Source organism: Chryseobacterium takakiae, assembly GCF_900129385.1.
Classification (GTDB): Bacteria; Bacteroidota; Bacteroidia; order Flavobacteriales; family Weeksellaceae; genus Chryseobacterium; species Chryseobacterium takakiae.
The window spans coordinates 114697-172367 of sequence record NZ_FQVO01000010.1 but is presented as its reverse complement, the minus strand read 5'-3'; the positions used below and the strand labels follow the sequence as shown (position 1 = coordinate 172367).

58 protein-coding genes and 1 riboswitch (2 of these 59 only partly in view) are annotated in these 57671 nt (G+C 37.6%); of the genes, 37 read left to right on the top strand and 21 right to left on the bottom strand.

From position 1 onward, the window contains the following. Together BUA76_RS13890 and BUA76_RS13885 are read right to left on the bottom strand one after the other, a co-directional pair. Positions 1-447: the 5' portion of a GNAT family N-acetyltransferase gene (locus BUA76_RS13890; RefSeq protein WP_072885395.1), read on the bottom strand. 78 nt of this gene lie to the left of the window's left edge; only the first 447 of its 525 coding nucleotides appear in the window; the start codon lies at positions 445-447; the stop codon falls past the left edge of the window. A 5-nt stretch (positions 448-452) separates the two neighbouring features. Next, positions 453-1085 (bottom strand): leucine-rich repeat domain-containing protein, encoded by a 633-nt coding sequence (locus BUA76_RS13885; protein ID WP_228408492.1) that lies wholly within the window; start codon positions 1083-1085, stop codon positions 453-455. A 53-nt stretch (positions 1086-1138) separates the two neighbouring features. On the opposite strand from BUA76_RS13885, the gene gldB reads away from it, so the two are divergent. The 9 genes from gldB (at position 1139) to BUA76_RS13840 (ending at position 8360) form a co-directional block, all read left to right on the top strand. Beyond that, positions 1139-2119, top strand: a complete 981-nt coding sequence (gene gldB, locus BUA76_RS13880) for a gliding motility lipoprotein GldB (RefSeq protein ID WP_083573239.1) — start codon at positions 1139-1141, stop codon at positions 2117-2119. Positions 2120-2179: 60 nt separating this feature from the next. After that, a complete protein-coding gene (gene gldC / locus BUA76_RS13875; protein WP_072885393.1) occupies positions 2180-2506 on the top strand; it encodes a gliding motility protein GldC in 327 nt (108 codons plus the stop codon). A gap of 120 nt (positions 2507-2626) precedes the next feature. Beyond that, on the top strand, positions 2627-3766 hold the full coding sequence (locus BUA76_RS13870; protein WP_072885392.1) for a cystathionine gamma-synthase: 1140 nt from the start codon (positions 2627-2629) through the stop codon (positions 3764-3766). 446 nt (positions 3767-4212) lie between these two features. After that, positions 4213-4692, top strand: a complete 480-nt coding sequence (locus BUA76_RS13865) for a nuclear transport factor 2 family protein (protein ID WP_072885391.1) — start codon at positions 4213-4215, stop codon at positions 4690-4692. 69 nt (positions 4693-4761) lie between these two features. Continuing rightward, positions 4762-5211: a GNAT family N-acetyltransferase gene (locus BUA76_RS13860; RefSeq protein ID WP_072885390.1), complete on the top strand. Its 450-nt coding sequence runs from the start codon at positions 4762-4764 to the stop codon at positions 5209-5211. 103 nt (positions 5212-5314) lie between these two features. Beyond that, a complete protein-coding gene (locus BUA76_RS13855; protein ID WP_072885389.1) occupies positions 5315-5818 on the top strand; it encodes a DinB family protein in 504 nt (167 codons plus the stop codon). Positions 5819-5887: 69 nt separating this feature from the next. Further along, complete coding sequence (locus BUA76_RS13850) at positions 5888-6196, top strand: GIY-YIG nuclease family protein (RefSeq protein ID WP_072885388.1); 309 nt, start codon at positions 5888-5890, stop codon at positions 6194-6196. Positions 6197-6236: 40 nt separating this feature from the next. Then, positions 6237-6785, top strand: a complete 549-nt coding sequence (locus BUA76_RS13845) for an L-threonylcarbamoyladenylate synthase (protein ID WP_072885387.1) — start codon at positions 6237-6239, stop codon at positions 6783-6785. Positions 6786-6938: 153 nt separating this feature from the next. Beyond that, a complete protein-coding gene (locus BUA76_RS13840; RefSeq protein WP_072885386.1) occupies positions 6939-8360 on the top strand; it encodes a CCA tRNA nucleotidyltransferase in 1422 nt (473 codons plus the stop codon). Between the two features lie 156 nt (positions 8361-8516). Here BUA76_RS13840 and BUA76_RS13835 read toward each other — a convergent pair whose 3' ends face one another. From BUA76_RS13835 to BUA76_RS13820, 4 genes are all read right to left on the bottom strand, one after another. Beyond that, a complete protein-coding gene (locus tag BUA76_RS13835; RefSeq protein WP_072885385.1) occupies positions 8517-9557 on the bottom strand; it encodes a hypothetical protein in 1041 nt (346 codons plus the stop codon). A 13-nt stretch (positions 9558-9570) separates the two neighbouring features. Further along, positions 9571-11397: a TonB-dependent receptor plug domain-containing protein gene (locus tag BUA76_RS13830; protein ID WP_072885384.1), complete on the bottom strand. Its 1827-nt coding sequence runs from the start codon at positions 11395-11397 to the stop codon at positions 9571-9573. Between the two features lie 30 nt (positions 11398-11427). Next, a riboswitch (cobalamin riboswitch) is annotated at positions 11428-11604 on the bottom strand. A gap of 113 nt (positions 11605-11717) precedes the next feature. Continuing rightward, on the bottom strand, positions 11718-11924 hold the full coding sequence (locus BUA76_RS13825) for a hypothetical protein (protein WP_143149914.1): 207 nt from the start codon (positions 11922-11924) through the stop codon (positions 11718-11720). 151 nt (positions 11925-12075) lie between these two features. Beyond that, positions 12076-12558, bottom strand: a complete 483-nt coding sequence (locus tag BUA76_RS13820) for a cytidine deaminase (RefSeq protein ID WP_072885382.1) — start codon at positions 12556-12558, stop codon at positions 12076-12078. A 105-nt stretch (positions 12559-12663) separates the two neighbouring features. Here BUA76_RS13820 and namA point away from each other — a divergent pair, with 105 nt between their 5' ends. From namA to BUA76_RS13805, 3 genes are read left to right on the top strand one after another with little or no spacing between them, the layout of a single operon-like run. Then, positions 12664-13716, top strand: a complete 1053-nt coding sequence (gene namA / locus BUA76_RS13815) for an NADPH dehydrogenase NamA (RefSeq protein ID WP_072885381.1) — start codon at positions 12664-12666, stop codon at positions 13714-13716. A 31-nt stretch (positions 13717-13747) separates the two neighbouring features. Further along, positions 13748-14038, top strand: a complete 291-nt coding sequence (locus BUA76_RS13810; protein WP_072885380.1) for a DUF2752 domain-containing protein — start codon at positions 13748-13750, stop codon at positions 14036-14038. Between the two features lie 27 nt (positions 14039-14065). Further along, a complete protein-coding gene (locus BUA76_RS13805; RefSeq protein WP_072885379.1) occupies positions 14066-14395 on the top strand; it encodes a CCC motif membrane protein in 330 nt (109 codons plus the stop codon). A gap of 98 nt (positions 14396-14493) precedes the next feature. Here BUA76_RS13805 and BUA76_RS13800 read toward each other — a convergent pair whose 3' ends face one another. The 3 genes from BUA76_RS13800 to BUA76_RS13790 all read right to left on the bottom strand — a co-directional run bounded on the left by BUA76_RS13800 (position 14494) and on the right by BUA76_RS13790 (position 17281). After that, the gene (locus BUA76_RS13800) at positions 14494-16032 is read right to left on the bottom strand and encodes an endonuclease (protein WP_072885378.1); all 1539 of its coding nucleotides are present in this window, start codon (positions 16030-16032) and stop codon (positions 14494-14496) included. A gap of 537 nt (positions 16033-16569) precedes the next feature. Beyond that, positions 16570-17097, bottom strand: a complete 528-nt coding sequence (locus BUA76_RS13795) for a DUF4136 domain-containing protein (RefSeq protein ID WP_072885377.1) — start codon at positions 17095-17097, stop codon at positions 16570-16572. A gap of 1 nt (position 17098) precedes the next feature. Continuing rightward, a complete protein-coding gene (locus BUA76_RS13790; RefSeq protein WP_029294953.1) occupies positions 17099-17281 on the bottom strand; it encodes a DUF5522 domain-containing protein in 183 nt (60 codons plus the stop codon). Between the two features lie 40 nt (positions 17282-17321). Between BUA76_RS13790 and BUA76_RS13785 the strand changes: the two genes are divergently transcribed. The 4 genes from BUA76_RS13785 (at position 17322) to hemL (ending at position 21243) form a co-directional block, all read left to right on the top strand. Continuing rightward, complete coding sequence (locus tag BUA76_RS13785) at positions 17322-17648, top strand: hypothetical protein (RefSeq protein WP_072885376.1); 327 nt, start codon at positions 17322-17324, stop codon at positions 17646-17648. A 209-nt stretch (positions 17649-17857) separates the two neighbouring features. Next, positions 17858-18766, top strand: a complete 909-nt coding sequence (locus BUA76_RS13780) for a 1-aminocyclopropane-1-carboxylate deaminase/D-cysteine desulfhydrase (RefSeq protein ID WP_072885375.1) — start codon at positions 17858-17860, stop codon at positions 18764-18766. A 65-nt stretch (positions 18767-18831) separates the two neighbouring features. Then, the gene (locus tag BUA76_RS13775; RefSeq protein ID WP_072885374.1) at positions 18832-19890 is read left to right on the top strand and encodes a glucosaminidase domain-containing protein; all 1059 of its coding nucleotides are present in this window, start codon (positions 18832-18834) and stop codon (positions 19888-19890) included. Positions 19891-19959: 69 nt separating this feature from the next. Beyond that, complete coding sequence (gene hemL, locus BUA76_RS13770) at positions 19960-21243, top strand: glutamate-1-semialdehyde 2,1-aminomutase (RefSeq protein WP_072885373.1); 1284 nt, start codon at positions 19960-19962, stop codon at positions 21241-21243. A gap of 548 nt (positions 21244-21791) precedes the next feature. Here hemL and BUA76_RS13765 read toward each other — a convergent pair. The 3 genes from BUA76_RS13765 to BUA76_RS13755 all read right to left on the bottom strand — a co-directional run bounded on the left by BUA76_RS13765 (position 21792) and on the right by BUA76_RS13755 (position 26903). Further along, positions 21792-22955: a hypothetical protein gene (locus BUA76_RS13765; RefSeq protein WP_072885372.1), complete on the bottom strand. Its 1164-nt coding sequence runs from the start codon at positions 22953-22955 to the stop codon at positions 21792-21794. Between the two features lie 196 nt (positions 22956-23151). Beyond that, a complete protein-coding gene (locus BUA76_RS13760) occupies positions 23152-24318 on the bottom strand; it encodes a hypothetical protein (protein ID WP_072885371.1) in 1167 nt (388 codons plus the stop codon). A 29-nt stretch (positions 24319-24347) separates the two neighbouring features. Beyond that, on the bottom strand, positions 24348-26903 hold the full coding sequence (locus BUA76_RS13755) for a TonB-dependent receptor domain-containing protein (RefSeq protein ID WP_072885370.1): 2556 nt from the start codon (positions 26901-26903) through the stop codon (positions 24348-24350). A gap of 188 nt (positions 26904-27091) precedes the next feature. On the opposite strand from BUA76_RS13755, the gene BUA76_RS13750 reads away from it, so the two are divergent. The 3 genes from BUA76_RS13750 to BUA76_RS13740 all read left to right on the top strand — a co-directional run bounded on the left by BUA76_RS13750 (position 27092) and on the right by BUA76_RS13740 (position 29576). Beyond that, positions 27092-27769, top strand: a complete 678-nt coding sequence (locus tag BUA76_RS13750) for a response regulator (RefSeq protein ID WP_072885369.1) — start codon at positions 27092-27094, stop codon at positions 27767-27769. Between the two features lie 51 nt (positions 27770-27820). Next, a complete protein-coding gene (locus BUA76_RS13745) occupies positions 27821-28852 on the top strand; it encodes a sensor histidine kinase (protein WP_072885368.1) in 1032 nt (343 codons plus the stop codon). Positions 28853-28982: 130 nt separating this feature from the next. Further along, positions 28983-29576 (top strand): IS1096 element passenger TnpR family protein, encoded by a 594-nt coding sequence (locus BUA76_RS13740; RefSeq protein WP_072885367.1) that lies wholly within the window; start codon positions 28983-28985, stop codon positions 29574-29576. 194 nt (positions 29577-29770) lie between these two features. Here BUA76_RS13740 and BUA76_RS19105 read toward each other — a convergent pair whose 3' ends face one another. Then, a complete protein-coding gene (locus BUA76_RS19105) occupies positions 29771-29977 on the bottom strand; it encodes a hypothetical protein (protein WP_143149913.1) in 207 nt (68 codons plus the stop codon). Positions 29978-30044: 67 nt separating this feature from the next. Between BUA76_RS19105 and BUA76_RS13735 the strand changes: the two genes are divergently transcribed. Then, positions 30045-31394 carry an alpha-amylase family glycosyl hydrolase gene (locus BUA76_RS13735; RefSeq protein ID WP_072885366.1) on the top strand — a complete coding sequence of 450 codons (1350 nt, stop codon included), beginning with the start codon at positions 30045-30047 and terminating at the stop codon, positions 31392-31394. A gap of 59 nt (positions 31395-31453) precedes the next feature. Here the strand turns inward: BUA76_RS13735 and BUA76_RS13730 are convergent, their stop codons facing one another. Next, positions 31454-32995, bottom strand: coding sequence for a hypothetical protein (locus tag BUA76_RS13730; RefSeq protein WP_072885365.1), 1542 nt, complete (start codon positions 32993-32995; stop codon positions 31454-31456). Between the two features lie 251 nt (positions 32996-33246). Between BUA76_RS13730 and BUA76_RS13725 the strand changes: the two genes are divergently transcribed. The 10 genes from BUA76_RS13725 (at position 33247) to BUA76_RS13680 (ending at position 44106) form a co-directional block, all read left to right on the top strand. After that, positions 33247-33687 carry a hypothetical protein gene (locus BUA76_RS13725; RefSeq protein ID WP_072885424.1) on the top strand — a complete coding sequence of 147 codons (441 nt, stop codon included), beginning with the start codon at positions 33247-33249 and terminating at the stop codon, positions 33685-33687. 137 nt (positions 33688-33824) lie between these two features. Beyond that, positions 33825-34574 (top strand): SDR family NAD(P)-dependent oxidoreductase, encoded by a 750-nt coding sequence (locus tag BUA76_RS13720; protein WP_072885364.1) that lies wholly within the window; start codon positions 33825-33827, stop codon positions 34572-34574. A gap of 105 nt (positions 34575-34679) precedes the next feature. After that, a complete protein-coding gene (locus BUA76_RS13715; protein WP_072885423.1) occupies positions 34680-35474 on the top strand; it encodes a thymidylate synthase in 795 nt (264 codons plus the stop codon). Positions 35475-35559: 85 nt separating this feature from the next. Beyond that, positions 35560-36996 carry a hypothetical protein gene (locus BUA76_RS13710; RefSeq protein WP_072885363.1) on the top strand — a complete coding sequence of 479 codons (1437 nt, stop codon included), beginning with the start codon at positions 35560-35562 and terminating at the stop codon, positions 36994-36996. A gap of 233 nt (positions 36997-37229) precedes the next feature. After that, positions 37230-38549 carry a serine hydrolase domain-containing protein gene (locus BUA76_RS13705; protein ID WP_072885362.1) on the top strand — a complete coding sequence of 440 codons (1320 nt, stop codon included), beginning with the start codon at positions 37230-37232 and terminating at the stop codon, positions 38547-38549. A gap of 3 nt (positions 38550-38552) precedes the next feature. Then, complete coding sequence (locus tag BUA76_RS13700) at positions 38553-38771, top strand: hypothetical protein (RefSeq protein WP_072885361.1); 219 nt, start codon at positions 38553-38555, stop codon at positions 38769-38771. A gap of 12 nt (positions 38772-38783) precedes the next feature. Then, positions 38784-41294, top strand: coding sequence for a M1 family metallopeptidase (locus BUA76_RS13695; RefSeq protein ID WP_072885360.1), 2511 nt, complete (start codon positions 38784-38786; stop codon positions 41292-41294). 175 nt (positions 41295-41469) lie between these two features. Then, positions 41470-42303: a T9SS type A sorting domain-containing protein gene (locus BUA76_RS13690; RefSeq protein WP_072885359.1), complete on the top strand. Its 834-nt coding sequence runs from the start codon at positions 41470-41472 to the stop codon at positions 42301-42303. A 164-nt stretch (positions 42304-42467) separates the two neighbouring features. Beyond that, the gene (locus tag BUA76_RS13685) at positions 42468-43796 is read left to right on the top strand and encodes a hydroxymethylglutaryl-CoA synthase family protein (protein ID WP_072885358.1); all 1329 of its coding nucleotides are present in this window, start codon (positions 42468-42470) and stop codon (positions 43794-43796) included. Positions 43797-43839: 43 nt separating this feature from the next. Further along, positions 43840-44106, top strand: coding sequence for a DUF7683 domain-containing protein (locus BUA76_RS13680; protein ID WP_072885357.1), 267 nt, complete (start codon positions 43840-43842; stop codon positions 44104-44106). A gap of 11 nt (positions 44107-44117) precedes the next feature. On the opposite strand, the gene BUA76_RS13675 is transcribed toward BUA76_RS13680, so the two are convergent. Beyond that, positions 44118-45041: an AraC family transcriptional regulator gene (locus BUA76_RS13675; RefSeq protein ID WP_072885356.1), complete on the bottom strand. Its 924-nt coding sequence runs from the start codon at positions 45039-45041 to the stop codon at positions 44118-44120. Between the two features lie 184 nt (positions 45042-45225). Here BUA76_RS13675 and BUA76_RS13670 point away from each other — a divergent pair, with 184 nt between their 5' ends. The 3 genes from BUA76_RS13670 to BUA76_RS13660 all read left to right on the top strand — a co-directional run bounded on the left by BUA76_RS13670 (position 45226) and on the right by BUA76_RS13660 (position 48989). Next, on the top strand, positions 45226-46755 hold the full coding sequence (locus tag BUA76_RS13670) for an aldehyde dehydrogenase family protein (protein WP_072885422.1): 1530 nt from the start codon (positions 45226-45228) through the stop codon (positions 46753-46755). Between the two features lie 528 nt (positions 46756-47283). Next, a complete protein-coding gene (adhP, locus tag BUA76_RS13665; RefSeq protein ID WP_072885355.1) occupies positions 47284-48321 on the top strand; it encodes an alcohol dehydrogenase AdhP in 1038 nt (345 codons plus the stop codon). Positions 48322-48605: 284 nt separating this feature from the next. Further along, the gene (locus BUA76_RS13660) at positions 48606-48989 is read left to right on the top strand and encodes a DUF779 domain-containing protein (protein ID WP_072885354.1); all 384 of its coding nucleotides are present in this window, start codon (positions 48606-48608) and stop codon (positions 48987-48989) included. Between the two features lie 151 nt (positions 48990-49140). On the opposite strand, the gene BUA76_RS13655 is transcribed toward BUA76_RS13660, so the two are convergent. Further along, complete coding sequence (locus BUA76_RS13655) at positions 49141-50340, bottom strand: dicarboxylate/amino acid:cation symporter (protein ID WP_072885353.1); 1200 nt, start codon at positions 50338-50340, stop codon at positions 49141-49143. Between the two features lie 93 nt (positions 50341-50433). Between BUA76_RS13655 and BUA76_RS13650 the strand changes: the two genes are divergently transcribed. The 3 genes from BUA76_RS13650 (at position 50434) to BUA76_RS13640 (ending at position 52300) form a co-directional block, all read left to right on the top strand. Then, positions 50434-51342 carry a DnaJ C-terminal domain-containing protein gene (locus tag BUA76_RS13650; RefSeq protein WP_072885352.1) on the top strand — a complete coding sequence of 303 codons (909 nt, stop codon included), beginning with the start codon at positions 50434-50436 and terminating at the stop codon, positions 51340-51342. Positions 51343-51345: 3 nt separating this feature from the next. Beyond that, positions 51346-51654: a chaperone modulator CbpM gene (locus BUA76_RS13645; RefSeq protein WP_072885351.1), complete on the top strand. Its 309-nt coding sequence runs from the start codon at positions 51346-51348 to the stop codon at positions 51652-51654. Positions 51655-51772: 118 nt separating this feature from the next. Next, positions 51773-52300 (top strand): hypothetical protein, encoded by a 528-nt coding sequence (locus BUA76_RS13640; protein WP_072885350.1) that lies wholly within the window; start codon positions 51773-51775, stop codon positions 52298-52300. Positions 52301-52390: 90 nt separating this feature from the next. Here BUA76_RS13640 and BUA76_RS13635 read toward each other — a convergent pair whose 3' ends face one another. Beyond that, positions 52391-53374, bottom strand: a complete 984-nt coding sequence (locus BUA76_RS13635; protein WP_072885349.1) for a PLP-dependent cysteine synthase family protein — start codon at positions 53372-53374, stop codon at positions 52391-52393. A gap of 109 nt (positions 53375-53483) precedes the next feature. After that, complete coding sequence (locus BUA76_RS13630; protein WP_072885348.1) at positions 53484-54713, bottom strand: ABC transporter permease; 1230 nt, start codon at positions 54711-54713, stop codon at positions 53484-53486. A 4-nt stretch (positions 54714-54717) separates the two neighbouring features. On the opposite strand from BUA76_RS13630, the gene BUA76_RS13625 reads away from it, so the two are divergent. After that, positions 54718-55929 carry an exo-beta-N-acetylmuramidase NamZ family protein gene (locus BUA76_RS13625; RefSeq protein ID WP_072885421.1) on the top strand — a complete coding sequence of 404 codons (1212 nt, stop codon included), beginning with the start codon at positions 54718-54720 and terminating at the stop codon, positions 55927-55929. 66 nt (positions 55930-55995) lie between these two features. Here BUA76_RS13625 and BUA76_RS13620 read toward each other — a convergent pair whose 3' ends face one another. The 3 genes in view from BUA76_RS13620 to BUA76_RS13610 are tightly spaced (at most 6 nt apart) and all read right to left on the bottom strand, a layout consistent with a single transcriptional unit that may run on beyond the window. After that, on the bottom strand, positions 55996-56202 hold the full coding sequence (locus tag BUA76_RS13620; RefSeq protein WP_072885347.1) for a hypothetical protein: 207 nt from the start codon (positions 56200-56202) through the stop codon (positions 55996-55998). Between the two features lie 6 nt (positions 56203-56208). After that, positions 56209-56838 carry a DUF3575 domain-containing protein gene (locus tag BUA76_RS13615; protein ID WP_072885346.1) on the bottom strand — a complete coding sequence of 210 codons (630 nt, stop codon included), beginning with the start codon at positions 56836-56838 and terminating at the stop codon, positions 56209-56211. Next, on the bottom strand, positions 56838-57671 hold the 3' portion of the coding sequence (locus tag BUA76_RS13610) for a thioredoxin family protein (RefSeq protein ID WP_072885345.1). Its footprint extends 348 nt past the window's final position; 834 of the gene's 1182 nt are visible here — the last part of the coding sequence; its start codon lies off the right edge, out of view — the gene reads right to left on this strand; the stop codon is at positions 56838-56840. Before BUA76_RS13610 ends, BUA76_RS13615 begins: the two co-directional genes overlap by 1 nt.

Genomic DNA, 57671 nt, shown 5'->3' with positions numbered 1-57671 from the left:
ACCCAGTTTTTTCAGAACATGGTTGGAAGCATGGTTTTCAGAATGAGCATGAGCGTAAATGGTATCAATTTTTAAACCATTAAAGCCAAAATCAAGCGAAGCCTTTGCAGACTCTGAGGCATAACCTTTTCCCCAGTATTCAGGGAGGAAACGATAACCGAGGTCATACACATTTTTGTAGCCGTTCACTTCTTGCGTAAGGAATTTTAGTCCGCTCCATCCGATCAGCAGTCCGCTTTCCTTTTCGATCACGGCAAGTCTTCCTACGTCATGATCTTCGTACTGCTGCCGGATTATGGTGATTATATTTTCAGTTTCACGGATGTCGGTAAGTGGAGGCATTCCGATGTATTTCATGACTTCAGGGCGTGAGTCCATCAGAAACATACGCTCAGCATCTGCTTCTTCAAGTTTTCTTAGGATCAGTCTTTCGGTTTCCAGTTGCATTTTTATTATTGTTGAAATCCAAAAATGATCACGTTTTTAGCTCCCTTTTTAATATCATTTTCCCGGAGGGGATTTTGTTTTACATTCAGGGTCTCTAAACTCAGATTTTGAGAAATGTCCAGTTTTTGGATAAGATTATGTTCCAGGTTTATACTTTTAAGATTCTTGAGACTGCTGATGTCGATTACTTTAATTTTATTTAAAGATACGGTTAATTGGCTAATCGCAGGAGTTGATTTGAATAAAATATTTTCAATGTTATTTTCATCAAGATACAGAGAGGTGAGGTTTTTGAGAGTTTCTGCACTGAATCTGGAAATCTTGCACCGGGTACAGGAAAACAGCTGAAGGTGATCCATATTTTTAACGGAAAGTGCAGGGATTGCATTATCATCCAGCACGACCATTTTGACATTCTTAAAATGCCGGAGATCTTCTGCTGTCGTAATGCCTTTTCCTACCAGAAAAAGGTTTTCAACGCGGTCGGCTTCAAGCTGAATAATGTTTCCGTCTTTATTAAGATCAAAATTTTCAATCACGGCTTTTTCAAAGTTTTTATCTTTGAAAACAAGTTGTTGGGCATTGAGAAACGGGAACGCCGAAATCAAAAGCAATACGGATATTATTTTATTTTTCATCATCGTTTTATCTTGAAATCACTATTTTTGTAGACTTAATTTCATGTAAAAATATGAAGATTTTCAGAATTGTTGCACTTTCATCAGTATTCATTTTGGGATTAAATTCCTGTAAAAAAGAACCTGAAAATAAATGGAAAGTTGAAGTGAAAAATCCTGCTGAAAAAGTAGAAATTATTGATATTTCCAAAAAATTTTATGATCAGAATTTTCCTTTAACACAATTTAAGTCAGAATTTCCGTGGTTCCAGGGAACGGTAAGTGATGCCGATTTTGGTAAGCGCAGAGCAGATCAGGAAGAAATAAAAATTTACAAGGAAGCTATTGCTAAAATAGACGAGAAAAAGCTTCAGACAGACCTGCAGGATCTGTTCTCCCATATAAAATATTATTTTCCGGCATTCAAAAGCCCTAAAGTGTATCTCTTTTCCTCTGCCTTACAGATGGTTCAGGATCCCATTTTTTACGACCCGAAGGGAAATCTGCTGTTTGTAGATGTTACGGGCTTCATGGGAGAGGGAAATCCTAATTATAAAGGCCTTGAAATGTATTTTCAAAAATCAATGAATCCCAACAATATTGTTCCTAAAATAGCCCAGATTTTTGCGGAAGGTTTTGTGAAAGAATCACCTGATCATCAGAAATTTATAGACATGATCATTCTTAATGGCAAGATTATGATTCTTAAAGATGCATTTCTGCCGACTTATCCGGATTATCTGAAAATGAACTATACCCAGAAACAATATGAATGGACGGTAGCCAACGAAGCCAATATCTGGAATTATTTTGTAGAGAACAATATTATTTTTGGAGACGATCACAGGCTGGAAGACCGTTTCATTGCTCCCGGGCCGTTCTCAAAATTTTATACGGAGATTGATAATGAATCTTCACCGCAGGTCGGGATTTTCACGGGATGGCAGATTTGTAAAGCGTATCTTAATCAAAAGCCGGACATTAAACTTCAGGATTTTCTGAATACGGATGCTACGGTTATTTTTAACCAGTCGGGATACAAACCGAAATTATAAGGAATAAAGCTGTAAAATATACGGCAGATAGATATAGAAAATTAGAAAAAATAGAACGTTATGAGAAAAACTCAGATTACCATAGATGTAGAATTGGATGAAAATCATATCCCCGAGAATATCACCTGGAATGCTCAGGACGGAGGAATTGAGAAGGAGGCAACAAAAGCAACCATGATTTCAGTATGGGATGACAAAGCCATGGAGGCTTTGAGAATTGATCTTTGGACCAAAGAAATGCCGGTAGACCAGATGAAAATGTTTATTCACCAGATTTTAGTTTCTCTCGGAAATACCTATCAGAGAGCGACGGGTGAAGAAGACGTTGCGCAGTGGATGGAGGAAATGGCAGAAGAGTTTGCTGTAAAATCAGCGATAAAAATGTAAAAAGCTGTTGGCGTTTGGCAATTGGCAACTGGCTTTGCTAAACGCTTACAGAATAATAAATTTTTGGTATTAAGGTTTAAAAGCCAAATGCCAGAAGCAATAAGCTAAAAGCAAATTATTATGAATTTCAATACAAAAGTAATACACGGTGGGCAACACCATGAATCTGCAACGGGATCTGTAAATGTTCCTGTATTTTTAACATCAACATTCGCGCAGAAAAGTCCGGGTGTACATTCGGGATACGAATATTCAAGAGCAGCCAATCCTACAAGGCAGGCATTGGAAGATTCTCTCGCAAGCATTGAAAACGGAGCGAGAGGTCTGGCCTTCGGGTCAGGTTTAGCGGCCATCGATTGTGTTTTAAAATTATTAAACCCCGGAGATGAGGTTGTTGCGGTAGACGATTTATACGGCGGAACCTACAGGATGTTTACCAGGCTTTTTGAAAAATATCAGCTGAAATTTACCTTTGTAAGCTTTGATGATGCTGCAAAACTTGCCGATATTATTACGGATAAAACAAAGTTGATTTGGATTGAAACACCAACCAATCCTTTAATGAAACTGGTTGATATTAAAGCGGTGGTTGAGGTCGCTAAAGGCAAAGATATTTTAGTGGCGGTTGATAATACCTTCGCAACACCTTATCTTCAAAGACCGATTGACATGGGTGCGGATATTGTGATGCACTCTGCAACAAAATATCTTGGTGGGCACTCCGATGTTATCGCAGGAGCTTTGGTGGCAAAAGATGCGGAATTAGGCGAAAAGCTTCACTTCATCCAATTTGCCAGCGGCGGAATTTTAGGGCCTCACGATTCGTATCTTGTATTAAGAGGAATCAAAACACTGGCATTAAGAGTTCAGAGACACTCGGAAAACGGAATGGCTGTTGCCAAATACCTGGAATCTCATCCCGCGGTGGATAAGGTGATTTATCCAGGCTTGGAATCTCATCCACAATATGAGCTTGCCAAATCCCAAATGAAGGATTTTGGCGGAATGGTTTCTTTTACCTTTAAATCCGGTAAAAAAGAAGATGCCATTAAATTTTTGGAAAAAGTAAGAGTATTCACGTTAGCTGAATCATTGGGTGGAGTAGAATCTCTGGCTAATCATCCTGCTTTAATGACCCACGCTTCCATCCCTTCGGAAAAACGTGCCGAGTTGGGAATTACCGATGATCTGGTACGTTTAAGCGTCGGAATTGAAGACGCGGAAGACCTTATCGCAGATCTGGAAAGAGCTTTTTCGTAATTCAATTTTTAGAAGCAATTTGATTTACATCGAAAAGCAACATATACTTTTTATTTGGAGCTTTTTGACTTCGTCGAATTGTATTTATGATTTTTTTAGGAGTAATTTGACTGCATTGAAAAGCAATATATATATTATTTGAAGCTTTTTCCTGCTTTCGCTACTCGCTTTTTTAGATTCGGCGCGGCGGCTTTGCCGCCGCGCCGAATCTAAAAAGCTCAGACTTGCTGCTCAATTAGGGCTAGGGTGGCAGTCTTTATTTAAATATTTGAAAAACTATACAAAGTTTTTTTAGATATCGGATTTGGATAATTAAGCTTTATGGTCTTTTCTAAGTATAGACTGAAGGTTTACGAATGTAGTTCAATCTTTGCGACCTTAAAAACATTTGTAGTCAATGATCTTAGCGGGCTTTACGTTTAAAATAAATTATTAAAAAAAAAATCATGAGAAAGATTCAGATTGTATTGTTACTGATTGTAAGTCAGATCATGTTTTCTCAGGTAAAGAATACCGATGAGCTCTATAAAACGGCAAAAAAATTAGACAGTCTGATATTCGATATAGGATTTAATGCATGTGATCTTTCTCATTATGATTCAATCGTCAGTGACGACCTCGAATTTTACCACGATAAAGGCGGAATTACTTCCGGAAAAGCAGCATTCATTGCATCCATCAAAAATAATATCTGCGGCGGCCCCAACAAAGTAAGGCGCGAAATGGTTCCGGGAAGTATGAAAGTCTATCCTTTGTACAATAATAATGTTCTGTACGCTTTTATTCAGGAAGGAGAACATGATTTTGCTGAATTCTACAAAGGAAAATGGAATAAAGGAAGCCGGGCAAAATTTACCATTCTCTGGATTCTGGAAGACAAAAACTGGAAAATAAAAAGGGTTTTAAGCTACGACCATCACCTATAAATACTTTGTCAAAGTTATATTTTCAAAGCATTTATCTTTGACAAAGTTTTTAAAATTCAACAAATAAAAATGACAAGAAAAGCAACCATAACAGATGTATACGAACTGGCTGAACTGTTTGATCAATACAGAATATTTTACCATAAAAATTCTGATATTCCCGCAGCTGAAAAATTTTTAGCAGAAAGAATCAAAAATAAAGATTCTGAAATTTTTGTTGCAGAGAATGATGGAAAGCTTGTAGGTTTTGTACAGCTTTATCCGCTGTTTTCTTCCACAAGAATGAAGCGGTACTGGCTGCTGAATGATTTATACGTCAATGAAAGTTACCGTGGAAATGGATATTCAAAGGCTCTTATTGAAGAAGCTAAGAAAATGGCGAAATCTTCTGATGCCTGTGGAATTCTTCTGGAAACCGGAAAATCCAACGATATCGGAAACAAACTATACCCTGCATGCGGATTCGAGATATACAACGAAGTCAATTTCTACGAGTGGACGAATGAATACATTAATTAATGCAACAAAGAAATAAATGTAACAATCTAATAATAATTAATGCTACACTTTTACATTATAAATTGTTACACTGTTAATTGATACATTGCTAAATTATAAAAAGATGACTGATTTTCAAAAATATATACAAAGATACTTAGACTTAATTCCATCCGAAAACTGGTTGGAAGAATTAAAAAAAACCGGAGAAAAAACGGTTGAAATCTATATTCAGCTTTCGGAAGAACAATCTTCATTTGCTTATGCAGAAGGAAAATGGACCCTGAAGGAGCTATTGTTGCATTTATCAGATACCGAAAGAGTATTTCAATACAGAATTCTGGCATTCTTAAGAGGTGATCAAAACGAATTGCCGGGTTTCGATGAAGAACTATATGCCAATCAGTCTTTCGCCAATGAGAGAAGCTTAAGTTCCCTGCTGGAAGAATATCAGCTCATCAGGAAGTCTTCTCAGGTTTTATTGGAAAGCGCCCAATCTTCGGCCTTACAAAATGTTGGTACCGCAAACGGGAATCGGATTTCCGCAGAAACTGTAGGAAAGCTAATCGTGGGGCATAATGAGCATCATCTGAATATTATTAGGGAAAGATATTTGCCGGGGTTATAAAGTTTTTTAATTTTATGTCATTGCGAGGAGCGAAGCGACGAAGCAATCCCATAAAATCAATTAGCACAAATGAAACCGGGCTTTATTTATATAATGACCAATAAAACTAATACTGTTCTCTATACAGGGGTGACATCAAATTTACCCAAAAGAGTTCGTGAACACAAAGAAAAGTTTTTTGAGTTAAGTTTTACATCAAAGTATAATGTAAATAAACTTGTATACTGGGAGTCTTTTCAGGAAATTGGTGATGCCATTTTCAGAGAGAAACAAATTAAAGCTGGCTCAAGACAGAAAAAAATAGATTTAATAAATTCAATTAATCCGAAATGGGGAGATTTAACGGAAGATATTAAGGATATCATGGATCCTTTTTGAGATTGCTTCGTCGCTATGCTCCTCGCAATGACAAACGATTATGGAAAACATTATACAAATACTAAAATCAGGCGGCACTATTTTATATCCTACCGATACCATTTGGGGAATCGGTTGTGATGCCACCAATATAGAAGCTGTCAATAAAATTTTTGAAATCAAAAAACGGGAAAAGAACAAATCCATGATTATTCTCGTAGAGTCTGAGAAAAGACTTCAGGATTTGGTAGATGTTCCTGAGATGGCTTGGGAAATCATCGATTTGAGCGAAAAACCCGTTACAATCGTGTATGAAAATCCGAGAGGTCTGCCCAAAGAACTGTTGGCGGAAGACGGAAGCATCGGGATTCGTCTGGTAAAAAATGATTTTTGTAAGAGACTTATCACCAAACTTAATAAGCCATTGGTTTCTACCTCTGCGAATTTCAGTGGTGAAAAAAGTCCTTTGAAGTTTTCTGATATTTCTCCGGAGATTATTGATCTGGTAGATTATGCAGTGGAAGAAGACCGGGAAAAAGTTTCTCAGTATTCAGGATCTTCGGTTATCAAAATCTGGAGTGACAACAGAATAAAAGTACTTCGCGAATAAGAACAAAGATTTAATTATCTTTGCAAAATAATTCAACCATTAAGAAGTCGGAAATTGAGTTTTTACCTCTAAAATCTGGTTTCTTAGTGGTTTTAAGTTAAATAATAGTGAAGGTTAATCTATTGTTTATCAGTATCATTTAACATCAAAAAAATGTTCATCAATCTTAATCAGAATAAAAACCTTAAACTTTTTAAAATAATTTCCGAAGTCGCGGAAAAAAACGGGCAGTCAGTGTATATCGTTGGCGGCTATGTTCGTGATTTGCTGATGAAAAGAAAAGCTTCTACAGATATTGATTTTGTAACCGAACAAAGCGGCATCGAGCTGGCCCAGAATGTAGGAAAAGAAATTGATCCGAAGATGAAAGTTTCTGTTTTTAAAACGTACGGTACGGCAATGATCCGATACAAAGACCTGGAGCTTGAATTTGTAGGCGCCAGAAAAGAAAGCTATACCGAAGACAGCCGCAAGCCGGAAGTGGAAGGCGGTACCATTGAAGACGATCAGAAGAGACGGGATTTTACCATCAATGCAATGGCAATTTCTCTGAATAAAGATAATTTCGGTGAATTAATTGATCCGTTTAACGGAGTGGAAGATCTGGAAAAAGGAATTCTCAGAACACCGCTGGAACCTGCGCAAACCTATTCTGACGACCCGTTGCGTATGATGAGAGCCATTCGTTTTGCATCTACTTTACAGTTTAGAATCGAAGAAAAATCTCTGGAAGCCATTAAACAGGAAGCGGAACGCATCAAAATCGTTTCGATGGAAAGAATTATGGTGGAATTCAATAAAATCATGCTTTCTTCAAAACCTTCTGTCGGCCTCAGACTAATGGAAGAAACAGGCCTGATGAAAATGATAGTCCCCGAACTGATGGACCTGAAAGGAATAGAAGAAATAGAAGGACAGACCCACAAAGACAACTTTTACCATACCCTGGAAGTGGTTGATAATATTTCAGAAAATACGGATAATCTTTGGCTGCGTTGGGCGGCATTGCTGCATGATATCGGAAAAGCGCCGACCAAAAAGTTTGTGGAAGGAACGGGATGGACATTCCATGGACACGAGTTTTTAGGCTCAAAAATGGTAAAAACGTTATTCCAGAGGCTGAAACTACCTTTAGGTCCGGATATGAAATATGTTCAGAAAATGGTAAAGCTCTCTTCACGTCCCATTGCCCTGATTACGGATGACGCTTCAGATTCCGCATTAAGAAGATTGCTTTTCGACGCAGGAGAAGATTTAGAAGATCTTTTTACACTTTGTAAAGCAGATATCACCACCAAAAACTCTAAAAAGCAGGAGAAATTCAAAAAGAATTTTGAATATGTAGCGGTGAAAATCAAAGAAGTGGAAGAAAAAGACCAGGTAAGAAACTTTCAGCCGCCGATTTCCGGAGAGGAGATTATGGCATTGTTTAACCTGAAACCGGGCCGTGAAATCGGAATTTTAAAAGAAAAAGTAAAAGAGGCCATCCTGGAGGGAGAAATTGAAAACGACAGCGAGAAAGCAAAACAATTCGTCATTGCAGAAGGAGAGAAGCTGGGATTAACACTTGCTTAAATGTTTTTTGCACTATTTAATTATACCATCTTAATCATCACTGTGATTTTCAAAATATTATCTTGAAATAAAAATCCGGGCGGTTTCGAAGAAACCGCCCGGAAAAAAACACAAATGATGAAAAAATAAATTGTATGATATAAATACAAGCCGTTCTTAGTTCCAGAACGCTCCGTTGGTACCTTTACCTGCGGTAAAAGTTTTCAAAAGAGATCCGCTCGTAGAATATACGCTGATCTTACTGTCCTGAGTAAATCCGTTCGCATCCGAAACAAAAATTCTGTCGTTTACAACACTGAATCCATATAGATTAGAATACTGGTCAACACTATTGCTAACCGTAAACAATGGAGCAGAAGGTACAGTGGTAGCTGTTAAGTCCATGGCATACACGTTAAGCCCTGAAGTGAAATAAAATTTACCTTTTTCAATTTCAAGATTCGTAGCATCGGTAATTCCTGTTAAAGTATAAGTCTTGGTAATGCTTCCTGCATTTGAAATTTGATAGATGTAGGAATCTGCAGTTCCTGCGGCGATAGCATATACCGTTCCGTTACTGGCAATCATTTTATTGATGTTTCCGTTCGGTATCGTGATCGTGGATTGAATTTCGTTGTTAGAAGTCGTAATATAAGTAATCTTATTTCCGAAACCGAAAGAAGCATTCTGCACGAAAATATTATTTCCGGCTTCAACAATTCTTTCAACATTGTCGGTAAAGTTTATTTTTTTAACAAAAGATAAATCAGATGATTTATAGATGCTTACATATTTGTCACCTCCGTATTTGTCATTTGTTACATAAATATTATTGTTGGCAAAAGTCATGAATCGTGGAGAGTTCAGCTGAGCGGTAATTTCACCTGTTCTCTTAAAGTTGGATCTGTTTACGATTTGAATTTTGTTTGAATTATTCAGCAACAGATAAGCATGGTCTCCATTAAAGCTGATCATCTGCAAAACATCACCCAGATTTGAGCCTCCGTTGTTGGCAGAAAAAATATTGTCCTGTTTCATGTTCAGGTCTGAAGTAACGAATGTTACATCAGCATTAGGCTTTCCGAAATTTCCCTCGTTGCTTAGCAGAAATCCGTTTCCGTAGAATACTTCATCGCTTATAGTATCATCGCTGGTACAAGAAATAGTAAAAAGCAATGCAAAAGCAAAAACAAGGGTCAGAAGTTTAGTTATTTTCATAATATGTTAAATGTTAAAAATTAATATTAATATAGACGCTGTAATTTCTTTTAGGCAAAGGATAATAAGAAACGGTCTGATAAACAGCGTCTGTGAAATTATTTACCTTAAATCCTAATGTGTAATGGTTTAAAAATTTTGCGGAAATTCCGGCGTTCAAAACGAAATAAGGATCAATGGCATCCGCTCTTTTTTCGTCGGTAGTAGTATAGGTAAGCCCATTGAAAAGACCCTGAACATAAATACTCAGGAAACGGTAGCGGTAGTCGATGTTTCCGGTAGCCTTATGAAGCGGAACATACATCATCTGCATTCCCGTAAGCTTATTGGTAGATCTGGAATACGTATATCCGCCATTCAATGTAAAATGATGATTTCCTAAATTCTTACGATAAGTAATCTGCGAATCAAGACCGTAAATTTCTACACTGTAGGTATTGAACGCAGCCCAGTAACCTGCAGCCGTCGGAAGCCAGTTGATATAGTTTTTAATATCCATATAATACGGACTTACAGTCAGTTTCAGATCTCCGAATGTCAATTCATGATCCATATCCAGGTTTATTGAGGTTTCCGGAACCAGATCAGGATTTCCTCCCTGTCCCCAATACAGATCGTTAAACGTAGGGAACTTAAAATTTCTTGAGAAGCTTGCGCCCACCAGATACCATTTCGCCAGTTGCCATCTTCCCGAAAAAGAATAGAGAACAGGAGAAGATATATTTTCTACAAAATCTTTCTTAATACCGGCTTCAAAGCGAAGATCAGACGTTGGAAAATAGCGTACAAGACCGGCTGCAGAACCAACATTCCTGCTGATATCACCGATGCCCGATTGGTAGCCCAATCCCTGATTTACCTGAAATTCTCCAATCGCATTCACGTTAAGCTTCGGAGTGATGAAATAATTAAAATCATTCCTGAAAATATAATTTTTACCCTCTGCTCCGCTTTCTTTCGGCTTATCAATATCTCCGAAATACTGGAAGTTATCCTCCGTATAAGCCGCTTTAAGGCTGTTGGAAAAATTATTCCTTGTAACATCCCAGGAAAGAAGGCTGCGCAAAGTCTGGGCTTTATATTTTGTTTTGTTACCGCTCTCTGTGAAAATAGGATAATGCTGGGATCCGTCAAATAACTGGTTTTGCCACGAAATCGTTTGATGCGGCGCAATTTTATACGAAGCTCCGATGTTGATCGACGAATTGTGAAACCTGCCGTTTCTGTTGATGTATTCCTTCTCCGGAACTTCATAATCATTCTGGCTGATGACATAATTCCCCGAAACTTTAATGCTGAATTTCTCACTGCTGAAAGACGTTCTCAGGAAGTTATTATACGTCCCGAAAGACGCTGCTTCAGAAAATAAGGAGGTGTGAAATCCTTTATTAAATTCCAGATTATTGTTAAGGTGAATGCTCCCTCCGATAGCCGAACTTCCGTACTGAACGCTTCCACCGCCAGCTTTCACCTCAAGCTCATCATATCCGAAAAGCGGAATATTATTTACATCACCCTGTCCCAGGAAGGCGGAGTTTATATTGATGCCATTCCATACAAAAGCCGTATGTCCTGCACTTGTCCCCCTGAAAGAAGGCGACGAAACAGCACCCCGTCCGTTTTCTTTAATATAAAGCTGAGACTGGAACCGTAAAAGCTCGGAAAGATTGGTGGCGTTTTTTTCGAAATCTCCCGGACGGATCATATTGACACTATGAAAAAGCTTTACTTTATTCATTTGATTGTCAAAGATATATACCGTATCGATGACTTTCTCCTGCGCAGAAAGAAAGCAGCCGTAAGCCGAAAAAATCAGTACTAAAGATTTTTTTATATCCATTCTATTGTTACTTTTCCTCCGAAAGCAATGTATTTAGTTACAATTCTGGCAGGTCTCCTGACTTTCGCATTCCTACACCTTCCCGTTTGCACAGTGGTTTGTCGTAGAAACTTTGTTTGCGATCTACAGTTGCGGGGACAGTCCGGGATTTACACCCGATTCCCTTTTCATTCCAAATGATTGGAAACCAAAATTTTTTGCAAAGATAAACTTATTCGTCAAAAATGCAAAAACAGAGAAATAATTAAAGAACGATGATGAATTGGTAAAGTTTGTGTTTATTTTTCAGGAGCCGGGAACCTGCTTTCCACTGCAATTCCTCATTCCGCGGCTCCGCCGCTCCACTCCGGGATTTTCGTTACAATCAGGGCTAGGGTAGCAGGACAGGTGGCTTCGACAGGCTCAGCCAGCATAGAAATCTCAGTCTTTTGTACACTAAGAACTTTGTACGGTAAAAATTCCCCTCCTCTGGAAATCGAGGAACGAGATTCGCCGAATCTGTTAAATAATAAAGTATATTGAGGCACTGGTGGATTAATTTTCAAAGAAAATTAAGACGGAATGGTCTAAAAATACCAATTCAAAAGAAGCCAATCGTGAACTGTCAATTTGCTTCGCTTGTCAATTTTACAATTCCCCATTCATTGGCAAAGCAAAATTCATCATTCACCAAAATCACTACAAAAACGTACCGTCAAAATAAAACGGCAGCAAATCTTTAATCGACTGTACCTTCACCACCTCCTCATTCATACTCGAAAAATAAAGATCAATATTTTCATTCTGCTTGGTCTCAAACTCAATCAAGCTTTGCCTGCAGGCTCCACATGGCGGAATCGGCGGGTTTTTCTCAGGAAATTCCCGGTGGCCTCCCACAATGAAAATCTTTTTAATTTTTATAGCCGGAAAATTGGCAGCTACCCAGAATAAGGTGGTTCTTTCAGCACAAAGTCCGGAAGGAAACGCTGCATTCTCCTGGTTGTTCCCGGAATATATGGTTCCGTTTTCCAGCAGTACAGAGCATCCTACCAGAAAATTGGAGTAAGGAGCATATGCATTTTCGCGCGCTTCCTTTGCTCTTTCAAACAATTGTATCTCTATATCGTTCAGTTCACCGCGATTCTTAAAATATTCGTAACGGATCTGAGTTTCTTTTTTCATATATTGTGGATTAAAAAAAGGGGGATAAAAGTACTTCTTTTTCACGAGGTGGGCAATAAAGGCCTGCTCTTTGCAATTCTCAATTTTTTAAAATAATAAATTAACATGTTATATAATCCAATTACGTTCCGAAATGTAGAACTGAAAAACCGATGGGTGATGTCGCCGATGTGTATGTATTCCAGTGAAGATGGCCTTCCCAATGACTTCCATTTTGTTCATTACGGAAGCCGCGCGCAGGGCGGAGCAGGTCTGCTTATCGTAGAAGCAACCGGTGTGGAACCCCGCGGAAGAATTACCAATCACTGCATGGGAATATGGAACGATGACCAGGCAAAACAGCTTCAAAAAATTGTTGAGTTTGTTCACAAACATTCAGAAAGTAAAATAGGGATTCAGCTTTCGCATTCCGGCAGAAAAGGATCAACCTGGAATAATACCCAGATTCCTGTTGAAGAAGGATGGGAAACGATCGCACCAAGCCCGATTCCTTATCACCCTACAGAAAGAATTCCCCATATGTTAACCGTTGAAGAAATTAAGGAACAGGTGCAAAACTTCAGAGAGGCAGCAAGAAGGGCGGTACAGGCAGGTTTTGATGTTATTGAAATTCATGCGGCTCACGGTTATCTGATCCACCAGTTTTTATCGCCGCTTTCCAATATCAGAACCGATGAATACGGCGGAAGCTTTGAAAACAGGATCCGTTTTCTCATTGAAATAGTAGATGCCGTAAATGAAGAACTGAATGAAGATGTTGCTTTATTTGTAAGAATTTCCGGAACGGAATACGCCGAAAACGGCTGGGAAATTGAAGACAGTGTTGAGCTGGCGAAAGTGTTGAAAAATCATGCTGTTGATCTGGTTGATGTTTCCAGCGGCGGAAATATTCATGGCGTTAAGATTCCGCTTTTTGACGGATATCAGGTGCCATTAGCATCACAGGTAAAAAATGAAGCCGGAGTAAAAACCGGAGCGGTAGGGCTGATTAAAAAAGTTTCACATGCGGAAGAAATTCTTCAGAAAGGAGATGCCGATCTTATTTTTATTGCCAGGGAAATCTTAAGAAATCCTTATATTGCTGTTCAGGGATCATTTGAAATGAATGAAGAATGTTTTTTCCCGCATCAGTATCTGAGAGCGAAAATATCTTCTTAATTTTATATATTTGATCAACAAAAAATAAAATATGAAAGCTGAAGATTTCATGCTACCTTGTCCTACCAAGAAATTTCTTGGAATAGATTGTTTTGGCTGTGGCAGCCAAAGAGCTATTTTAATGGTTTTTGAAGGGAAATTTACAGAAGCTTTTCATATGTTTCCTGCCGTATATACATTGCTTTTATTTTTCGGTGCGGTAATTCTCAATTTTATAGATAAAAAAAGAAATTATGGTAACATATTAATTTTTCTTGCAATTATTAATTCAGTCATTATGGTAATTTCTTATTTTTACAAACATAACATTTTTATACATTAAGTAAACACGAACATTAAATTATAAACTATGAATCAAAAATTACCAAACGCAACAGCCGTTTTAGTTTTAGGAATTGTCTCCATTGTAACATGTTGCTGCTATGGGGTTATAGGTCTTATTGCGGCAATAATTGGTCTTGTTCTCGCGAATAAGGATCTTGTATTGTACAAGCAAAACCCTACAGAATACACTAATTATGGAAACTTAAATGTAGGACGAATACTTTGTATTGTTGGTATTGTTCTGAACGTACTTTCTGTTATCTATTACATTTACATTATTTCTTCTGTAGGAGTTGACGCTCTTTCAGATCCTGAATTGTTACAGGAAAGAATCAGAGATATGCAGGGAAATTAATTTCTTTATCTCATCACAAAATAAACTCCTTCTTTCACTTGAGAGAAGGAGTTTTTATATTGGTTTAATGAAGCAGAACCTATCAGCTCATTAATTATCTATTTAACGATAAACTTCAGTATTGAATTATCCATTTTCAGAAGATAAACTCCTGAAGGAAGATTATTAATCTTGATAGAATTCCTGCTGTTTTTGAAAGGCTGCTCAAAGGATTGTATCATTCTTCCCTGAAGGTTATAAATTTCAGCTTTTGTAATATTCTTGGTTTCCCCTTTTACAAATATTTCGTTATTCACAATAGGATTTGGGGAAATCTGCAGTTGATTTTGTGGTAAAGATAATGCTGAAGAAACACTCTGAATTTGTTTCGACGTTCCGGAATAACAGGTCCAGCTTAGGTTGTCAATGGCCACTCTGTTGCTGCTTGAGTTGTTTTCCAGCTCGATAACCACGTTTCCTGAAATGTTAATATTATTAATCGTAGTAGTCGTTGCACTGGTACTGTAAGGTGCGGTTCCTACGTTTGTGCCATTAACTTTTACATTGAATGTTCCGTTGGATCCTGTAAACTTTAATTGTGTGGTCACCGTTAATGACCCAATTCCATTGGCTGTACTTCCAGATGTTAAAGCGCCGTCTCTTACCGTAATGGCTTTTGTGGAAACCGTCTGATCGGTTCTGGCATCAGTGGCAGTCCAGGAAACTCCGCTGTTGTTCCACGTTCTTGTTAAATAAGATGCTGAACTTGCTGTGGGGATGGTTTCGAAAGTTTCATTCGCACAACCGGTCGTCGTAGGTGGATTTGTAGTTCCGCCACCGCCAGTAGACCCTGATCCCCAAATTAAATTAACATAATTCGGATTGTCAATAAAAGGATTTCGGTTTCCCTGGAAAGTGTAGGAAGCATTATTTCTATTGATTTCAGCCTGCGATACGGGATCCTGATTATGCCATGCCAGCAAAATATTCAGTTCCCAGGTCTGTAATCCCGGAAAAGTGGAGCTGCCCAGCATATTTCCTGAGGAAAAAGTAGAAAGCTTGCTTTGATACCGTGTCACAAAATAAAAGATCATTCTGGCTACATCTCCTTTAAACTCATCAATCGGCTCAAAAACAGTCCCGGAATATCCGGAGGAAACAGAATTTCCAAGTTTAGAGCCGTTTTTAGAGGTAAATGTTGCAGTACCAACCTTTCCAAAAGGATAATTGGATCGCATTCCGTTTACTTTTCCGTCCGTAGCCCTGATAAAATGAATATCGGAAACCATTGGTGAAGCTTCATTAAATAAACTTTGAGGGACAATATGTTCCCGGTTGTAGCAGTTTCCTTCGACAGAATACGTGCCGCATTGATTCGTTCCGGGAATGTATTTATAGGGATCTGTACCTGCCGGTTTTTCTGAATAAATATCCAGAATGGATCCGTCATTTTCATAATTTTTGTCAATATCGGTTGTTTTATAGCCGGTCCAGAGTCCATTGTAGCCTTTGTCCTGATGTCCGTTGGTAATGATTGTACTTAAAGCTGTTTTCAGTGAAGCGCCCGATAATCCGTTGGCTGAATTGTAATATCCCGAAGGAGCCTGAGCATTTGCCAGAAAAGATACAAATGCAACAAGGAATAATGATTTTTTCATGTCAATATTTTAGGTGGTAAGATTAATATAAAATTACAAATAAGAAATTACGGAATTGTTAATTTTTGTTTAATATCAATGAAATATTATTTCATCAGTAAGTAAATTAATGACACTTATATTTCGAAATAACTAATAACTTGATTTTAGTATGGATTATTATAAATATCTTTATAATTGCTTACGTACTGCTCAAAAAAAGTATATATTTGAAACTTTAGCAATTAGAATAATATTATGAGAAAACAATTTTTTTATTTTTTGGTTTGATTTCTTTAATTATTACAACGTTTGGATTTATTAAATTCATTAAGAACAGTAATGACCATAAAGAGTGCGATACCATAACACATTCATTTATAAGAAATAATGTGGAAATAAGAGAAGTAAAACATATTTGTCACGAAAAATACAATTTCTAACTGCAATAAATGTTAGTACGAAATTAAACTTACTATAAATTGCTAATTCAATACAGGCTAAAACAAAAGCCGATGCAAATATGCATCGGCGTTCATATATAATGATTGATTTAAATTATTTTCTTTGCGGAGGATAATTCTTCATGATTTCAGCCACAATTTCAGGAATTTGTCTTTGTTTGGCTTGCGGACGGTCTACGGAAATTCCGCTTCCTATTCCCTGCCAAACCAGTTTATTGGATCTTGCATCTACCATATCTACAATAATGGCTCCTTCATTATAGTTGCTGGTCCACGTTCTGTTCATCCCGATTCCCCATCCGAAAGGTCCACCCCATCCCCACGCTCCGTAAGGAGAACTGGTAGTAATATCGGTGATCTTTTTATGATTGGCTTTCACATTGATGATCAGATCCGGGTTTTCTCCAGACTGAAGGCCTTTCATCTGAAGCTGTTTTGATAATTCGTTCAAAACTCTGTCTTTATCGATGTCATTCAGTTTCAGATCATCAATTCTGAGCTTATAGGTTCTGTAATTCGTAAAGTTGGCGGTTTCCGCATAATCAGAACGTACATTAAAAGGACTGCAGGATGTTACACCCAAAGTAGCCGAGGCTAACAAAATAAAAATATAGCGCTTCATTTTATTTATTTTTTTTATCGTTTTTAATAAATGTGTCCGTTTTTTTATCATATCCGTAAGGACAATGTCTACAGCCACTTTTACAGCAATGCCCTCTTTTAAGATGAAATTTTTCTGTAAAAACCTTATACCCCTGCTCGTTGTAGTAAAAATCTTCACCTTCTTTGATGTCAAAAAGTGCCATAGGTTAAATCGCTAAGTCAAAAAACTTTATATTTGTTATCATGATAATTGTATGCCAAAAACTTTTGAAATTCCTAAAAATCAGCGGCATCGCTCTTTTTCCTTTTATTTTAATAAGGAATTTCGAAGATAAGAAAAATAATATATTGATCAACCACGAAAAGATTCATTTAAGACAGCAAATCGAAATGCTTATTCTCTTTTTCTACTTATTTTATATCATAGAGTATTATTACTGGCTGTTTAAATTGAAAAATGCATATCACGCTTACCAGAGAATTTCTTTTGAAAGAGAGGCATATGCCAATGAACATGACCTGAATTACCTTAAAAAAAGAAAATTCTGGAGCTTCAGAAAATATCTTTAAAATTATTGTAAAAACTAAAATTCCACTCCATTGCAAATCGAGAAATGAGATTCGCCGATTCCATTATAACAGATAAAAAGCATGAGGCACCGGTGTCAAAAATTGTTTTGAATTTTTGAGGGGTGGTTAAATGTATCACAAATTTCAGTGAAGCAGAATCTGTTAAAAAAATTTAAAAGCAGTACTTTTGTAAAACAGATAAGGCTACAATGATACTACATCTTCCGGCACAAAAAATCCCGATTCAGGAAATCCCGATTGATAAAAAGGTGAAACTCTTTATCAAAAGAGAAGATCTCATTCATCCCGAAATTTCAGGAAACAAATACTGGAAGCTATTTTTTAATATTAATACTTACTTAGCCGGAAACCCGGAAAAACCTTATATCATCACTTTCGGAGGCGCATTTTCCAATCATATTGCGGCAGTTTCCGCAGTAGGAAATCTCGCTGGAATTTCTACTTTAGGTATGATCCGTGGAGAAGAACTTAAAGGCAAATGGCGGGAAAACCCAACTTTAGTTTTTGCCCGGAGAAACGGAATGAACTTACAGTTTGTAAACCGTGAAGAATACAGACATAAGGAAAAGCTCACCGAATTTTTACAGTCCGAATTTCCTGATGCCCTTATTGTTCCGGAAGGCGGAACCAACAAAGAAGCCGTAGAAGGTATAAAAATGATGCTGAATGACGAAACAAAAGATTTTGATTATCTTTGCACCGCAGTTGGAACGGGAGGAACTATTTCAGGGATCTCGGAATTTTGTGAAGAAAATCAGAAAGTTATAGGGTTCAAGGCTGTGATGGATAATTCTCTTGAAGAAACCATAAATAAATTAACTTCGAAGAGAAATTTCAGTCTAATAGATTCTTCCTTCGGAGGTTATGGTAAAATAAAAGATGAGAATATCCGTTTTATCAATGACTTTAAAATGAACTACGGAATTCCGCTGGAACCGATCTATACAGGAAAAATGATGCAGAAGGTTTTTGGGATGATTGAAGAAGGATATTTTCCTGAGAACAGTAAAGTTTTGTGCTTCCATACCGGTGGATTACAGGGAATTGAAGGTGCAAATTTATTGTTGGAAAAACAGAACAGAAATTTAATTATATAAGTAAAATTGAAAATAGGAAACACCACGTGTTTCATCTTTCATTTTAAAACCATAAAAATTATAAGATGAAAAGACTTTTCTTACTCGTAAGCCTTTTAGTTTTATCAAAATTTTCGGCTCAGACCTGGGCAACTGAAGATCAATACATCCAGAAATTTGCCAAATATGCTGTAGAAGAAATGGAAAAGTATAAAATTCCTGCTTCTATTACCCTTGCACAGGGACTTCTGGAGACGGGCGGCGGACAAAGCCGGCTGGCGCGGGAAGGTAAAAACCACTTCGGAATCAAATGCAAGGAAGACTGGACCGGGAAAACCATGAAACACACCGATGATGCTCCAAATGAGTGTTTCCGGGTGTATGACGATCCGCGTCAGTCATATGAAGACCATTCCATATTTTTGTCGACCAGAAAATACTACGCCAATCTTTTCAATCTGGATATGAAAGATTACAAAGCCTGGGCAACCGGACTTAAAAAAGCAGGATACGCTACCAATCCACGTTATGCTTCCATATTAATCGGTAAAATTGAAAAATACAGGTTATACGAATTCGATAACACCAGCTCAAAGGAAGTGTTGTACGCAGTGCTAAAAATGTATCCGAATCTTAAGGAAGACAGAACCTTTATGGCGCAGCTGGAAACGGAAAAATATACCAAAAAAGCAAAAGAGCCCGTAATCGTTGAAGTACCCTATAAACAGACTTCTTATGCGCAACAGCAGAAAAGGGTGGAAAGAATCAGAACGAAATCGGAAGTTCTTAATTCTATTCTCATTAAAACCCACCCGAACGACGGCCTGAAATACATTGTCATTCCTGAAGATACCAACCTGGAATTTATCGCAAAAAAATTTAAGATAAGCGAAAGCAAATTAATAAAATGGAACGAGCTTGAAGGGGATGTTCTATACAAAAATGACATCGTATTCCTGGAATCTAAAAATTCTGATGGAAATACGGCAACCTATAAAGCCGAAGCAGGGGAAGATATGCATGATATTGCCCAGAAATTCGGAATTAAATTAAATAAACTGTACGCTAAGAACAGGATGGATGCAGGGCAGAAGCCTTCTGCCGGACAACTGATTTATTTAATTGACAAAAAGCCAAGAAATTAATTCGTTGATGGTCTTTGTTGTCGGTTGATTGATCCACTGACAACATCAGCCATTTACCAACAACTATATATGAAATACCAAAGAAGTTCAGCTTTATTCGATGAAGCGTACCAATACATTCCGGGAGGAGTGAACTCCCCGGTCCGGGCATTCAAATCCGTAGGTGGAGTGCCTGTTTTTATGAAATCTGCAAAAGGGGCTTACCTTACCGATGCCGATGACAACACGTATATTGATTACATTAATTCCTGGGGGCCGGCTATTTTAGGGCACACCCATCCCGAAGTTTTAGAGGAATTAAAAATCCAGGCAGAAAAAGGTTTCTCTTTCGGAGCTCCCACAGAACTGGAAACGGAAATTGCAAAATTCATCGTGGATAATGTCCCGAATATAGACCAGATCAGAATGGTTTCTTCAGGAACGGAAGCCTGCATGAGCGCAGTGCGTCTGGCGAGAGGCTTTACGGGGCGGGATAAGATCGTAAAATTTGAAGGCTGTTACCACGGACATTCAGATTCATTCCTGATAAAAGCGGGGAGTGGTGCCGCTACCTTCGGAAATCCGAATTCTCCGGGAGTAACGGCAGGAACGGCGAAAGATACGTTGCTGGCAAGATATAATGATTTTGAACAGGTAGAAGATTTATTCAGACATAATGAGGGTGAAATTGCTGCAGTCATTATTGAACCTGTAGCCGGAAATATGGGCTGTGTTCTTCCTGAAAACGAATTTTTACAGAAGCTGAGAACCATCTGTGATGAAAACGGCGCTTTATTAATCTTCGATGAGGTGATGACAGGTTTCAGGCTGGCTTTCGGTGGAGCTCAGGAACTCTTTAATGTAAAAGCGGATCTGGTAACGTACGGAAAGGTAATCGGCGGCGGACTTCCGGTAGGTGCTTTCGCAGGAAGAAATGAAATTATGGATCACCTGGCTCCGAAAGGAGGAGTTTATCAGGCAGGAACACTTAGCGGAAATCCTTTAGCAATGAGAGCCGGACTCAAAACGCTTCAGTTAATTAAGAATGACGCCGGGTTTTTTGACAGATTAGCAAAAACAACCGAAACACTGGATTTTGAAATCGGAAAAATTTTGAATGAAAAAGGAATTGCTCACAAAATCAACCGTAAAGGATCAATGATGTCGGTGTTTTTCCATACCAACAGGGTTTCTAATTTTGATGAAGCCCAGGAAGCCAATCATGCCTTGTTCAATAATTTTTTCCACCAGATGCTTACTAATGGAATTTATCTTCCGCCAAGCGGCTATGAAACGTATTTTATCAGTGATGCCATCAAGGATAAAGAAATTGATATGACACTGGAAGCTGTAAGAAAATTTGAATATTCTTAATAATTTTTTAAAAATAAATTCTAAAAAGATGAGGTTTAAAGCTTCATCTTTTTTATTTTAATCTGAAATCATAACATGAAAATTCGTAGGCTGTCTAAAATTTTGGATAGTCTCTTGTATTAATACTTTTCATTTTTTAGTAATAATTTTACAGCATACTGCGTGATGTCATCATTTAATTTATTCTAAAGGAGCAATATCTGTGTAGATTGATAAGCCATTCTGTAATACCAGAACTCCTTTGGAGTTCTATCTTATCATAGCACACTTTTATTTCATCAGCAAATACCGATGTTGAACAATTGTAAAATTCCCCAAATATTTTAACGGTTCCGAGAGGTTGTTCAACCTTTATTTTGACGTTCATCACCCCGACAGCGAGGTGTTACACGTATCCGAAGAGGTGAAATATAAGTCAGGATAAGTGTTTTAAAGATCTGGCAGAATGTATTACATATCTGCTGAAGTATTCGCCGGTTACGAAAGATCAGTCAAAAAAAACGGCACCTGATTTTCCGATGCCGTTGCTATTATCATTTTAAACTAATTTACTGTAAGGTAGACCATCCAATTGCCCAGGCCGGACTTCCCAGCTTGTTTCCCGCACCGGCAGCATCAGATTTTTCGGTGTATGTTGATGGCAGGATGGTTACCGTGGAACCATCGGTTGCTTTCGCTGTCATTTTGTTGGTAACGTTGGTGTCAAAAAATACATCTTTGATTTTGCTTTGCCCGTTGATATAGGTTACCGTGGAATTACTTTCAAGACTGAAACCGTCTGTCCAGTTAGAAAGCACTACGTTTTCAAAATTGGCGTGTGTTCCGGAATACAGTCTTATTGCCTGTGATTCTCCTGATGTCCCGCCAAGAATGGTCACATTTTTAATAATCGGATTGGATCTTGGAGAGGCATCTGCATTTGTAGCATTGTTGAGTCCTTTGATCCCGGTATTTCCTGTACCGCTGGTTCTTCTTTTTGTATAAAGATTGGTAGCTGTTCCTATCCATCCGTCTGTCCAGACAAAAGCATCATCTGCATTGCTGATGGAAACAATATTGGAAATATTTACTGTTCCGCCATACACCTGGATCCCATCTTCAGCACCATTTACAACGGCTATATTTTCTACTTTCGTATCACTTCCCACACCATACAGGGACAGGCCATTGAAGTTTTTATCGGTAGCATAGCTGATTCCTGCGTTTTCAATTCTTACATACGTTAATGCTCCCGAATTGTCTGTGGCGGCTGTTCCGCCATAGGAAGCATTTCCGACTTCGGAAGTAGCTGTTGTACCGGTATTGATGGGTGCTTTTCCGCATATCATGACACCTCCCCATGTTCCCGCAGCGGCTGCGGAGGAATTGAATGTTACGGGAGATGCGGGAGTTCCGTTGGTAAAAATCTGTCCGCCCTGTTCTACTACAACATAGGATTCTGCTCCTGCCGTAGCTACAATTCTTGTTCCTGCCGGAATCACAAGCTTACCACCGGATTTCACGCGTACCGCTCCATTGAGTACATATACTTTTGTCGCATCAAGAGTAACCACCTGGCCATCGGTAACCTCACCTTTGAAATTTGCCGGATCCTGTGCAATTCCCACTACTTCAATTCTGGCTGTGTCTTCATCTTCCGAACATGAGTGGATTATGGATGAAAAGCTGATAACGGCAGCTGCAATGAAGAGCTTCAGATAGTTTTTTCTCATAATATTATGATTATTATGCTTAAAGGTATTTAAATACTTGTTTTATTTTCAGAAGACCAAATTACCATTTTTCTCTGTATTTCCATAATCCGAATCAGAAGAAATGCAGATTAATTCAATACATACAAAACGGCACCGGTAAAAATTCCGGTGCCGTTTTTTTTAATTTGATATGATAAAACTAATTACTTATGTCTTATAAGCTTGACCATCCTGATGCCCATGTAGGAGTTGCTGTTCCGTTTCCTGCTCCTGCAGCATTGGTGTTTTCTGTATAAGTATTTGCCAATACAGTTACTGAACTTCCTGCATTAGATTTAGCAGAAGCTTTTGTTGTAACATTGTCAAATTTAATATTGGTAATTTTACCACCTCCGTTGAAATAGCTTACCGATGCATCATTTTCGATGTTGATTCCGGTAGACCATCCTGAAAGAACAACATTGTCTATTGTAGCATACGTTCCTACTCTAAGTTTGAAACCGTCTGCCTCTCCTGAAGTAGCACCGATAAAGGTAGCATTCTTAATGGTAGGGTTTGATCTTGGAGATGCATCGTGGTTGTTGGAATTATTATCAGCTTCAATACCTCTATTTCCTGTACCGTTCGCTCTTCTCTTACTATAGATATTGGTTGCAGTTCCGTTCCATCCTTCAGTCCAGTCGAAAGCGTCATCCTCGTTGCCAACAGATACGATGTTTGAAACATTTACAGTTCCTCCGAAGAATTCGATACCATCATCAGATCCGTTTACCAAAGCAACATTTTCTACTTTTGTTGCACTACCAACTCCGAAAAGAGAAAGTCCGTTGAATTCTTTATCAGCTGTGAAGATTGCTCCGGCATATTCTACTCTCACATAAGTAAGAGATCCAGAGTTGTCTGTAGCATTTGTACCTCCATAAGTAGCATTTCCTACTTCAGCAGTAGCAGAAGTTCCTTTGTTGATAGGAGCTCTACCACAGATTACTAATCCTCCCCAGCTTCCAGGTGTTGCAGCAGGAGATGTAAATACTACAGGAGCAGAAGCTGTACCGTTAGCAAAGATCTGTCCTCCCTGTTCTACTGTAATAAATGAAGAAGTACCACCTGTCGCTTCTATTCTTGTACCGGCAGGAATTACAAGTTTACCACCGTCTTTTACCATTACAGCACCAGTAAGTTTGTATACTTTGGTAGGGTCCAAAGTTACAACCTGTCCGCTAGGAACATCACCTTTAAAGTTATTCGGGTCCTGAGCGATTCCTACAGGAGATACTGTTGGGATTGAATCATCATCATCGCTGCTGCTGCATGATTGAACAGCGAATGAAGTACCAATAAATAAAGCCGCAGCTATTAATTTTAAGTGATTCTTTTTCATAATACTTTTAGATTTATTTCTGTTTTAATTTAAAATTCGTAAGAAACTCCTAAGCCTAGCCCGATACCTCTTTTGTATTCTTTAGAGATAAGCTCTGTGTTTTCATTGTCCTGAACTCTTTTTATTGTAGGATTGATGAGGTTTCTACCCTGAAGTGAAATTCCCAATCCATTGTTGAATTTGAATCTTGCCGTAGCATCAAGCGTACTAATTGCTTTATCTACCATATTTCCTCTTTTTTCGAATCCTAATGAGTAGATGTTGTCTCCGATATAAGAGTACGCTACAACAAGATCAAGATTTCCGTTTTTCATTTTGTTTTCCCATCCAAGGTTTACGTTGGCAAGGAAATCTGATGCGCCCTGCATTTTTTCTTTATCTTTCAGGAAGTTTCCGGAAACATAGGTGTTTTCTTCTGTAAGCTTTTTGGAATCAAGATCCTGCTCTGTATTAAGATAAGTTGCATTAAGGAAGGTATAGAATCTTGAGTTTCCTTTGGTGTAAAGATCTTTTCTGAATTCAATCTCTGCTCCGAATACTCTGGCACTTTCTCCCACATTGGCGAATGATACCACGTTGGAAGAGGAAGCGATAGTAATTCTGGAAATAGGGTTTTTGATATATTTTCCGAAAGCTGTAATTGAAATTACTTCATTTTTTTTAGGGAACCATTCCCATTTAAGATCTAAATTATAGTTATCGGAAGGGTAAACATCTTTGTTACCTAAGCTTGATTCATCAATATCTTCATACTCAAACGGAGCCATTTCAAGCAAAAGCGGAGTCGTATAGGTTTTGGAAGCTGATAATCTGAAGTTATTGAAATCATTCAATGCATATTTAACATTCAATGATGGTAATATCTTATTATAGTTATTATCTAAATTACCTCCGTTGGAAATAAGTGCCGTATTGTAAGTCATTTTCTGACTAAGATTGTCATAACGAACCCCGATTTGCGCGGTAAGTTTTTCATTAAATTTATAATCAAGGTTGGCATACCCTGCATTGTTAAATATTTCTGATGTAAAGAACTGCGGAATTAAAGCAGTAGCCGGATCAAACTTCACATCTCCTCTGAATGTTACAATATCGAAAGCACCGATCTGATAATTCAAAGGATTGAAAAAAGTATCGTAGTTGTTAGGATCTACAAAATAACTTCCCTGGCTGAGTTTTATTCTGAAGTTATACTGGGTTGCCCTGAAATCGCTATCCTTATATCTTCCGCTGTAACCTAAAGTAACTTTTACATTTTCTGAAAATTTATAATCTGCATGTACGTCTCCTACATAATCGTTTTCAATCAGGTTATCGAAATATCTGTTGTTTGCCCCCGGATTACTGCTTGCAAAGAAGCTTGTGTTAAGCTGCTTGTCGAATATGGTAACATTCTGCTGACGGTCCGGTCTTTTGCTTTCAAGCCTGTTGAAGCCTAAGTTCCATGAAATTTTCAATGGTTCAGACAGTGTATGTTCACCTCTTAGTTGATTAACGAATAAATCGTTTACTTTGTAAGTAGCTCTTCTAAGATTGGTTACATATCTCTCCTGTAACGGGTCGTTATCATAATAATCCCTGTTATATCCCATATAATTTCCCAGTTTCTGGTCAGTGGTGTGGATATAGTTGGTCGTAAAATTAATATTATGATTGCTGTTAATCTTATAATTTAAATTAAGTAAGCCGGTACTGTTTGTAAGATATCTGTATTCTTCGGCATCCTGATAAATTTTCAGCGGTGTATTCTGTCCGTCGTATGCACCTCCTGCAATTCCTTTTACATATCCGTAATCATTGTCAAAAGCTGCATATCCGAATATACTTAACTTTCCTGTAGAACCTATCTTAAGATTTGTTCCGAAATCAATTCCTAATGATGAAGCAAAAGGATTATTCTGTTCCTTGTCCTGCCACGAAGTTTTGAAAACATATCCAGCACTTGCTACAGAAGCATTGGAAGGTTTTTTAATGATATCGGTCCCGAAAAAATTAGGGCCGTCCTGAAGAAGAAAATTATTTTTATTAACAGCATTGAAATTTACTGAAGAACCGAGGTTAACTCTAAAATACGGCTTTCCTGTATATACTTTTGAAACGATATCTACATTGGCTCCTGCCATGTCTCCCCATATTCTCGGAGTGTATACTTTTTCCAGACTCAGATAATCGATCATATCGGTTTTTACAATACCAAGATCAATATTTTTATATAAAGGATCATTAGAAGGAATAGGAAGTCCGTTTAATGTCGTTGAATTATAGCGGTCTCCTAAACCTCTTACGAATATTTGTCCGCTGCTTTCCTGTTTCTGAGTACCTGTTGCTTTGGTAACTGCTGTTGCCGCATCGCCAACACCCTGCTTGGTGAGCTGTACAGAACCAACTCTTTCAATTACCTCTACAGATTTTTTCTGAAGACTTATAATATTAGATTCTGCTCCCTTTTTAGTAGTTCCCTGGATAATTACACCTTCGATTTTTTTTTCTTTCTTTAAGGTGTCGTTCTTGGTCTCTTGAGCGTAAAGTACAGTTCCCGATGTTGTTAAAAACAAAACTGCGATACTCAGTTTTCTAAAATTCATTTCTTTTTTACTATATAACTTTCGGTGCAAAGGAAGAAAGAATCTGTGGGGTAAATGGTTTAGGGAAATTTAATTTTTTCTTAACTAAACATTAAGAAAAAGATATTATTGTTAACTTTATGTGAACGATGTTCCTTTTATTAAACTGTGATTAAAATATTATTAACTTTGACGCGTAAAAATTAGAAATGAACCAAAAGAAAATCCTTTTAATAGACGATGAATTGGATATTTTAGAGATTCTGTCTTACAATCTGGAAAAGGAAGGCTATGATATCTATACGGCCACAAATGGTAACGAAGGTATCGATAAAGCCAAAGAAATTGTGCCCGATCTTATATTACTGGATGTCATGATGCCTGAAAAAGACGGTATTGAAACATGTCAGGAACTTCGTAAAATTAAGGAACTTCAGAAAACGCTGATCGTTTTTCTTTCAGCAAGAAGCGAAGAATTCTCTCAGCTGGCAGGTTTTCAGGCAGGAGCAAATGATTATATCGTAAAACTTATCAAACCGAAAATCCTTATTTCTAAAGTAAATGCTTTATTACAGCTTACTTCTCAGGTTTCGGACAATTCCAAGCTTATTGAGATTGGTGATCTGATCATTGATAAAGACAATTTCAGAGTATCGAAAAGCGGACAGCAGTTTCTGCTTCCGAAAAAAGAATTTGACCTTCTTTACTTACTTGCCTCCAACACGGAGAAGGTATTCAAAAGAGAAGAAATTCTGGAAAAGGTTTGGGGAAATGATGTGATCGTAGGAGAAAGAACGATTGACGTACATATCAGAAGGCTAAGAGAAAAATTAGGGATCAACACAATCCAGACTTTAAAAGGAATTGGGTATAAACTTATTGTTTAGTACTCAATTTCATTTTCTTACCTTTACATCAAACCCATAAAAATTGTAAAATTGAAATTTTACAGACTTACCCTCGTAGCCTCTTGTCTTCTGACATTGGTGATGTTTCTTTTAGTAATCATTTTTGATTCGCTAAAAGATATCTACTACAGTACACCTTTCTTCAAGATAGGTCTTTTCATTTGCCTTATTTTTATCTTTATCATTAATTATATTGTTTTAGAGCTGTTGTTCAATTACTATGGTAAAAAACAGGTTCGCGGGCTTTCGCAACTGTTACCACAGGAAATTGTTCATGATGATGCCGAGAACATTACCATCAAAGAACTCGGAGAAAGATTTTCAGATTTAAATCAGAAAAAAGTTACCGAGCTGGACATGATGAAGGAAATGGAAAGCTATCGTAAGGAATATATAGGAAATGTTTCTCATGAACTTAAAACGCCTTTGTTTTCCATCCAGGGATATGTAGAAACTTTGCGTGACGGCGGAGTAGATAATCTTACCATCCGCGACAAATACCTGGAGAGAATTGATAAGTCAGTAGAAAGGCTTATTGCCATTGTTACCGATCTGGATATGATCAACCGCCTGGAGGCAGGAGAAATAAATCTTACCGTTTCAAAATTTGATGTCAACCTTCTCATTAGGGAAATTTTTGATCTCCTTGATCTTGAAGCCGAAAAACATAATGCTACCATGCAGATCCAGACCCTGCATCCGCAGATTTTTGTAGAGGCAGACAAACAGAAGATTTCGCAGGTTTTTATCAACCTTATTTCCAATGCCATCCATTATGCCAACAGACAGGAAGCAAAAGTAGTGGTAAAAACGAATATTCTTAAAAATAAAGTTCTGATTGAAGTTATCGACAACGGAATGGGCATCAAAGCAGAAAGTCTTCCGAGGATCTTTGAAAGATTTTACCGCGTGGAAACCAGCCGCAGCAGGAGAGAAGGAGGCTCAGGATTAGGATTGGCCATCGTAAAACATATTCTGGAGGCTCATAATGAAAATATCACAGTAGAAAGCGTATACCTCGAAGGAACAAAATTCAGCTTTATGCTTGAAAAAAGTAAATAATTTTTGCAAAATGTATGAAAAAAAAATATTTTAAAAAATCCTGAAATATTTTTTTGTCACATCTCATTTATTTTATATTTGCAACAGAGATTTATCATAATAACAAAGGCAAAAAAGTAATTTTAAACTGATGGTTTACAAAATCCGCGTAATATTAGATGCGAAAGAAGATATTTTCCGGGATATCGAAGTTAAAGGAAAACAGACGCTATGGAACTTACATTTAGGAATTAAAAGTGCGTTCAGCTTGCAGGGAGACGAGCTTTCAGCTTTTAATTTACTGGAAGAAGACGGAACAATCGTAAAAAGTGTTCCGTTGGAAGACATGAGTGACGATGGCGATGGAGAGATTATGTCGGATGTTTACATCGATGAAGCTTTCGAAAATAAAGGTGATAAAGCTCAGTTTCAGTACGGACTTCTCGATCTTTGGGAATTTTTCTGCGAATTGATCGAGATTATTGATGAAACAAAAGGCGTAAACTACCCAATTACCGTATACCGATTCGGGAATGTGCCTTTAAAAGCACCAAGCAAAAGCGGAGCAGGAGGATCCAAAAAGAAATCTGCCATGCCATTGCTGGATGATGATTTCAGCTTCGAAGATGATTTTGCCGTTAGTGGTAATTTTGAAGATGAGGATGACGATAATTTCGATGATGAGGAAGAAGAAGATTACAATGACGATGTTTTTGATGATGAAGATAACGATGACGAAAGATAATTAAAGATATAAACATACGGCTCTGAAATTCAGGGCCTTTTTTATTGGCCAATTTTGGTGAATTTTATGATATTCTTTTTACATAAAGGTACTTGACTATTTGCGGGATCATTTATTTGAAGCTTTTTGACTTTGTCGGATTGTAACTGTTTATGGATTTTTAAGGAGCAATTTGATTTTATCGAAAAGCAATATTATGTATTTGGAGCTTTTTCCTGCTCTCCGCACTCGCTATTTTTGTTATCGGGCGGCGCGGCGGAGCCGCGCCGCCCGATAACAAAAATGAGCTCAGACAAAGCTGCGATCAGGGCTATGGTATTTGACATAAAGAAATCAGCACGATCAAAAATCAATAAAACACGATGGTAATAAGCTGAGCGGGAAAGTGAAATGTTCCGCATTCAAAAATTAGACATCCACAATTCTCTTATTCCAATCACAATTGTTATTTTTGTTAAAAGAGAAATAATGAAAAAATTAATTCTATTAGCGATAATTGGCTTGGGAATCGTTTCCTGCGCCACTCAAAATACAACAAGAAAAATGACGGAACAGCCTAAAGAATGGAAACACACCACCAATATTTATGAAGTAAACTTAAGACAATATACCAAAGAAGGAACCTTCAGGGCCTTTGAAAAGGAAATGCCGAGACTGAAGTCAATGGGTGTTAAAACCCTGTGGTTTATGCCGGTTACTCCCATTGCACAGCAAAATAAAAAAGGCAGTCTGGGAAGTCAGTATGCAGCGGCAGATTATACCTCCATCAATCCGGAATTCGGAACCATGGATGATTTCAAACATATGGTAAACGAAGCGCACCGCCTCGGATTTAAAGTAATCATGGACTGGGTTGCCAATCATACCGGATGGGATCATGTATGGACAAAAACACATCCTGAATTCTACCTGAAAGATCCCGATGGAAGCTTTCACCGCGCATCAGGAATGGACGATATTATCGAACTTGATTACAAAAATCAGGAAATGCGGCTCGCTATGATTGATGCCATGAAATTCTGGATCCGTGAAACTGATATTGACGGTTTCCGTTGTGATCTTGCTTCATGGGTGGAAGTAGACTTCTGGCAGCAGGCGCGTCCGGAAGTGGAAAAAATAAAGCCGCTCTTCTGGATCGGAGAGTATGATGAACTCGAAAATCCGGAATACGGAAAAGTCTTTGATGCAAGTTACTCATGGAAATGGATGCACAAATCCGAAGACTATTATAAGAAAAATCTTCCCATTCAGGAATTGAAAGATCTTCTTATACAATATTCTAATATAGGAGACGGCTCTATGAGAGCCTGGTTTACCAGCAATCACGACGAAAACTCATGGAACGGCACCGAATATGAAAAATATGGAGTGATCACCAAGCCAATGGCAGTATTCTCTGCAACATGGAACGGTATTCCTTTGCTGTATTCCGGACAGGAATTACCCAATATGAAAAGACTGGAATTCTTTGAAAAAGATCCTATAGAATGGACTAATAATTATCAGATGGCAGAGTTCTATAAAGTGTTGTTAAACCTTAAATCATCAAATCCGGCTTTAAGAGGCGGAGACCCGAATGTCGGAACCTATCTCCTGAATACGTCTGCTAATGATAAAATTTTTGCATACCTAAGAAAAAATAGCAATCACGAAGTTTTGGTTGTTTTAAATATGTCAAAAGATCCTGTTGATTTCACTATTGAAGATGAGCATTTATCAGGAACATTCAAAAATGCTTTCACCAAAATGAACAGAAATTTCAAGGAAGGAAAGCACTTTAATTTCCAACCCGGCGATTATGCTGTTTTTGAGAAATAATTCATACAAAAATCTCCGCCAGACCAGGCGGAGATTTTTTGTAAAAATGATTTTCTTATCTATAAGGCTGTCAGTTGTACATTATCAATAACCCAAAGTTCAGAAGAAACATTGTTCCTCAAACCAATTCTTATACGAAGCTGGCTGGAATTGGGAATTCCTGTTACGGATAATTTTGTAATCGCCTGACTTCCTGTAACAGTAATTCCTGAAGGATTAGACGTATTAGGCGATGTTACATTAAGATTGGCTGAAGAATAACTATTGGTTGCAGTACCTGTACCTGAAAATGCCCATCTTACATTTGAGCCAGTTGAAGAATTTCCTCCAAGTAGTGTAAGTTTGGTAGCATACGTTGCTCCGCCGTCAGTACTTATCTCCAACGACACAAGATCACTGCTTTCCATTCCGTTTGCTGAACTTCCAATAGAAAAAGCTGCTACATCAAAGCTGAAGGTGATATTATTGGTATAACTTGAGGCATCTACGGTGTTAAATTCAACATAGGTATTTGTCACTGTACCGGTCGTCGGGTTAGAGTATCCGTATCCTCTTGAGCCGGTTGAAAATAATGGGGACGAAGCCGGAACATCTCCGCTTGCTGCTGTAGTACCTGAAGTAAAGTTCAAACCTCCTGGAAAAAATCCGGAAGTTGTATAATTTACAACATCACCAGTTTCAAATCCCTGTGAAAAAATAGTACCTGTTATCAGATTCACGACAGGCCCTTTAAAGGCAGAACCTGTTTCTGCACCCGTTATTGTGCCTGATGTAGCAATAGGAGTGACATAGAATTTAATATATTTTCCAACATCACCGGAGCCTACAGTATATGTAATTCCATTTGCCCCTGAAATTGTGGTTTCATTAGCTCCTGATGCATTATCAGAACGTGTCCATCTGAAGGTAGAAGTCCCCTGTGTATTTCCTTCGGCATCATTATAAGTGTAGCTTCCTGTAAGAGTTTGGCCTTGTATTGCATTTCCTGAAATTGTTACACCAGTGGCAACAGGAGCCTGATTTGCACCAACAGGGCCACCCCAGGCTGAACATTTTTGCAGACCAGGGGAAGCACCAGCTAAAGATCCCGGAGTTACACAAAATTGGATAAATTTATTCAGGTCTGCAGCGCCGGTGATATAATTTTGTGCAGTAGCAGAAACAATTGCTGCAATATTGGTTCCTAATGCATCGTCTGCTCTTTTCCAAATTAAAGCAGACGCATTATCAGGATTACTTTCCGCATCAGAAAATGTATAATTTCCTGTTAGTACAGAACCTATAGTATAATTTCCGCTGATCGTTACATTGGTTGCAGAAGGAACGGTATTAATTTCTTCATAACCCAGGTTTTGCCATTTTGTCCCGTCCCATCCAATAAAAGCCTTTTTATCTTTATCAAAAACAACAAGCCCCTCACTTGCCGTATTGGAGAGGTTATTTGCAGCAGCAGTGCTAATTCTTGGTAAAAGAAGTCCTTTTGTATCTGAATTAAGATCTAATAAGGAAGATGTGTGTGGTGTTTGTGTATTGATCCCTACCTGAGCTAAAATTATATGTGAAAAAGTAGCTAATATTATAATAATTAATTTTTTTTTCATAGTGTTTTATTAAAATTAACAGGCTTAAATGATGTTGCCTTTTATATTGATTATTTATTAAAAATTTAGAAATATTTTCAAATTTAGAAAATTTTCAAATACTTATGGTAAAAATATTTTTATGTTAAATATCTGTATTTCAAAGAGCAGCAGGTGTGCTAAACAAAAGTAAGTTTACCGGAAAAAAATGCGTTGAATATTACAATTAATTATTAATACATTTGAAATGATTATGTGATATGAATTCAGTTATGGATAAATCAAAGTTATTGGAAGCGGTAAAGGCTAAACTTACAGAAAAAATTCAGAAATTTGAGAAACTGATCGAAGATACCCGTGCTTCAAACAGTGATACCAAAAGTTCAATGGGCGACAAATATGAAACCGGTAGAGAAATGCTCCAGCAGGAAATTAATAACCTCCAAAGACAGTTAAATGAAGCCCTGAATCAGCAGGCGCTACTCCAAAAAGTAAACTTAGAATCTTGCTCAAGGGTACAAAACGGGGCTTTGGTTGAGACTGAAAAAGGGTTGTTTTATATTATTGCTTCCGTGGGAGAAATAGTCTGTGATAACCGTAAGGTAATGACGGTTTCAGGAGAATCACCATTAGCGAAATCAATGGCAGGACTAAGTAACGGACAAAGTTTTTCGCTTAACAGCATTACTCACACTATTAGGCAAATCTGGTAAATGTCGGGTAGTGATTTTGGTCCGTAAACTAACTATTTAACCATAATTTAAGAAAACTTTATTGCTTACTTTGGAAGCAACGATGGAATTTTGTTGTAAATTGTGGTATCAATTATCACAACTTAATAAAAATCAATATGGGAATTTTAGACAACAAAGTAGCACTTGTAACAGGAGCAGGATCCGGAATTGGATTGGCTGTTGCTCATTCGTATGCAAGGGAAGGAGCCAAAGTTATTGTATCTGATATTAATGAAGAACATGGTAACAAGGTCGTAGAAGATATTAAAGCCAATGGCGGGGAAGCGTCTTTCGTAAAAGCAGATACTTCAAAACCCGAAGAAGTAGAGGCGATGGTAAAGAAAACCGTGGAAATTTACGGAAGACTGGACATCGCATGCAATAATGCAGGAATTGGTGGCGAACAGGCATTAACGGGTGATTACAGCCTTGAGAGTTGGAGAAAGGTATTAAGTATAAATCTGGACGGTGTTTTCTATGGTTGCAAATATGAGCTGGAACAGATGGTAAAAAATGGAGGAGGTGTTATTGTAAATATGGCGTCTATTCATGGTACGGTTGCGGCACCGCTTTCATCAGCTTATACTGCTGCAAAACATGCAGTGGTGGGACTTACCAAAAATATCGGTGCAGAATATGGGCAGAAAAACATCCGTTGCAATGCAGTAGGACCGGCCTATATTGAAACACCCCTTCTGGAAAGTGCAAGTGGTGAGATGAAGGATGCCCTTATTGCAAAACATCCAATGGGAAGACTGGGAAAACCGGAAGAAGTAGCCGAACTCGTTTTATTCCTAAGCTCAGAAAAATCATCTTTCATGACGGGAGCTTATTATCTTGTAGACGGCGGTTACACGGCGATTTAATAAAATTTGATTTTCAACAATAGAAAGCGTCCATCAAAATGGATGCTTTTTTCATATAATTTCGGAATACTTTCTTTAAATTTGAGCCTTAAAATCTTTTTTCAGATGCAGAACTATTTAGCCCTTTTACAGCATATTTTAGATAACGGAACAGATAAAACCGACAGAACCGGAACCGGCACCAGAAGTGTTTTCGGGTATCAGCTGAGATATGATCTCTCAAAAGGTTTTCCGTTGGTAACCACCAAAAAAGTGCATCTGAAATCAATAATTTATGAATTGCTCTGGTTTCTCAAAGGCGATACCAATATTAAATACCTTAAAGATAATGGTGTTTCCATCTGGGATGAATGGGCTGATGAAAACGGCGATCTCGGACCTGTTTACGGAGCGCAGTGGAGAAGCTGGAACGGCGCGGACGGTAAAGTGATTGATCAGATTACGGACGTAGTTGACCAGATTAAAAAGAACCCGGATTCCAGAAGGCTGATCGTTTCTGCATGGAACGTGGCCGAAATCCCCAATATGGCTTTGGCTCCATGCCATGCTTTATTCCAGTTTTATGTAGCGGATGGAAAATTATCATTGCAGCTCTACCAAAGAAGTGCCGATGTGTTTCTGGGAGTTCCCTTTAATATTGCAAGTTATGCTTTGCTGCTGATGATGGTAGCACAGGTTTGTGATCTTGAAGTAGGAGATTATGTGCATACTTTCGGAGATGTTCATATTTATAACAACCATTTTGAACAGGTGAAAAAGCAGCTTTCCAGAGAACCGCGGGCGCTTCCGACCATGAAGCTCAATCCGGAAATTAAAGATTTGTTTGATTTTGATTTTGAAGATTTTACGCTGGAAAATTATGATCCGCATCCGGGAATAAAAGCTCCTGTGGCGATTTAATATTATTTCTAAAATACTTTTATTTTTGTTTTAATTCCATTATTTTTGACATAATTTTATTACACAAATTTTGGAAAAAAACAGTATGAAAAAAAATATTGAAAGAGATCAGCTCTTTCTGAATATTTCAATAATTATTTATGTACTTTACATCAGTTTATCAGTTTGTTATGAAAAAATATTACTTGCTGATGATTTAGCTATGGCGTATGAGTACAGGTTTATTTCCCAATCTTATTTCAGCTTTATCTGTTCTTTCCTCGATTCTTCTACAATGGCTGCAAGACCGGTGTCAGGATTTGTTACGGCAACAGTAATGTTTATCTCCCAATATAATGAATTTGTTTATTGGCTGGGATTATTTTTCTTTCCGCTTTCATTGTTAGTGATTTATGAAGTGGCGCAGAAAATATTGACCGTACAATTGGCAAGCCTTATTACTTTGCTTTATGCATGTTCAATGATCGGTACAAGCATTCAGTTTTCTGCAATTATGCTCAATTCAAATCTGGCTACTATATTTTTTTGTTTGAGTATTTATATATTATATTTTCATAAAAATATATTTCTCAGTTCATTACTTTTTATAGCTTCGGTTTTGAATTACGAGATTTTTCTTCCTCTTATATTTCTTCATTTGTTTTTCATTAAAAAAAATAAAAAAAGAATTACATTTATTATTATAACGTTAGGAACCATTATTATTTTTAGAAAGATCATTCAGCCTTTCATCTTTTTGCATTCTTATCAACGGGATGAGATAGACAAAATTTTAGATGTTAAAAGAGTTATTCAAATCTTTCTTTATTCCGCTAAATTATTTTTAAATGATATTTTCTCAGGAATTTATAAAAGTATTCTGAACTATAAAAAATTAAATTTTTTCGAATGGATTGTAATACTTATCATCACATCTTTGGTCTATAAAATATTTTCTGACTATGATTTTAAAAAGCAATTGCAGTCTTTCAAAAATTTAGGAATCATCTCCTTACTTGCTATTTTTTGCGGAATGAGTATTTTTCTCTTTTCATCCTACATTCCAACTGTTTTTGGGTTTGATAACCGGAATTTGGGAACAATAAGGCTTTTCCACACAATATTTATCATTTCAGCCACTATTCTTTTGGCAATAAAATTAAATCTTGGGAATAAAATTATTGCTGTTTTTTTTGCAATTACAGCCTCCCTCTTTATGATCACAAATATAAGTGTTAAAAATTCATGGATTTACGCAAACCGTTTTAACCATGAATTGTTCAGTAAATTGAAAACGGCTATTGATGATAATAACATCATAAGAGGAGAAATTGGCTTGGATTATGATATTTTTAATGAGCTTAAAATCAATCCCAATCTTACTTTCAGGGAACCGGTTTTTTTTAAGAATTGGGAAGCGCCTATACTTTGTGAAATGAACGGTATTGATCCCGGAAAGATTCATGTTTATAATATAGAAAATAAAAAAGATTGCAAAATAATATTTGTTTATAAAAATGGGAAAATAAGCAGGTTAAAATAAAGTAAGTTTGTAAAATGAAAATCCATTAGTATTGCTTATTGATGCCATTAAAAAAATGTTTCTAAATACTTTCATGAAATCCATTCTTGTAAAAAAGTAATCAATAAGCTACCATAAAGTAAGCCCGGACCATTTAAATAATATTGTAAAATGTGGACTCCAAAATATTGGATTTTTCACTTTTCTTGTAACATCTTTTCAAAATTTTCAACTCATCCGTTAAATCTCAGGATATGTTTAAAAAGCTGCTTTTCCTTTCAGCAATTGGTATTTCAGGCATGGTTTTTTCCCAAAATACGGTGAAAGACAAAATGTTCAATTACCTGGATTCTCTGTTTGTACACCATAAAGTAATGGGAAGTTTTGCATTGGCAGAAAATAATAATCCTACTTTCATTAAAGTAGTCGGATTTGCAGATGTAGAAAAAAACCAGAAAGCCAATGTCAATACGCAATATCGTATAGGCTCAATAAGCAAAACGTTTACCGCAGTTTTGGTGATGAAAGCGGTGGAAGAAAAAAAGATTTCTTTAGACAAAAAGCTTTCGGATTTCTATCCGGAAATTCCTAATGCTGATAAAATCACGATCGAAAATTTATTACAACACAGAACCGGAATTCATAATTTAACGGATGAAGCCGAATTTCTACAATATTATACCCAGCCTCACACAGGAAATGACCTGGTAAATATCATTAAAAAATATAAAAGTGACTTTGCGCCGGGTTCAAAATATGAATACAGCAACTCAAACTTTATTTTACTGGGGTTAATTCTTGAAAAAATATATAAAAAGCCGTACGCAGAATTAATTAAAAATAAAATTGCAAAACCATTAAAACTCACTTTAACAGGCGTCGGAGGAAAAATTGATACTTCAAAAAACCAGGCAAAATCTTACCAGTATTCTGGCGGAATTTATATTGCAGCACCTGAAACGGATATGAGCGTGCCGATTGGAGCGGGAAATATTGTTTCTACGCCGAGGGAACTTTTAACCTTTATTCTTGGTCTTGAACAAGGAAAGCTCATTACAAAAGAAAACGTTGATAAAATGAAACATTTTATTGATGATTACGGATATGGTCTTGTGAAATTTCAATTTGAAAAATATACAGGATTTGGGCATAACGGCGCCATTGATGGTTTCAGATCAGAACTGATATATTTTCCTGAATTTAAAACAGCAGTTAGTTTTACGGTCAATCAACAGGATGTGGATTCCGATGAAATTTTTTCAAGAATGATGGCTGTTGCAACCGGAAAAGATTTTGAGATCCCTAATTTTCAGACGATAAGTATTCCGGAAGATGATCTTCAGAAATTTATTGGCAATTATGCAAGTCCGGGAGTCCCTCTGAAAATTAATATCTTTATTCAGGATAAAAAACTGATGGCGCAGGCAACAGGGCAGAGTGCATTTCCCTTAGACGCAACTTCTGCAACAAGTTTTAAATTTGATTTGGCAGGAATCGTCATCAATTTTCATCCTGAAAAAAAACAGTTCGATATCATCCAGAGCGGAATGAAAACAACTTTCATAAAAGAATAAACAATGAAATATTTAAAAATTAATATTGAAAAAAATGCAGATATCGAAATCCTTAAAACCGCTATACTTCAGTTGAAAGGTGTAGATTCTGCAGAAATCATTGACGATGAAAATCCCGAAAGCGAGCTTAAAAAAGCCTTCGCCAAAACAAAGGAACAATTCAAAAAAGGGGATTACGAAACATTAGTGAATGATATTTTTGATATTTTAACCAAGAAATAATTTTTAATCATAATGAAAAAAGCCATTTTATCGATCGCTCTTTTGGGAATTTTCTTTTCCACCAACGTAGCGGCACAAACCGAAACTTCCGGCAGAGAAAAAGTCTACAGAGCGACTCATACCAAAGTAACAGAACTTAAACATACCAAACTTAAAGTAAATTTCGACTATCAGAAAGAGCAGATGAACGGTGAAGAATGGCTCACGGCATCGCCTTATTTTTATCCTTCCAACCAGCTTACGCTGGATGCCAAAGGAATGCTGATCCATGAAGTGGCTTTAGAGAGCAACGGTAAAAAATCTCCTTTAAAATACGATTATAAAGACGATGTTCTTAAAATCACTTTAGATAAAACCTACCAGAAAAACCAGGATTATACGGTTTATATTAAATATACTTCCCGTCCCAACGAAGTGAAACAGGAAGGAAGCGCTGCCATTAATGACGCAAAAGGACTGTACTTTATCAACGCTCAAGGAAAAGATCCCGATATGCCGACACAGATATGGACACAGGGTGAAACCGAATCTTCTTCGGCATGGTTTCCTACCATTGATAAACCTAATCAGAAGACCACACAGGAAATCTACATGACGGTTCCTGACAAATATGTTACGCTTTCAAACGGTATCCTGAAAGATTCCCAGAAAGAATCAAACGGCTTGAGAACAGACCATTGGGTGATGGATAAAAGACATTCTACCTACCTGTTTTTCATGGGTGTGGGAGAATATGCCATTGTAAAAGATAAATGGAAAAATATTCCTGTAGACTATTATATTGAAAAAGAATATGAGCCGTATGCAAAGCAGATCTACGGAAATACGCCGGAAATGATTGAGTTTTTCTCTAAAAAACTAGGTTACGATTATCCTTGGGCTAAATATGCACAGATTTCCGGAAGAAACTACGTCAGCGGCGCAATGGAAAATACAACAGCTACCCTTCACGGAAGCGATATTCTGCAAAAACCCGGGCAATTAATTGACGAAAACACCTGGGAAGATACCATTGCCCACGAATTATTCCACCACTGGTTTGGCGATCTTGTTACAGCCGAGAGCTGGAGCAATCTTACGGTAAACGAATCATTTGCCAATTATTCCGAGTATTTATGGAACGAATATAAATACGGAAAAGATCAGGCAGACTATCATCAGATGACGGATGTGAATATGTACATCCACAATCCGACTGATTTCAAAAAAGATCTCGTACGTTTCGATTATGCTTCCCGCGAAGATGTTTTCGATCTGGTAACGTATCAGAAAGGGGGCGGAATTCTTCATATGCTGAGAAACTATCTTGGCGACGAAGCATTCTTTGCAGGAATGCAGGATTATCTTAAAACCAACGAATATCAGAATGCAGAAGCACACCAGCTGAGGCTTTCATTCGAAAAAGTTTCCGGAAAAGATCTCAATTGGTTCTTCAATCAGTGGTATTTCGGAAGCGGAAATCCGAAAATAAATTACTCGTACACTTTTGAACCGGTAAAAAAACAAATAGCAGTAACCATTGAGCAGATTCAGGAGCAACCGTTCCAGTTTCCTTTGGCTATCGATGTTTACGAAAATGGAAAACCTAAAAGATATAATGTTTGGGTAAATGCGGAAGCAAAAAATACCTTTAATTTTGATGTAACTAAAAATGCAGACCTTGTTAATATCAATGCAGATGGCGTTTTGCTGGCAGATATTAACGACACGAAAACGCCTGAGCAGTACCTGATGCAGTTTACCGGATCAAAAGAATTCAAAAGCAGATACAATGCTCTAAACGGAATTAAAGATCAGGCAGGAAAAAATCCCGCAGCTACAAAATTACTTGCAGCAGCCATTAAAGATCCTTATTTCAGAACAAGAATAAAAGCGTTGCAGCTGATGGATCTTTCGAATGCGGATCAGCTGAAAGCTTTAGGATCAGATGTAGAAAAACTGGCATCCAATGATCCTAAAACACTGGTGCAGGCGGCAGCTATTTCAGCACTGGCAAAAACAAAGGATAAAAAGTACATGCCAATTTTTGAAAAAGGAATTAATGCTGTCTCCAATGCCGTAAAAGGAAGTTCAGTAGGCGCTATTGTCGCCATTGATCCGTCAAAAGCCGCAGCATATGCCGATAAAATTGATCTGGAAGGAGCTTCAGAAACGCTGGCCGCACAAATGCTTCCAATTATTGTGAAGAATAAAGTTTCGTCCCAAATGGCCAATATCGCACAGTTTGCTGCATTTTATCCTTTTATCAAATTCCAGAATCCTGAGCTGGGGAAATCTGCGGAAGAAGGATTCAACTGGATCATGACCTCAGACAATGTAAAAGCTACAGAAAGCATCACCAAAATTCTTGGTCAGGCAAAAGGGCAGATCGGAGAAAATCCGCAGGTAAAAATGATGATAAGCCAGATGCTGAAGGATGGTCTGAATAAAAAAATGGAGCTTTTAAAACAGAATCCTCAAAGCGCCGCAAGCATTAATAAACAGATCGATTTACTTAATAAATCGATTGAAGATTTTAAATAATTCTTTAGCAAAATTCTATAGTGTTAAAAATATGATAACCGCTATTTTAAATAGCGGTTATTTTTAATGGTTAAACGATTTTTATTAAATTTAATATGTTAAAATAGAAATATTATTGATTTATTCGTTTTAATATTATAATTTTGTTATTGAATTAACATTAAAATAATTGCTAATGAAAACAAATCTATTTTCTGGAAAAATTAAAAACCGATATGTATTTTCGGCCTTAATCATTTTTTCTGCCATTGGGCTTCATGCTCAAATTTCAACATTCCCCTGGACGGAAACTTTTGAAGATGATTCTCCTAGCAGATCAGGCTGGACACAGGTTTATGAAACCAACAATATGTCCTGGACATTCGCATCTTCTGCAACCACGGGGAGTAACGGGATAACCGCTTTTGGAGGAACAAAATTTGCCAACTTTCCGGCAAATTCTTCAAGTGCGGACAAAACAAAACTCGTAACTCCACCGCTGAACAGTTCGGTTCTCACTGCGCCCAGACTAAGCTTTTATCTTATCAATCCACAGCAGGGAGCCAATGCGAATTGGGTAAGAATTTACTATCGAATGTCAGCTTCCGATCCATGGAATATGGTGATGGGCTTTCAGCCGCCTTTTAATTCATGGTACAATTTCGCAAATGTCAATCTGCCCCCCAATCTTTATCAGGTTGCCATAGAATGTGAAAACGCACAGGGATATTCTACATTGATTGATAATTTTACGATTACCAATGATGTTTTAGGAGTGAATGAGGTAAAGGCTTCCCCAAAATCATCGATTAGTTATTATCCGAATCCGGTTAATGGTGTCTTACATTATCGTGCAAAGGATAAAGTAAATGAAATGGCTGTTTATGATGCAACCGGAAAAAAAGTTCAGACACATAAAGTAAATGCTGAGCAGGGGGATATTGATGTGTCAGCTCTTGATAACGGAGTATATATTATTTCAGGTAAAACCGCAAGCGGAACGGAGTCATCTAAAATCATCAAAAACTAATTGATCTTTCATTACTTAAAAAATATTAAATATCAATAACTTTACGTTAGACATCTCTTAGGGGTGTCTTTTTTTAATTATATACTTAAGCCTGACAAAATTTCGTGAAAATCATAATTGATTAAACGTTTACATTTTTTAAATTCGTATAAAATTAAAAAAATATGACTTTTGGAATCGAGGCGGCAAGTTACCATGTGCCTTCATTATATTTGGAAATTAAGGATTTAGCAGAAAGAAGAGGAATTGAACCTGCAAAGCTTGAAAAAGGACTGGGTTTACACAAAATGGGGTTTCCCGATGTTCATGAAGATGCGGCAACATTTGCTGCGGAAGCGTTGTTGAAATTGATTAAAGATTACCATATTAACCCAAAGGAAATTGCAAGGATTTATCTGGGAACAGAAAGTGCGCTCGATGCAGCAAAGCCAACAGCTTCGTACGCAATGCAGATGGTAGAAAAAGTATTGGAAGAACAATTCGGAGAACGCTGTTTCAGAAACTGTGATGTGGTAGATCTCACTTTCGCCTGTATCGGTGCAGTGGACGCTCTTCACAATTCTCTGGATTTTGTAAGAGTAAATCCGGATAAAAAAGCCATTGTCATCGCAAGTGATTATGCAAAATATGAGCTTGCCTCTTCCGGTGAGTATACGCAGGGTGGTGGAGCTGTTGCTGTTTTGGTTTCTTCAAAACCGGATCTTATTGAAATTGAAAACAACTGGGGTGTTGCTACAGAATCTGTCTTTGATTTCTTCAAACCAAGACGTCATTTTAAAAAAGAAAATCTGAATAATGCTCCCGGAAATTTCCCGGAAAAAATTGAAATTTTTACGGATGAACCGGTTTTCGACGGGCAATATTCCAATCAGTGTTATCAGGATAGAATCAGGGAAGCGTACAACCATTATAAAGAAATTACCGGGAAAAATAAACCGTATGAAAGCTGGAAATATCTGATTTTCCATCTTCCGTATGCATTTCACAGTAAAAGAGTATTCACGGAAATTTACAGTCTGGAAAACGGATTGTCCTACGAAACGCCTGAAGAGCAAAAAGCAGTCGCAAAATCAGAAGCCTATATTCAGTTTATTAATGATAAAATTGAAAAATCGCAGCGTGCTTCCTCAGAAATCGGAAACATATACACGGCATCTATTTTTATGGCAATGCTTTCTGTATTGCAGACTTCTTTTAATGAAAATGAAGAATTAACCGGAAAGGAAATTGGGTTTTTAGGATACGGAAGCGGTTCAAAATCAAAAGTTTTTGCAGGGAAAGTTTCAGAGAACTGGAAAAACGTGGTTTCAAAATGGAATGTATTTGAAGAATTAAAAAGCAGAACAGCCATCAATTTTGAAACCTATGAAAAGCTTCACAGAAAGCAGCTGGAAACTTCTGTTAATGAAAATTACAAAGGGTTCGGATTAAAATATGTGGAATTGGAAAACCCGGTCTTAAAAGGAGCGAGGTATTATCATTATCAGAAATAATTTAATAAAAACACTCTATCTTTAGGGTGTTTTTTTAATTAATATGAAATTAGTTAGAGTTATAGAAGAATTTAGGAAAGAAGATGATTGCCTTGTTAAAGAATATCTTTTAAATATCAGTTCGGAAAAGATTTTAGCAACCTTGGATGATCTGGTTTTAAATGATGATGACTATACGGATGAAATATACGATTGTTATTTTCTTAGCGAAGATCAATTAAAGAAAATATCTCCTTTTTTAACAGAAGAAATTAATCCGGATTTTGATACATATATTTATCAGCTTTCATGTTACGAAGATAATAAATGACGCTAAGGAAGTTAATCCAAGAAAGTATTTTTATCCTGATAATTCTTTGGCGTAACACCTACAAGCTGCTTAAAAACCCGTGTAAAATAATTGGTATCCGAAAACCCGGTCTGAAAAGCAGTTTCTTTAATGCTGTTCCTGCTTTTCAGCAGCTCTTTTGCTTTGCTGATTCTTTCCCGGAGAATAAATTCATTCGGGGAAGTTCCCAGCTCATCCTTAAACATTTTGAAGAAATTTGATTTGCTCACGTACGCGATTTTCGCAATACTCTCGATAGAAAGCTTCTGATGAAGATTTTTCCGGATATAATCTACCGCAAAACCGATTCTGGATTTATTTTTTACAATATTTTTCTCCACCATGCTTCTTGCCTGGGTCTGCATTAGCCGGATCAGAAGTTCTTTTAGCGCAAAATCGGCCATAATATCTTTCTGCGAATTATCGTCCATCGCAATCCTCATAATGTTGTTCGTCGCTGAAGCCAGAGATTGATTGTTGAAAAGAAAATATTCGTCCAATTCAATATTCCATTGGGAAGTTTCGTCAACTTTCGGAAGGTGATAATTAAGATGATTCAATGAGTTTTCTATAAACTCAGGATTCAGGCTCAGGGAAATGCATTGGGAAGGCGTTTCATCCGCTTCCGGAAAATCGATGATCATGGTTTCTCCCGGAGCCACCAGAACACTCTCTCCTGGATAATAATCAAAATAATTGGTCTTATTGTCGAGCTTCATATGCTTTTTCCCGCGAAGCATGGCGGTAAAGGCGATGGTTTCAAAATGCAGTTTTACATCAAAAGCAGCCCTGTGTGTTTCATAAATGCTGAACTCGCAATTGTTTAGATTGAATTTCGTTTGATTTTCAACCATGCTTAAAAGCTGGTTTTCTTTCTTCAGCTCTGGGGTTTTCAATAAAAATTTATGATCATTCATTTCTAAACCTTTTTTATGTTTCAGCGTAACTCAAATATAAGAAAATTATGGTACTTGTTGAGTGTTAACGAAATGGTAAAATTATCGTTTGCACGATTTTGAAGCTTTTTTGTACGATTATGCTATTCAAATCTTCAATGTAGATGTAATTTGGCTATTAAGAAAAATTAAAAATTGTACAAATATGAACACTACAACACAACAACAATCAGACACATTATTGCAGTGGCCTGAATTCAAAAACAGATATGATAATTATATCAATGGTCAGTTCACGGCACCCGTAAACGGAGAATATTTCGATGTTGTATCACCGGTAGACGGTAAAAAGTTTACACAGGCTGCCCATTCCTCAAAAGAAGATTTGGAGTTGGCTGTTAATGCTGCTGAAAAAGCCTTCCAGACCTGGAAAGATACCTCTTCCACAGATAGAAGTGTTATTCTAAATAAAATAGCCGACAGGATAGAGCAGAATCTGGAATACATCGCAACCGTTGAAACCATTGACAACGGTAAGGCGGTAAGAGAAACACTGGCTGCGGATATTCCTTTAGCAATCGATCATTTCAGATATTTTGCTTCAGTGATCAGGGCGGAAGAAGGTTTCCATAATGAATTGGACAAAGACACCGTTTCCCTCATCGTTCACGAACCACTGGGTGTTATTGCACAGATCATTCCGTGGAATTTTCCGATTTTGATGGCGGTCTGGAAATTGGCTCCTGCCTTAGCAGCAGGAAACTGTGTCGTATTAAAACCCGCAGAAAGTACCCCGATTTCAATTATGGTCTTAATGGAAATTATAGGAGATCTGCTGCCTCCGGGTGTTGTAAATATCGTTAACGGATTTGGGGCAGAATTGGGAAGAGCATTGGTTACCAATCCGAAAGTTTCTAAAGCCGCATTTACCGGATCTACTGCAACGGGCCGTCTGGTAATGCAGTATGCAACGGAAAACATCATTCCGGTAACATTGGAATTAGGAGGGAAATCACCAAACGTTTTCTTCAGTTCTGTCATGGATGCGGATGATGAGTTCCTGGATAAAGCCATTGAAGGAGCGGTTCTTTTTGCACTGAACCAGGGTGAAATTTGTACGTGTCCGTCAAGATTGCTTGTTCAGGAAGATATTGCGGATGCTTTCATCGCCAAAGTAATTGAAAGAGTAAAAGCGATTAAGGTTGGGAATCCGCTGGATAAAACGGTCATGATGGGAGCCCAGGCTTCACAAATCCAGAAAGATAAAATTCTTTCCTATATCAAACTTGGAAAAGAAGAAGGTGCGGAAGTGCTCGTTGGTGGTGATGTCAACAATGTTGGAGAAGGACTTGAAGAAGGTTATTATATTCAGCCTACAATTTTTAAAGGCAATAACAGGATGAGAATTTTCCAGGAAGAAATTTTTGGGCCAGTGTTGGCTTTTACCACCTTTAAAAATGAAGAGGAAGCTGTTAAAATTGCCAATGATACCATTTACGGACTGGGAGCAGGAGTCTGGACGAGAGATGCGCATCAGCTGTATACTGTTCCGCGACAAATTCAGGCAGGAAGAGTCTGGGTAAACCAGTATCATTCTTATCCCGCAGGAGCACCTTTTGGAGGCTACAAACAATCCGGAATCGGAAGGGAAAACCACAAAATGATGCTGGATCATTACCGTCAGACAAAAAATATGCTGATCTCGTACAACAAAAACAAATTAGGATTTTTTTAATTTTAAATAGTAGGGCGTGCCCGTTTGCCCCGGCTTCAGCCGGGGCAAAACGGTCGGGCTATCCAGGGCTGCACTTCGTTTCGGTGCTCCGCTTCGCTCCGCACCGGCTCGTTCCTCGCCGCCCTTCCTATCCCTCACGCGACAATGCTGCATTGATGATGGCAGAGATTCAGATGGTCAAAATACATAGTGCAAATGTGTGCGGAACTCTTTTTAATAAACATAATGATCCGTGAAAATCTGTGAAATCTGTGGAAAAAATAAAATATACACGACAACAAAAGGATTTCACGAATTACACAGATAAATTCATTTGAACAGAATTTGAAGCAGACCAAGCTTTACTAATAATTTTTTGTCTTTTAATTTTACGATAAATCTTTGTGCGAGACTTTAGAATAAGAATAATAATCTGCGAAATCCGCGGAAAATAAAAACAACATTTCATTATAAATACCAGAATAACCTTTCCATGAAGATTACAACAATTTTCCAATAAAAAATAAAAACTAATTCAAAACTCAGAATATGATACCAAAAATAATGAAAGCAGCAGTGGTACAAGGCTACGGACAACCATTAAAAATACAAGAAGTTCCCGTAAGAGAACCTGGAAGATATGAAGTGTTGGTAAAAGTAATCGCCTGTGGCGTGTGTCATACCGATCTTCACGCTGTTGACGGCGACTGGCCGGCCAAACCCAAAATGCCTCTGATTCCCGGACATGAAGGAGTGGGAATTGTCGTAGCCTGCGGCCCTGAAGCTTACGTCAAAGAAGGAGATGCCGTAGGTGTTCCCTGGCTGTATTCCGCATGCGGATGCTGCGATTATTGCATTACAGGATGGGAAACTCTTTGTGAAGCGCAGAAAAATGGCGGATATAGTGTTGATGGAGGCTTTGCAGAATATGTCATTGCAGATTCAAGATATGTGGGACACCTGAAAAGTGATGTCAACTTTTTAGAAATTGCGCCGATTCTTTGTGCCGGAGTTACCGTGTATAAAGGGTTAAAAGAAACGGAAACGAAACCCGGAGAATGGGTTGCTATTTCCGGAATCGGGGGATTGGGGCATGTAGCTGTCCAATATGCTAAAGCAATGGGAATGCATGTAGCTGCTATTGATGTGGCGGATGATAAACTGGAATTGGCAAAAAAATTGGGAGCGGATCTGGTAGTCAACGCCAGAAACACAGATCCGGGAGCATATCTGCATAAGGAAGTTGGTGGGATGCATGGCGCATTGATTACTGCCGTTTCGCCGATCGCTTTCAAACAGGGGATTGATGTATTAAGAAGAAAAGGTACCATTGCGCTGAACGGGCTTCCGCCCGGATCATTTGAGCTTCCGATCTTTGAAACGGTTCTCAAAAGAATTACCGTGAGAGGTTCCATCGTCGGCACACGGAAAGACCTTCAGGAAGCGCTTGATATTGCTAATGAAGGACTGGTAAAGGCAACGGTGACTCCTGCAAAATTAGAAGACATTAATGAGGTATTTGATAAAATGAAAAAAGGGCAGATTGAGGGAAGAATCGTTCTTGATATTGCCGGAAATTCAAATTGATGAAAACGGATTATAGGGTTTCGGCGAAATGAAATTTCGCCGAAACTTTTAGCTTTATAAAAGACTTAGGAAGCGAAAGCGTTAAGAAAATTAATTCTGTGAACGTAAAGAAAATTCTACTGTTTGAAGCGCGAGAACAATATTGAACCGAAGAACAGATACTGAATTCGCGCAAGTTTTAGAATTTTTAGAGAATAGGATTCATTTTTAGCCGCAGCTTCCAGGTCTTGAATTTTTGGTTCTTTTGTTTTAAAACAAAAGAACATCAATAAAAAAACAATGTTATGAAACCTAAAATATCAAGACTTGCCGCTACAGAAAAAGCCCTGGAAGTAATCTGGGAACTTGAGAAAAAATATGGAGACCTGATGTTTTATCAGGCCGGAGGATGCTGTGAAGGCACACAGCCGCAATGTTTCGAGAAAGGCGGATTTTTCCCGAGAATAAATGATGCCATGATCGGGACCATCAACGGACACGAATTCTGGATCGACCGCGATCTGTTCGAATACTGGCAGTATTCCCATTTTACACTGGATGTTACGGATGGTTTCGGACCGGGAGGATTTTCTTTAGAAACACCGCTCGGAAAAACATTCAAAGTTATTTATACACTCTTTACAGCGGAAGAACTTAAGAATTTAGAACCCGTAAAGCGCAGTGAATAAATCTGCTTGATCAGCAAAATCAGCGAGATACAGGAATAATTACAATACAATCATTAAATTTCCCGCAAATTTGCCAGATGCTTGAGCTTTAAAATTATAGTGGGATTTCTTAAAAAAGATTTGTGCAACTTGTATTTAACAAAACAAAAAGTCAAACTTTCACAAACCGGTTGACAAACATCGAAGCTATCAATTGCCCGACTGCATTCAGAACCGTAGCCAACGGATCCACCAGGGTTCCGATAATCATCACCGCAGGAATGGCTTCCTGTGGTAGTTTATAGACTGAAATCATCAGCATCTCACCAATATATCCGCCATTAGGAATTCCGCCTGCCACAATGCTTACAAAAACAGTAATGCCTAAAGCCAGAAGTAAATTCATCGGATCAAAAAAATCTCTGCCGATAATCATAAAAGCAACATAGATCTTAATAATGGATGACATGGAAGATCCGTTTTTATGCAGCGTAGTTCCAATAGGAATCACAATATTTGAAATCTGACCGGGAATTCCGATTCTGGATGCAGCTTCTAAGTTAGCAGGCATAGTAGCGAAGCTGCTGCAGGTACTCAGTGCCGTGGCTGTAGGATAAATAGCATTTTTCCAAAAACTTTTAACACCATTGGTCCCGGCGGCCATAAAAGCATAAATGGAAAAAAACAACAGAAAATAAACGGCACCCGCAATATAATAAAGTCCGAGCGGCTTAGCATAAAATCCGAAAAGCTGAGGCCCCAGTGTGGCCACCTGATAAGCGAAATAGGCCCCCAAACCAATGGGAGCAGCTTTCATAATTAGTAGTAACAGTTCTTTCATGACCTCATATCCGGAAGCAATAAACATCCTGAATGATTGTCCTTTTTCTCCTGCTTTTCTTGCAGAAAATCCCGTCATAAATGCAAAAATGAGCAGCGCCAGCATATTCTGCCGTGAAAATAGCTGTGTAAATTCGCCCACCGTAAAAAAGCTCACAATCCTGTTGCCCCAGGTTTCTTCGGAAGAAACTTCTGCTACCAGTTCCTTACTTCCGGAAACTCCGGAAACCGGAAACAAATAGACGGCGAAAATAGTAAAAACAGCTGCCGTTAAAATGAAAAAAAGAAAAGTAAATGCCATGGTTATCATGATCTTTCCAAACTTTGACTCCCGTTCCAGCGATGCAATAGAATTGGAAACTGCAAAGAAAACAAGAGGAACCACACTTACAAAAAGTAAATTCAGGAAAATATCTCCTAAAGGTTTTATATAGCTTACTGTTTGTGGTGCAACAATCCCGATAATACTCCCAATAACGATCCCCAGAAGCAAAAGCAGAATTCCCGAGTAGTTTTTCAACACGTCTTTCATAGAGCGCTTTTTAGTCAAAGATAGCTTTATTTTTAACACTTCATTATATAAATTTCGTCTCTAAAATCCTTAAATTTGAGTAAAAACGTTTCTATGGCTTATATAGACTACTATAAAATTTTAGGCGTAGATAAAAACGCAACCCAGGAAGATATCAAAAAAGCCTATCGCAAGCTGGCAAGAAAGCTTCATCCGGACCTAAATCCTGACGATAAGGAAGCGGAAAGGAAATTCAAGGAGATCAACGAAGCCAATGAAGTTCTCAGCAATCCTGAAAACCGTGCTAAATACGATAAATACGGCGAACACTGGAAACATGGTGAAGAGTATGAAAAGGCACAGCAACAGCAGTATCAGAATTATGGCAACGACTACGGTGGCGGATTTTCCGGTGCTGATTTTGGTGAAGGAGAAGATTTCTCGGATTTTTTTCAAAGCATGTTCGGCGGAACAGGAGGGTTCGGGAGAAGTTCAAGAGGAAGTGCATCCGGGAAGTTTAAAGGACAGGATATTCATGCAGAGCTGAATCTAAGCTTAAAGGATGCTGCAACTACACATCAGCAGACTTTTGATATTAACGGGAAAAAGGTGAGGATTACCATTCCGGCAGGCGTTTATGACGGACAGCAGATTAAATTGAAAGGGCATGGAAATCCCGGCTATAATGGTGGTCCAAACGGTGATTTGTACATTACTTTTACTATTCCGGCTGATCCGGATTTTGAAAGGATTGGAGATGATTTGAAAACTAAAGTTACTATTGATTTGTATACGGCTGTCTTAGGCGGCGATGTCAACGTGAATACCCTCACCGGAAGCGTCAATCTTAAAGTGAAGCCTGAAACCCAAAACGGAATGACCGTAAGGCTAAAAGGAAAAGGATTTCCTGTCTATAAAAAGGAAGGAGAATTCGGTGACCTTTTTGTGACGTACGATGTGAAACTGCCTACCAACCTTACCGATAAGCAGAAGCAGCTTTTCGAACAACTAAAAAATTCTTAAGTCATGAATGAAAGAATATCACGGGAAGAACTCGTAAAAATATACAATATTGAAATCACCTTTTTTGATGAACTGGTAGATTCCGGTTTACTGAATATTCAGACAGAGAATGAAATCCACTATCTGATGTATGAAGATCTGCCGTCTTTTGAAAGGTTTACCAACTGGTATTATGATCTGGATATCAACCTCCCCGGACTCGAAGTAATTCACGAGATGCTCCGAAAAATGGAAGACCTGAAACAGAAAAACCGTGAGCTGATGAGTAAGCTTTCAGCCATCAGTGACAAATATGAGGAAGGGAATTTTTGAGTGGGTGAGTTCTAGAGTCAGAGGGTTTTAGGGTGAGAGAATTTTAGGGTAGGAGTGATGATGTTTAAAATGAGATTGATAAAATGAAAAACTTATATTTGCTGCAGAATTAATAAATATGACTGAAGAGAAAGTAATCGTTCTAAAGCCGAAAAGAAAGGATTTTGAAGAAATATATTTCAGCGGGAATCAGGGAAGCCTGTTCTTTTCGCCTACAACGAGAGGAAAAACGGTTACAACGATTGTAGTTGCTGTTATTCTGGTTATTTTATTCTTTTTTAGAGATGATTTCAGCAAAGAAAAGTCAGGGATTTTGTATTTTGTAAGCTTTTTGTTCCTGCTTTGCGCTGTTTTTCTATCGGTAAGCATTAATAAAGTTTCAAGATGGAAAAAGCAGGTAGCGCACTATTTAAATAAAATCGAAAATTGTAAAGTCTATGAAATCAGAATAGAGGAGAATTTTTTCACAGTAAATATTAACGGTGATAATGAGACCAGCGAATGGAAAGATTTTGAGTTTTTCGACAGCAACAATGAATTTATAAGCATCGAAGGAAAATACAGCTATATGTTTCCCAGGAAATCAATGAGCGAGAAAGACTATAGCTTTTTAAAGCAGATTTTAAAGAAAAACATCAACGAATAATTATTCAGCAGATTAAAACTTAATCCGTATAAAATAAAAAAACTCAGAGCAGATGTTCTGAGTTCTTTATTTGTAGAGTGGGGCTTATTATTAATCCAGCCAACCCATTTCTTTCATCCATTCGTCATTATAGATTTTTCCCACGTATCTTGAACCGTGATCGTGAAGAAGTACTACAATAACATCATCTTTTGTAAACTGATCCTTCATCTGTACCAGTGAAGCGATAGCGCTTCCTGCAGAGTATCCGCAAAAAATTCCTTCTTCTTTTGCTAATTTTCTTGCATAAACAGCACCGTCTTTATCCGTTACTTTCTCAAAATGATCAATCACTGCCATATCATAATTTTCAGGAAGAATATCTTCACCGATTCCTTCAGTGATATAAGTATAAGCGTTTCCTAAGTTGATTTCCCCAGTCTCATGGATTTCTTTTAAGATAGATCCGTAGGTGTCAACTCCAATTACTTTAATATTCGGGTTTTTCTCTTTGAAGAAGGTACCACAGCCGGTAATCGTGCCTCCTGTTCCTGCTCCCACAACGAAATGTGTCAGTTTTCCTTCGGTCTGTTCCCATATTTCCGGAGCAGTAGATTCATAATGCGCAGCTCTGTTGGATAAATTATCATATTGATTAACGTACCATCCGTTTTCAGTTTCCTTTGCAAGACGCTTTGATACCGAATAATAAGAACGTGGATCCGTAGGTTTTACGTCGGTAGGGCAAACAATGACTTCAGCACCTACAGCACGGAGAATGTCGCATTTTTCTTTAGATTGTTTTGAATTGGTTACAAAAATACATTTGTATCCTTTGATGATTGCTGCAAGAGCCAATCCCATTCCTGTATTTCCTGAAGTTCCTTCGATAATGGTACCTCCCGGCTTTAGCCTTCCGTCTTTTTCTGCGTCTTCAATCATTTTCAGGGCCATTCTGTCCTTCACGGAATTCCCGGGATTGAAAGTTTCCACCTTTGCCAAAACTAGTGCCGGAAAATCTTCACCCAAAACTTTATTCAGTTTTACCAATGGTGTATTTCCTATAGTTTCGAGGATGTTGTTTGCGTATTTCATAAATGTTTTTTAAGCATGGCAAAGATACGGCTTTAAATTTTATTCGCTGAATGATAGCATGAATAAGTAATTAACCTTTCACTTTTCACTTTTTACTTTTCACCAACTTCTAATTATACTTAATCGCCTTCACCGGAGAAATCTTACTGATGAGGTAGCTGGGAATAATTAAGGCCAGACCTGAAATAATCAGAATGCCTACCGAGATGGAGATGATCATAAATGGATTAAGATCTACCGGAACTGTACTTACGTAATAATTCTCAGGATTAAGTTTGATAATGCCAAAAATCTTCTGGATGAAAATCAGGCCTAAACCAATTACATTTCCGTACAAAAGCCCGGGAATCATAATGATCAGTGTATAGTTGATAAAGGTTGCACGAATCTGGGAATTGCTTGCGCCGAGGGTTTTAAGAAGACCTATGGAGTTGGTTCTTTCAATAATAAGGATTAAGAGAACCATAATGATATTAATAATCACTACAATCAGCATGATAATAATAATCAATGCAATATTGGTGTCAAAAATACTGATCCAGTCGGTAATCTGTGGAAATTTCTCTGTTGCTTTTTCAGCATAGTTTTTATATCCTATGAGCTTTTCAATTTCGGGAAAATCTGCATCTGCATCATTTACATTTTTAAAGAAAATATCAATTCCACCCGCTTCATCAGGTTTCATATCCTGAATTTTACGAACATGATTAATATCTCCGATAACGAATTGGTCATCAATCATTTTAATATCCGTTCTGTAAATTCCCAAGACTTCAAATTTCCTGTAGATAGGTTGCTGGTCGGCTTTTGAAAATACTGTGACGATGCTGTCTTTTACCTTAAGATGAAGGTCTTTTGCCGTTTTCTCAGAGATTACTACGCCATTGTTATAGCCTTTCTCAGTTACCTGCGGAGTGGTTCCGGCAATCAGGAATTTTTTAAACCTGAGGCTGTCAAAATCTTTACCGATTCCTTTGAAAATAATTCCCGCAAAATTGTGCTCATTCCGCATTATACCTGTTAACATTGCATATTTCTGAACACTTGCCACATCAGGAATTTCTTTTATTTTTTTAATATCCAAACCCTGGTTATCAAGCACGGAAGTATTGTAGGAAGAATTTGATCTTGTAGATCTTACGGTAATATGACCGCTGAAATCTGCCAGTCTTTCTTTAATTGCTTTCTTAGAACCGAAACCTGTGGATACGGTGATTAGAGAAACAATGATTCCCAATGCCACCGAAAGCCTTCCAATGAAGATGATAACCCGGGAGAGGTTATTTTTATTATCTTTGGAAAACGCTATTTTTCTAGAGAAATATAAAGGAAACTTCAAGCTTATGAATTTAGATTTCAAAATTAAAAATTTACTTCTTATTTGCCTAATTTTTTTAGGAGTATTCCATCAATATCATTCTCAATCTAAAGACTTGGAAGGTTTTAAAACAGGAGCCGATCAGCCGGAACTCTATTTACCGTTGCTGAAGGGTAAAACAATTGGTGTGGTGACTAATCAGACCGGATTAATGAGCGACAGAACTCATGTTGTTGATTTTTTAGCAAAAAAAGGTATTAAAATTAAATCTATTTTCGCTCCCGAGCATGGTTTCAGAGGCGACGCGGATGCAGGTGAAAAAGTGAAAAACGGTATTGATGTTAAAACGGGAATTCCCATTGTTTCTTTGTACGGAAATAATAAGAAACCAAAACCTGAACAATTAAAAGGAATTGATATCGTGGTTTTTGATATACAGGATGTAGGAGTACGGTTTTATACCTATATTTCTACATTAACCTATCTTATGGAAGCCGGAGCGGAAAACCATGTTGAGATAATGGTGCTCGACCGCCCGAATCCGCACGACGGCTATACAGACGGTCCTGTTCTCGATAAAAAGTGGAAGAATTTTGTCGGGATGCATGAAGTGCCGGTAGTTTATGGTCTTACCATCGGGGAATACGGCAAAATGGTGAATGGGGAAAAATGGCTGGAAAAAGGAATTCAGGCAAAATATACTTTAATTCCGATGAAGAATTATCATAAAAAATTAAGATATCCGATATTAGAAAAACCTTCCCCTAATTTACCCAATGATAAATCGATTAATCTGTATCCAAGCTTATGCTTTTTTGAAGGGATCCAGGTTTCCGTTGGAAGAGGCACTGATCTTCCTTTTCAGATATACGGATCGCCATGGACAAGAGGCCTGCCTTATCAATTTACGCCGAAACCGAATTTCGGAGCTAAGGATCCTTTCCTGAACGGAAAACTCTGCTACGGAGAAAATCTTTCCGATTATCCGAAGGATTTAAGAGCGCTTAATCTTGAGTGGGTGCTTAAAGCTTATAAAAATTATAAAAATCCGGAACTGGACTTTTTCCTTAAACCTGCAGCCGGCAAAAATTTCTGGTTTGATACGTTAGCGGGAAATGATACACTTAGAAAGCAGATCATTTCCGGAAAATCTATAAAGGAAATCAAAGATTCCTGGAAACCCGGTTTGGAAAAGTTTGAGAAAATCAGAAAAAAATACGTAATCTACGAAGATTGATAGGGGAATGGTCAATTGTAAATATTAATCAAATTAAAAAAAGAATTCACAATTAAACATTCACATTTAATCAAAATCCTGAGGCGGAGTTTTATCATCTTTGCCTTTATTCATGATTGCTAAACCGATAGAAAGACCAATTACTCCGGCAGCACCGATCATTAAAGCTCTTTCCAGTTTATCAGCTTGGTCATTGCCAAGGTAATTCATCAGAAAAAGAATGATAAAAGTAATGGCACAAAGAATCAGATGATTTTTTCCGAATAATTTCATGGGAATTTATTTTAGTTTATAAGAAATCATGACGCCTCCTCTGTAAGGAAGAATTTCACCACTTCTATTGAATTTATTATCTTTTCGGTCATAGCGTTCACCGGTAGTTCTGTCATAACCTTTGTAAAAATCCTGTGATGATCCAATAACTGCATACACATCAATATTCCATCTGTCGGAAATTTTAAACTGATACCCTCCCGTTATACCGAATATAATAGAATAACCTTTCTGATAAAGATTTGAGGTCACAAAAACTTCTCCAAAATCATTGTAATAAGGTCCATCAGACCAATAATTCCATTTTTGCAAAACAAATGAAGAGGCAGCAATATTGGCTCCCAGATAAAAATGTCTGAACGCTTCATTAAAATAATATCTTCCTTCCGCAGATACGGAATAATACTGCAGTTCATGCCCTGCAAAAGACTTCCACGGAGAGATTAGAACGTCGCCCTGTACGGTAATTTTTTTGCTGAGCTGATGTTCCAGAGCAAGATTAACAATCCCTAAAGGAATAAGGACTGCATTACCTTTTATATAGACACTTGTTTTATTGGTATTTTCCTGATCCTGGGCATTTAAATTTCCTAAAATAAAAAGGGTAAGAACGGCTGCTAATAATCTGATCTTCATTATTTCTTATTAATTTGTTTTAACAACTCCTCTGCCAGTTTAGAATCTTTTTGAGCCATAGAAGCCATATTTTTTGACATTTCTGCATAGGTCTGAGCCTGTTCCGTATTTCCGGTAAGAAAATAAAGCTTTGCGAGAATATAAGTATTTTCAGCAGTTTCAGTACGCATGACAGATTTTTCGGCCCATTCAGCCGCCTTTTTTAATGATGTAACATCAGTAACATGTTCAGAAAATATCCATGCTGCTTTTAATAATTCATTAGGCTCGAAAGCTTCCGAATTTTTATAGTATACAAGGGCAGCCTTTTCATATTCCGGGAAATTGGCGTTTTGCTCGTAATAGCTTAATTTGGTCTGGTTGAGTTTTACTTCAGCATCATGCTTTCCTACAAGGGGTTCTGCTGCTTTCATGAAGTAATCATCGTTAATTCTTTTATTCTGATGGTCGATTGATTGTTCAACAATTTTTCCCAGTTTAATCTGATTGTCGAATTCGCGATAGGTTTCTTCAGGTAAAAATGTAATGATGTCAGCTTTCCTTTCAGTAAAGACTTTATAATTTTTGTCTTCAGTAGATTTGAGGAAGTATAGTAAAAGACCCACATCATCTTTTGTAAATTCGGATGTTTTTGCTTTGTTTTCAAAATATCTTTCCGAAGCCCTTTTGGCAAAATCAAAATCTGAAGAAGAATTGAGCTTCATAATGTTGATCAGAAATTCAGGATCTTTTTCCCCTTTTTCAAAACGTTCCTTTAAAGACCCTTTTTTATTGTTGGGCGAATTGATATTCTGTGCCATCGCGACGAACATACTTTCTTCCATGTAACCGTA

Coding starts and splice junctions, on each gene's coding strand:
- BUA76_RS13860 (WP_072885390.1), top strand. CDS start 4,762: ATGACAAGAAAAGCAACCATAACAGATGTATACGAACTGGCTGAACTG.
- BUA76_RS13735 (WP_072885366.1), top strand. CDS start 30,045: ATGAAAAAATTAATTCTATTAGCGATAATTGGCTTGGGAATCGTTTCC.
- BUA76_RS13700 (WP_072885361.1), top strand. CDS start 38,553: ATGAAATATTTAAAAATTAATATTGAAAAAAATGCAGATATCGAAATC.
- BUA76_RS13675 (WP_072885356.1), bottom strand. CDS start 45,041: ATGAATGATCATAAATTTTTATTGAAAACCCCAGAGCTGAAGAAAGAA.
- BUA76_RS13690 (WP_072885359.1), top strand. CDS start 41,470: ATGAAAACAAATCTATTTTCTGGAAAAATTAAAAACCGATATGTATTT.
- gldB (WP_083573239.1), top strand. CDS start 1,139: ATGAAGATTTTCAGAATTGTTGCACTTTCATCAGTATTCATTTTGGGA.
- BUA76_RS13830 (WP_072885384.1), bottom strand. CDS start 11,397: ATGGATATAAAAAAATCTTTAGTACTGATTTTTTCGGCTTACGGCTGC.
- namA (WP_072885381.1), top strand. CDS start 12,664: ATGTTATATAATCCAATTACGTTCCGAAATGTAGAACTGAAAAACCGA.
- BUA76_RS13640 (WP_072885350.1), top strand. CDS start 51,773: ATGACTGAAGAGAAAGTAATCGTTCTAAAGCCGAAAAGAAAGGATTTT.
- BUA76_RS13715 (WP_072885423.1), top strand. CDS start 34,680: ATGCAGAACTATTTAGCCCTTTTACAGCATATTTTAGATAACGGAACA.
- BUA76_RS13800 (WP_072885378.1), bottom strand. CDS start 16,032: ATGAAAAAATCATTATTCCTTGTTGCATTTGTATCTTTTCTGGCAAAT.
- BUA76_RS13790 (WP_029294953.1), bottom strand. CDS start 17,281: ATGGCACTTTTTGACATCAAAGAAGGTGAAGATTTTTACTACAACGAG.
- BUA76_RS13805 (WP_072885379.1), top strand. CDS start 14,066: ATGAATCAAAAATTACCAAACGCAACAGCCGTTTTAGTTTTAGGAATT.
- BUA76_RS13725 (WP_072885424.1), top strand. CDS start 33,247: ATGGATAAATCAAAGTTATTGGAAGCGGTAAAGGCTAAACTTACAGAA.
- BUA76_RS13645 (WP_072885351.1), top strand. CDS start 51,346: ATGAATGAAAGAATATCACGGGAAGAACTCGTAAAAATATACAATATT.
- BUA76_RS13625 (WP_072885421.1), top strand. CDS start 54,718: ATGAATTTAGATTTCAAAATTAAAAATTTACTTCTTATTTGCCTAATT.
- BUA76_RS13695 (WP_072885360.1), top strand. CDS start 38,784: ATGAAAAAAGCCATTTTATCGATCGCTCTTTTGGGAATTTTCTTTTCC.
- BUA76_RS13870 (WP_072885392.1), top strand. CDS start 2,627: ATGAATTTCAATACAAAAGTAATACACGGTGGGCAACACCATGAATCT.
- BUA76_RS13775 (WP_072885374.1), top strand. CDS start 18,832: ATGAAAAGACTTTTCTTACTCGTAAGCCTTTTAGTTTTATCAAAATTT.
- BUA76_RS13740 (WP_072885367.1), top strand. CDS start 28,983: ATGGTTTACAAAATCCGCGTAATATTAGATGCGAAAGAAGATATTTTC.
- BUA76_RS13620 (WP_072885347.1), bottom strand. CDS start 56,202: ATGAAATTATTCGGAAAAAATCATCTGATTCTTTGTGCCATTACTTTT.
- adhP (WP_072885355.1), top strand. CDS start 47,284: ATGATACCAAAAATAATGAAAGCAGCAGTGGTACAAGGCTACGGACAA.
- BUA76_RS13710 (WP_072885363.1), top strand. CDS start 35,560: ATGAAAAAAAATATTGAAAGAGATCAGCTCTTTCTGAATATTTCAATA.
- BUA76_RS13635 (WP_072885349.1), bottom strand. CDS start 53,374: ATGAAATACGCAAACAACATCCTCGAAACTATAGGAAATACACCATTG.
- BUA76_RS13685 (WP_072885358.1), top strand. CDS start 42,468: ATGACTTTTGGAATCGAGGCGGCAAGTTACCATGTGCCTTCATTATAT.
- BUA76_RS13850 (WP_072885388.1), top strand. CDS start 5,888: ATGAAACCGGGCTTTATTTATATAATGACCAATAAAACTAATACTGTT.
- gldC (WP_072885393.1), top strand. CDS start 2,180: ATGAGAAAAACTCAGATTACCATAGATGTAGAATTGGATGAAAATCAT.
- BUA76_RS13730 (WP_072885365.1), bottom strand. CDS start 32,995: ATGAAAAAAAAATTAATTATTATAATATTAGCTACTTTTTCACATATA.
- BUA76_RS13865 (WP_072885391.1), top strand. CDS start 4,213: ATGAGAAAGATTCAGATTGTATTGTTACTGATTGTAAGTCAGATCATG.
- BUA76_RS13655 (WP_072885353.1), bottom strand. CDS start 50,340: ATGAAAGACGTGTTGAAAAACTACTCGGGAATTCTGCTTTTGCTTCTG.
- BUA76_RS13835 (WP_072885385.1), bottom strand. CDS start 9,557: ATGAAAATAACTAAACTTCTGACCCTTGTTTTTGCTTTTGCATTGCTT.
- BUA76_RS13650 (WP_072885352.1), top strand. CDS start 50,434: ATGGCTTATATAGACTACTATAAAATTTTAGGCGTAGATAAAAACGCA.
- BUA76_RS13780 (WP_072885375.1), top strand. CDS start 17,858: ATGATACTACATCTTCCGGCACAAAAAATCCCGATTCAGGAAATCCCG.
- BUA76_RS13615 (WP_072885346.1), bottom strand. CDS start 56,838: ATGAAGATCAGATTATTAGCAGCCGTTCTTACCCTTTTTATTTTAGGA.
- BUA76_RS13705 (WP_072885362.1), top strand. CDS start 37,230: ATGTTTAAAAAGCTGCTTTTCCTTTCAGCAATTGGTATTTCAGGCATG.
- BUA76_RS13760 (WP_072885371.1), bottom strand. CDS start 24,318: ATGAAAAAGAATCACTTAAAATTAATAGCTGCGGCTTTATTTATTGGT.
- BUA76_RS13680 (WP_072885357.1), top strand. CDS start 43,840: ATGAAATTAGTTAGAGTTATAGAAGAATTTAGGAAAGAAGATGATTGC.
- BUA76_RS13885 (WP_228408492.1), bottom strand. CDS start 1,085: ATGAAAAATAAAATAATATCCGTATTGCTTTTGATTTCGGCGTTCCCG.
- BUA76_RS13785 (WP_072885376.1), top strand. CDS start 17,322: ATGATAATTGTATGCCAAAAACTTTTGAAATTCCTAAAAATCAGCGGC.
- BUA76_RS13755 (WP_072885370.1), bottom strand. CDS start 26,903: ATGAATTTTAGAAAACTGAGTATCGCAGTTTTGTTTTTAACAACATCG.
- BUA76_RS13840 (WP_072885386.1), top strand. CDS start 6,939: ATGTTCATCAATCTTAATCAGAATAAAAACCTTAAACTTTTTAAAATA.
- BUA76_RS13795 (WP_072885377.1), bottom strand. CDS start 17,097: ATGAAGCGCTATATTTTTATTTTGTTAGCCTCGGCTACTTTGGGTGTA.
- BUA76_RS13855 (WP_072885389.1), top strand. CDS start 5,315: ATGACTGATTTTCAAAAATATATACAAAGATACTTAGACTTAATTCCA.
- BUA76_RS13660 (WP_072885354.1), top strand. CDS start 48,606: ATGAAACCTAAAATATCAAGACTTGCCGCTACAGAAAAAGCCCTGGAA.
- BUA76_RS13820 (WP_072885382.1), bottom strand. CDS start 12,558: ATGAAAAAAGAAACTCAGATCCGTTACGAATATTTTAAGAATCGCGGT.
- BUA76_RS19105 (WP_143149913.1), bottom strand. CDS start 29,977: ATGCGGAACATTTCACTTTCCCGCTCAGCTTATTACCATCGTGTTTTA.
- hemL (WP_072885373.1), top strand. CDS start 19,960: ATGAAATACCAAAGAAGTTCAGCTTTATTCGATGAAGCGTACCAATAC.
- BUA76_RS13765 (WP_072885372.1), bottom strand. CDS start 22,955: ATGAGAAAAAACTATCTGAAGCTCTTCATTGCAGCTGCCGTTATCAGC.
- BUA76_RS13720 (WP_072885364.1), top strand. CDS start 33,825: ATGGGAATTTTAGACAACAAAGTAGCACTTGTAACAGGAGCAGGATCC.
- BUA76_RS13845 (WP_072885387.1), top strand. CDS start 6,237: ATGGAAAACATTATACAAATACTAAAATCAGGCGGCACTATTTTATAT.
- BUA76_RS13750 (WP_072885369.1), top strand. CDS start 27,092: ATGAACCAAAAGAAAATCCTTTTAATAGACGATGAATTGGATATTTTA.
- BUA76_RS13810 (WP_072885380.1), top strand. CDS start 13,748: ATGAAAGCTGAAGATTTCATGCTACCTTGTCCTACCAAGAAATTTCTT.
- BUA76_RS13670 (WP_072885422.1), top strand. CDS start 45,226: ATGAACACTACAACACAACAACAATCAGACACATTATTGCAGTGGCCT.